Origin of the sequence: Herpetosiphon giganteus (assembly GCF_016907925.1) — a bacterium.
GTDB lineage: Bacteria > Chloroflexota > Chloroflexia > Chloroflexales > Herpetosiphonaceae > Herpetosiphon > Herpetosiphon giganteus.
Genome location: NZ_JAFBCZ010000007.1, coordinates 57,672 through 115,342, shown reverse-complemented (window position 1 = coordinate 115,342; position 57,671 = coordinate 57,672). Strand labels below are relative to the sequence as shown.

The following is a 57,671-nucleotide window of genomic DNA, read 5'->3' as shown; positions in this document are numbered from 1 at the left end:
GAAATAGTAGCGCTGAATCACCACCGAAGCGGCTTCGAGCACATAAATAATCCCGACAATTGGCAGCAACAACCATGCTTTGGAAATCAGCGCCACAATCGCCAAGGTTGCGCCCAAGGCCAACGAGCCAGTATCGCCCATAAAAACTTGGGCCGGATGAGCGTTGAACCACAAGAAGGCCACGCACGCGCCCGAAACCGTAAACGAGTAGGTCACCAAGTAATCGAAGCGATAGACGAAGGCAATTACGCCGAAGGCGGCAAAGGCAATCGCCGATGTCCAGCCCGCCAAGCCATCCATGCCATCGGAGAAATTAACGGCATTAGCCATCGCCACAATCAAAAATGTCGCAACCGGAATGTACCAGTAGCCAATATCGATGACACCAACAAACGGCACAACCACATCGCCGCCGTTAGCCAAGCCAAACGGCTTGGGCAGATACAAGGCCAGCGAAGCCAAAAAGGCAATCATGACCAGCCAAACCATTTTGAAGCGTTCGGTCAGGCCAAAGGTTTTCGAGCGCACTTTGGTCAGCGAAAGATAATCATCGAACGCGCCAAGAATGCCATAGCCAACCAAAGCCGCCAACGGTAAGAGCATCGACCAGCGATTAACCAGATTGAAAATCACCGTGATGATTACAACTGAGGCAATGATCATGACCCCGCCCATGGTTGGCGTGCCAATTTTGATCATATGGCTTTGCGGGCCGTCAACCCGAATTGCTTTGCCAATATTATGTGCCTTGAGCCAGCGAATCCACCAGCGGCCAAGAACTAACGTCAAAACAAAAGCGGCTCCAGCTAATAACAACGCTTCAGCCAGCTTGAGCACAAGCGCTCGCTGAAGTTCGACGACGACCTGTTCGTTATTCACGCCTTAGCCTCCGGCCTAACTTGCAAAGCATTCGCAACATCTTCCATAGCGGCAGCACGCGATCCTTTGACAAGGACGTAATCGTTCGCTTGGAGGGTCGATTGCAACGCCGCAATCACCGTAGCTTTGTCGGGTAGCACATGCACATGTTCTGCTGCCAGCCCTGATTCAATGGCTCCTTTGCCAATCCAATGGGCTTTTTCGCCCACAACATATAATTCATCGACCACATCGGCGGCCCGCACGCCAACCGAACGATGGCCAATTTCATCTTGCGGGCCAAGCTCGGCCATATCGCCAAACACGGCGATGCGGCGACCTTGCAGCTCGGCCAAGAGATTCAGCGCGGCAATACACGAAACTGGCGAAGCATTGTAGGTGTCGTCAATCAGGGTTGCGCCGCCAACCGCCGGATACGAGAGCAAGCGCAATTGAGCGCTGCTGCGCAACCCTTGAATTAGCGAATCCCATGAAAGCCCGAGCACAATCCCCACCGCTGCCGCCGCTAAGGCCGTATGCACGCTGTGCAAGCCAATCAAGGGCAATTTGATATGCCATTTTTCGCCACGATAATGCGCATCAAAGCCAATGCCATCTAAGCCACGGCTTTCGATGTTATCGGCCCACAAATCAGCCTGCGGGTCGAGGCCATAGGTAAAGACTTGGGCTTTGGTACGATTGCGCATCGCCAACACCCGCTGATCGTCGTAGTTGAGAATCGCCCAACCATCTTCTGGCAAGGCTTGCACCAATTCACTTTTGGCCTCGGCCACATTTTCGATGGTGTGCATGCGCTCCAAGTGCGATAAACCGACGTTGGTCACGATGCCAATTTGGGGCTGAGCAATCGTCGTGAGCAAGGCCAAATCGCCTTTGTTGTAGATGCCCATTTCGAGCACTGCAATCTGATGGTTTGGCTCAATCCCGAGCACGACCAAGGGCAAGGTATTTTCGCTATTGTAGGAGCGTGGGCTTTTATGGGTGCGCATGGTTGGTGCAAGCATGGCCGCCAACACCTCTTTGGTAGAGGTTTTGCCAACGCTGCCGGTAATTCCAACCACCACCAAATCGCGTTGCTGACGATGGCGAGTAGCCAAGCGTTGCAGCGCCAGCAACGGCTGATCAACGCTAATCAAAAAAAAGGCATTGGCTGGCGCAGTTTCAGGAATTTGGCCCAAATCGGGATCAAGCTCAACAAAAGGCCGATCCAAGCCCAATTGGCTTGGATCGGTCAAACGCCCGCGTTGCACCAAAGCTGCGCGAACGCCGCGCGCTACCACCGCAGCAATAAACTCGTGACCATCGACCCGTTCACCTTGCAAGGCCACAAACAAACCATCATCGACAGCTTCGCGCGAATCGATGCAAGCACTCGTTATTGGTAAATTGGCCAACGCTGCGGGCAATTGCAAGCTTGGTTCGCTGGCAATTCGCACTCCATCAACCACCGTTTGTAAGCTTAGCATAGGCACTATCTCAAAGCCATGAACACCATGGCGCTAGTAGATTTCGTTATTGTTCAATTTGGCATTCGTGCACCAACTCTGGGTTGGGCGGAACTTGATAATGGGTCAGCAAGCGCTTGAACACCGCAGCATACACCGGAATCGCCTTTGTGCCCCAAATTTCTTGGGTGCGATCAAGCTTAACTAAGACCGTAAAGCGCGAATCTTCGATTGGGCCAAAGCCCATCACCGAGCCAATCGTGGCGTTTTCGTAGCCACCACGACCATCAGGAATTGAGCTAGTACCAGTTTTGGCCGCAATGTTGTAGCCAGGCACCAAGGGCACGCCGCCATTCCCCTGGCGATCATAATAGGCGCTACATTGCTTCCACCACATATCTTCTTGAAAAGCGTAATTGTTGTTGGCAGCGCGTACCATCATCTTGGCCACATCCATAGCCACATTATCATCAATTATGGTACGCAATACCTTTGGCTCAACCTTGTGGCACTCGCCGCGCTCACACCATTCTTGAATGATGTAGGGCTGCATCAAGTTGCCGCCATTGGCAATCGCCGACATCGCCCGCAAGTGTTGCAGCGGCGTTACCGCGATGCCTTGGCCGTAGCCATTGGTCGAAAGCACAATTGGCCGCCAATCGGCGGTGGTATCAGGCCATTGCACAATCCCAGCCTCTTCGCCACCCAACTCAATTCCGGTTGGCTGGCCATAGCCAAAATCGCGCAAGCCTTGATAGAAACCTTCTTCGCCCGCCATTTCGGCGTATTGCAAAGCGCCAACATTCGATGAATAGAGAATCACATTTTCGGGGGTCATCGGCGAGTGGCCGTTGGAATCGAAGTTGGCGCAACAGCCAGGTGCGCGGGCAATAAAGCCTGGGTCATCGACCACGCTATTGACCGTAAAGGCTTTGGCTTGCAAGCCTATTGCCAAGTTGATTGGCTTGAAGGTTGAGCCTGGCTCATACTGGTCGGTAATTGCGCCATTTTTGTTGTAGATTTCTGGCTGATATTCGGTATAGCGATTGGGATCAAATTTGTTGGACGTTGCCATGGCCAGAATCGCGCCAGTTTTGGAATCCATCACCGTAATTGAGCCACCGCTTGCGCCATGGTTGATCAACGCATTTTGCAATTCTTCTTCGGCAATATGCTGAGCGGTTGGGTCGATCGTTAAGGTAATATCTGCGCCATCGCGTGGCTCTTGCACGGTTGGTGGATCGATCCAAATCGAGTTGGCAGCAGAGTCGATTTCGGCTTCGAGCGAGCCAGCAACCCCAGCCAACAGCGAGTTGTTATAGCCCTCAACCCCGCTAATGCCCACATTTTCGTAATTGGCTACGCCAACGATATTGGCGGCAAACATGCCTTTGGGATAAACCCGCACTGGCTCCGGTGTGAGCGAAAGCGCCGTATTTTTGAGCGCCCGAATTTGCTCGCTCACTTCAGGCGTTAAGCGCCGCGCCAGCACCACATACTCGCGATCTTTGGTTTGCAACAATTGTTTGATTTCGCTGGGAGCTTTGCCGATCAATGGCGAAAGCAACAAGGCCAAACGATCAGATTCATTTGGATCGGCTACATCATCATCAATCAACGGTGGAGCCACGCCCAGCACATCGCGATCAACATTCATCGCCAAAACCCCGCCAGTACTATCGCGAATAATGCCGCGGGCTGGCTGAATTGTGCGATTTTGGCGAAACTCACTTTGCGCCAAGCCCGAAAGCTGATCATGGCGCTGAACTTGAACTTCAAACAATTTATGGGCATTTGCCAAAGCAAAGACCACACAGATCAACAAAATGGCGTTGATGCGCCAGCGTGAGAGCAAGGGTTGATGCTGGGGAGTTGGAGCGGTACGCGCGGCCATGCAAGTTCCTCCAAAGCGCAAGAGCGGGAACGGGCGCTAACGAGCCTGAACCGTCCAACGATGGTGTGGTAGTTCAATAATCAGATATTCTGCTTGGCTGGATGCAATGGGGGCAAAGCCCAAGGCGGTTGCTCGTTGGCGAATCACCTCAAGCGATTGCGATTGTTCAATCTCATACAGCAACTGGTTATTGGCGCGCACCAATTTAGTTTGCTGCACTTCAAGTTGCTCTAGCCGAAAACCAAGCGCGGCAATTCGGCCAGTTTGGGCCAAATACAGCATACACATCAAGGCCACCACAACCGCGAGTGCAATTAACACGCTGGCGCGGCGTTGGCTGGTTGGTTGGCTGGTGCTGCGATTACGGATGGCACTCAGGCCACCAATTGGTTGAGATTGAACCGCCATCAAGAATCCTCCGACAGGTGTATCTATGCTTCGGGCGCAAGCGCCGTCGTTAAGCGTCGTTCGGCAACCCGCAATTTGGCTGAGCGGGCGCGTGGGTTGGCTTTGAGTTCTTCTGCTGTGGCCTCGATTGGCTTACGGCTCAACACCTCAAGCGTTGGCACATAATCGCAATCGCGCCCAACTGGGTAAATGCATGCCCGTGGGCCGCTTTTCGCAGCACAACTATGCGGGCAGGCCAAAATTTCGAGCTTGGCAGGAATCAAACATTCGCTTGCTTGATCGCGCATCCATTCCTTGACGATCCGATCTTCTAAGGAATGAAAGGTGATGACCGCTAAACGCCCGCCTGGTGCTAAGAGTTTGGTCGCGGCGGCTAAACCTTCGCGCAATGCCCCCAATTCATCGTTGACCGCAATCCGCAAGGCTTGAAAGGTGCGCGTTGCTGGATGGGTCTTGCCTGCTTGGCCACCCACGGCGCTGCGCACCAAGCTTGCCAATTGCGCGGTGCTGGTAATTGGGCTTTTGGCCCGTTGCTCAACGATTCGGCGGGCAATCCGGCGCGAAAGCCGTTCCTCGCCATATTCATAAATCACATTCGCCAAATCAGTTTCATTCAGCCGCGCAATCAAATCGGCGGCGCTTTCGCCCTGAGTTGGATTCATACGCATATCAAGCGGCGCGTCGTACTGAAACGAAAAGCCCCGTTCAGGCAGATCGAGCTGCGGCGATGAAACCCCAATATCGAGTAGAATGCCATCGACTTGCTGCCAGCCGTGTTGGGCTGCAAGGCTCGCCATCTGGCGATAATTGCCATGCATCAAGCTTACACGGTCGCCATAACTGGCGAGGCGTTCGCGAGCGGCAGCCAAAGCCATCGGGTCTTGATCGATGGCGAGTAATTGGCCGGAAGGGCCGCTGCCAGCAAGGATGCCGCTGCTATGGCCGCCCCAACCGAGGGTGCCATCGATATAGCGTCCAGCAGGGCGTAAATTAAGCGCTGCCAGCGTGGCATCATACAAAACTGGAATATGCATTACTCACCATACTAGATCCCAAAGGCCGCGACGTGCTCGGCCAAGAGCGGCGCTTCGTCGGCAAAACTATCGAGCACCGTTTGCCAGCGCTCAGCCGACCAAATTTCAATAAAACTATCCATACCGGTAATGAGCGCTTGGCTCGTAATTGTGGCATACTGGCGTAAGTTGGGTGGCAACACGATGCGGCCCTGTTTATCGAGGCCCAGATCGCTTGCGCCAGCAAACATCAAACGGCGTAAATTACGCGCTGAAGGTTGACTAATCGGCAGAGCATTGATCCGAGCAGCCAATTCACGCCAGACAGGCATTGGGTAAAGCAGCAAGTTTTGGTCGAAACCACGGGTCAACACCAGACCATCGGCTAAGCCAGCCCGAAATTTGGCTGGAATCGCCAAGCGCCCTTTATCGTCAACCGTATGTTCATATTCGCCCAAAAACATGGCTTGCTCCCACTGTCAAGGCTTTTACGCTCAGATGTTCGCCTGGCAACTGCCCCACATTTCCCCACTTTGCCCCACTTCCATCGCCATTATAGGCCATGGATTATGTTTTTTCAACCGCAGGCCATGGCGCAACATGACAAAACGCTAACAAAAACCAAGCCAAAAGGCTTGACGAAGCATAGCCAAATCTGCGCTAAAATAGAGGTAAAGCAGCAAGCCAAAGCCCGATTTTGCGCTTGACGCTACCATGCTCATCGCTATAGAATGAGGGAGCATCTTCCTGAGACGAGGCTCACCATGACCAGGCCGCTCTTGCTGAGTTTTTGCAGTGCGACCATAACCGCGCTCTTGTTTGGATTGGGTTGGCTGGCCCAGCTTCCGATGCCTTGGATTTTGGCCTTAGGGGTTGTGCAAGCAGGCATTATGTGGTGGCAGCTTCCATGGGCTGTTGGCAGTGCCATCAGCATGGCGCTCATTGCATGGTTTGCTGGCATTAATCAGGTTGGGTGGCTAGCCCTGTTGGTTGGTGGGTGGGTGGCTCAAGGCGGCTTACCAGCCCTCATTTTTCGCCTGTATCGGTATCCCTACGATATGTCGCGCGAATCGGCCCTGAATGGTTTTTTGGCCAGCGGGGTGCTGTTTAACACTGCGATTAGCGCCTTTTGTATGAGCGCCGTTGGTTGGCAAGTCGGTTGGATCGAAGAACATGCAGTATTGGTCACAACGGCCTTGATTTGGCTGACCAATAGTTTGGGTTCGTTGATCATCACGCTGCCAATGTTGCGTTTAGGCACGCCGTGGCTTTCGACGCGCGGTCTTTTTGGCACGCCTGCCGCTTTGCAACGCAGTATTCATCGCACAACCATCACCCGCAGCGATGTCTTACAATTAATCTTTATGCTGGCAATTGTCGGCCTGATCGGCTGGGGCATCGATCGGGTGGCCTATATTCCGGTGCAATTTTTAAATGTCTTGTTCCTCTTGCCAATTGTGGCCTTCACCGCCCGCCATGGCTTCGATGGCGCGTTGCTCTCGGCCACAGGCAGTATGTTAATCGCACTCTCATTTTTCCTTGACGAAACTAGCCGCATGCGCCGAGTTGGCACGCTGGGCAACGATCGGGTCGCCTTTGCCAGCATCGTCTTTGAACTGGGCGTGTATTACCTGATCAGCATGATCGGCGGTTTATTAATTGATATTCAACGCGCCGAAAAACAGCGCCTCGCTATGTTGAGCCATGTCAATCGGATTTTCAATCAAGCCCAACAAGAAGATTTGCTTGATCAATTGGTGCAAACGGTCTGCGAAGCGCTGCAAACCAACGTTGGCATTATGTTTCATTATGATGCCCACAGCCAAACCCTCAAGCCGCTCGCTTGGCAAATGCCCAAAAATTGCTCGATTGAGGTTATTTCGCAAGCGCTGCTAACTTACTTCCCCGGTTTGCAGCATATGGCCCAAACCAGCGCTAGCGCCTATCATCATAACGATCGCGATGCAGCCACGACCACCAGCGCTTTTTGGCTCGAAACTGGTCTAGTCGCAGCGCTCTTAGTGCCATTGGTCGGGCGCAACGGCACGTTGGGCTTGATGGCCTTGTTTGATCAACGGCCTGAGCGCCATTTTGGCCGCAGCAATATCAACTTTGCCGAGGCGATTTGTTCGCAAGCGGCGATTGCGCTCGAACAACGCGACCTGATTACGACCTTGCAACAACAAACCGAGCAACTGAGCGCTGTCTCGAATATCACCGCCACGCTCAACGCCACCCTCAATCTCGAAGTCGTCTGCCATCGCATCGCCCAGCAAATCGAGCGGGTCGTGCCCTACGATTGGGCGTGTGTGGCCTTGGCAACCGAGCAAACTCGTTTCTTTAGCGTGCTGATGAAAACTGGCCGCGCCGAAGTTGACCTGCTCGATAAAACCTTGGTGCTTTCGCCAGAAATTTGGCAGGATTTTGGGCCAATCGATGCACCGCCCTATCGCATGATTATGAACAGCTCGCCAATTAGCCGCGCTGCTGAGCTACGCCAAATTGGCTTGGCGGTGGCCTTGCTCGTGCCATTGCGCCGCGATGATCGCTGGCTCGGCGTGCTGGTGCTTTCCAGCTTCGATCCTGATGCTTTTCCACCAGCTCACCAACATTTGTTGCAAATTCTAGCGCGCCACATGGCTTTGGCAATCTCCAACGCCCAGTTGTATCAAGAGCTTGAGCAAGCCTACCGCGCCAAACAAGAGGCCCAAGATGTGTTGCTGCAAACCGAGCGGTTGCGGGCTTTGGGCGAATTGTCGAGCGGCATCGCCCACGATTTCAACAATTTGATTGCTGGGATTTTGGGCCACACCCAATTATTGCTGATCGAAGCGCCAGAAGAGCAACGCGAAGGCTTGGTTGTGATTGAGCAAGCCGCCCGTGATGGTCGGCATATGGTTGAGCGAATTCAGCAATTTACCCGCGCTCAGCAGCCAGAAGATCACGAAATGGTCGATTTGAACACGATTATCAATGATGTGATTAAGCTGATTCGGCCACGTTGGCGCAGCCGCCCTGCCAGCACCATGATTCAAACCAGAATTGAAAAAAGCCAAATTCCGTTGATCTATGGTTCGCCGTTTGCCTTGCGTGAAGTGCTGACCAACGTGGTGCTGAATGCCACCGATGCCATGCCCAAAGGCGGCATTTTGACGATTCGCACCGAGCAAGTTGACGACGACGTGATTATGGAAATCAGCGATACAGGCATTGGCATGAATGAAGAAACCCAAGTACGCATGTGGGAGCCATTTTTCAGTACCAAAGGCGAGCATGGCACTGGGCTTGGGCTTTCGATGACCCACGCAATCGTGGTGCAACATCACGGTGGGCGGGTTGCGGTGCAAAGCGAGGTCGGCGTTGGCAGCACCATTTCGCTGGTCTTTCCAATTCCGCGCCCTGAAACATCGAACGACCCAATGCAAGTTGGTGGGGCGCAAGCCTTGCAACGCGGCACAATTCTGGTGGTCGAAAGCGATACGCGGGTGCAATCGGCCTTGGCAGGCTTGCTCGAAAGTTTGGGGCATACGGTGGTTTGCGCCGATAGCGGCACGCTGGCCTTGGATTTAGCCTATGCCCGCGATTTTGATGCCTTGATTGCCGATAGCGGCCTGACCGACATCAATGCTTGGGATTTGACCGAATTGCTTAAAACTCGTGACCCGTTGTTGGTAGCAATGTTGCTGACCGTCTGGAATGCGCCAGATCTTGATACGCGCCGCCATGTGTTCGATGCAGTGCTGCCAAAACCATTTGAATCGCAAGTTTTGGGCGAAACAATCGGCTTTTTGCTGAATAATCGCACCAAATTGGCCAATAATATGGAGAACTAAGCATGAGTTTGCATCCTCAAGCAGTTCATTTTCCCATTGCACTCTTGCTGGTTAGCTCAATTTTAACCTTGTGGAACGAGCGCCATCCGCATCACGAGCTAGCAATTACCGCCCGTTGGTGCTTAAAAATCGGCTGGTGGAGCAGCTTGCTGGCGGTGATGACTGGCATTTTAGCCGTAGCCTTGGCCTTCGACCAAATTCGCCAGCAATTAACTTGGATCAATAGTCATGCGGTGGTTAGCCTGAGTTTGGTGGCAGTTTATTGGCGTTTGGTGTTGGGCAAGCCATTGCCTGCCGAAGCCCAAAAACGCCGGCATCTGGTTGGCATTGGGTTAATTGTGCTAGCTGGCTGGCTGGGCGGCCAATTGAGCGAGCGAATCTGATCCACGAAACGAACGAAGAGCACGAAGGTTCGAAACCGCGAAGGACACGAAGGGACACGAAGGGCTATAGGCTTTGGGCTTTTGGCTTTCGGGAATTCTTGACGTACCACAAAACGTTCCGCTAGCCTTCAGCCTTCACCCTCTGCGTTAAATTCGATCCACGAAGCGCACGAAGAGCACGAAGGTGAGAAACCGCGAAGGACACGAAGAATTATTTTAGCCACAGATTGACACAGATTCCACGGATTATTTTCCCATAGCCTATAGCCCTCAGCCCATAGCCATCGGTTCTATGCTCTATGTTCTCTGTTCTTTTTGACTTTTGACTTCTGCCTTTTGATGTTATTTTCATCCCTCATCCTTCATCCTTCCGCACGCATCGCCTGATAATAGCCAATATATTCATCGACCGAATAGCGTTGAATAACCTCGGCAACCACCGCGAGCGGCAGATCGTCGAGCTTGCGGAAGCGCAAACACGATTTGCCCATATCGAATTTCTTGCCTGCTTGGCTAAATTGCTCCTGGAGCCAAGCGACCACCGGCTCGTCGTAGGCAACGCACATCAAATACAAGCTATAGTGCTTTTTCTGGGCCGCCAAAGCCGCATAACTCAAAGGCTGCTGATTGTAGGTCTTGGGAAAACGGGCGAGTGGCACTTCATAGCTCAGCATGCCCCAAGCAAGGGTTTCTACAAAGCCCGCTGGCAAATGCTGGAGAATCGTTTGGCGCACTGGCTCGATCACGCTACGCTGTTCGGGCGTGAGTTCGGCCAGGTATACTTCAACCGTCGTGGCATTACTTTTCATCAACTACCTCCATTGATTGATGGTCTGTTGAGCTAAATCCAAATAACGCTGATAATTGGCTTGGGCGGTGGTCAGCCACGCTGGAGGGCGCTCGACCAGCCGTGCGTCAAGGCCGCGTGGCACTTCATACAGATAGCGCTGCCAACGTACCACCCACCAAATCAGCATCAAGGTATGATAAACCTCAATCCGCTGAGCAGCACTCGGATCGTCGCCAAAGCCGCAATAGGCCTGCACAAACGCTTGCCACTGTTCCGCCGTGACTTCAGCATAGGCCGGATGAGTCATCAAATCGACAATTTCAAAGGCAGGATCGCCCCAGCCAGCATTTTCCCAATCGACTGAAACAAATCCGGTTGGCGTTTGCAGGAAATTGCGCCAATTGCTATCGACCCGACACAAACTCAGTGGCACGCTTGAAAACTCAGGCGCAACCCACGTTTCGAGCCAAACCAATAAGGCTTCAAGCTCAGCGGGCAGTTGGGCGGCGGGCAATTTCGCGCAATGCTCGGCAATCAACTGCTTGCCAACAGCGACGCTGTGCATATTTAATGTTGCCATGGGCAATTCAAGCCTGCTTGAAGCTTGGCTGATTTGGCGCACGGCCCAATAATGTTCAACCAAGCCTTGCCATTGGGCAGCAGCCTGCGGCACGTTGGTTAATGCAGGATAATCGAGCCACGTTTGCACAACGACTGGCTGCGCAAAACTGGCTTCGTCGAGCAAAACTTCCTGCGGTGCCAGCACCCGATCAGCGTGGGTTAAGGCCTGAAGTGCTTGATATTCACGCCACGCCCGCCGACGTTCATCGCGAATTGTCCATTTAATTGCATAATCGCTGTCGCCCAATTGAGCACGATAAACCCGATTATTTGCTCCGCCAGCAATTGGAGTTAATCGCCAGCTCTGCCATTGATTTGGGGCAATTAACGATTCAGTTGCCAAATATTCAAGCACTGCACTCAAAGGCTGCTGCATAGCCACACTTTCTGCTTGTTACTCATTTGTTACCTTCCACATATAAAGTTTATGCTTTAATTGAAGAGGAAATATATAGTATTGTGAGGTTCAATGTATCAAGCACCACCAACATATCACAAAAATCGATCATTAATCAAGCAGTTGTGGTTAAAAATAATATTAGTAGCACTTATTAATGGATCAATTGCCAATATCGCACTTTGGGTAAAGCATCACGAAGGTATTTTCTGGAGTTTAAGCTATCAACGAATTGGTTTAATTTATGCAATAATAATCGTGTTTGGCAATAGTTTATTTTTCGTTAATTTGATTATACTTAGCCTGCTTAGGCCAACATCACAACGCTATCGTTTGTATAGCGCAAGCTATTTGATTTTGATTCTTGTTGGTAATGATCGGCTGTTTTGGTTTATTTTTGGTGCAGATTTTGCCCAATTGTATTTATCGCGAGTTCCTATAACCCTCTTCACGTTGCATTTATTATGGCGTTGGCGACAGTTCATCAAACATTAGCGTTTGCTGCGTGGTACAGCCAACGCCTGAGCGAGTTTCACAATATTCAATTCGCCATAGCTTTGTTGCACAAATGTGGTTAATTGCTGGGTATGGTTGAGCAATTGGGCATAGCGGGAATCTCGTAGCCAGATTGCATCAAAAAATTGCGAGGTTTTATCATAGAGTTTAAATAACTTGGTCAAATCGCTGCGTTGCCAAATCTCGCGCATTTCATGATCAAAGCTATCGAAGGTCATTTCTTGCACCAATTGGCGCACTTGTTGCGGCGTGTTTTCCAGCAAATCGGCGCTAGTATCCTCAAGCAAATCGTGCCAAAGCAACACAATCGAGCCAACCCGCCGCGTCGTTTCGGGCAGCAATGGCTCGGCCAAAATTGTCATAGCACACCAAATTGGGTGCATGGCATAGGGCGTGCGGCCATCCCACAAGCGCACTTGGTTTTGGGGCGTGCGCGCTTGAAAGGTATGCGCATGGATAGTGTGGGCAATGGCTGCGCCTAATTCAGTTGCCCAGGCTTCAGTTTCGGCGTTGATAAGCCACCTCGCTTAGGCTAAACGGCGATTCAACGCCCGTTCAATCCCGCTTTGCAAATTACTCAAGGTCACAACATCGTTCAGGTTGATGCCCAAGCTGACCAAGGTCTGGGCAATTTCTGGGCGAATGCCGGTCAGCACGACCTCGGCTCCGAGCAAGCGCACCGCCCGCGCCGCTTGTAGCAAGGCTCCAGCCACTTGCGTATCGACCACAGGCACGCCGGTGAGATCCAAAATAACGACTCCAGCGTTCATTTGGCTCACGCCTTGCAGCAGCGATTCGACGATCTGGCTGGCGCGCGCCGAATCGATTGAGCCAATTAGCGGCATAATCACTGTGCGCTCGTTGATTGGAATTAACGGGGTTGAAAGCTCACGCAAGGCAGCTGCTTGGGCCTCGATAATTTGACCCTGCATTTGGTCACGCATCACTTCTGCCTGTTTACGCTCAGTCATATCCTGGACCAAACCCAACATGCGCACCGCAACGCCCTCTTTGTTTGGAATAAAGAAGCCGCGATCCAAGAGCCAAATGTAATGGCCAGCATGGTGCAAAAAGCGATATTCAACCGCGTAGCTGCTACAGGCATTCTGGGCAACGTCGAGCAAACGCAAAGCTTCGGGAGCATCTTCTGGATGAATGCCAGCCGCCCACGCATCGACGCTCACGCTAAATTCGGCCTTGGGATAACCCAAAATCTTGGTAACCGAATCGCTCCATTCGATGCGATTGTTGAGCACATCGTAATCGTACATCACCAATTCAACCGTCGACATGATCAAATCGAAGCGTTGTTGCCAATCTAAAAGCTCTTGGGCAATCTTACGGCGCTCGGTAATATCGAAAAAGGTCGCAATTGCATATTCAATTTCGTTGTTGGTGTCGTAGATCGGGCGCGCAAAGACTTCAATCGAAATGGCAGGCTTGCCAGTATAGCGAAATTCCAAATCATCAAGGTGCACCATTTCGCCCCTGAGCGCACGTTGGGTTGGCAATTCCTCGCGGGGATAGATTGTTTCGCTGCCAACTTTATAGGTGCGATAGGTTTCAGTTTGTTCGCTGACTGGAAGCATGACATTTTGGCCAAGCAACTCTTGGGCTTTGGCATTGGCATAATAGGGCTTGCCGACAGGATCGATCACATACAAGCCAACTGGCGTTGCATCGAGAAACTGTTGCAAGCGATTTTGCAAGCGGCGCAAGGCAGCTTCGTTTTCACGTTGCGCCGTAATATCCATCAACACGCCATCCCACAGAATATCGCCAGCCTCGGTGCGAGTTGGCCGCGAAGCCCCGCGCACCCAACGCACCACCCCATCGTAGACCACACGGCCTTCCCATTGCCAAGCTTCGAGCAATTGGCCCGATTCGACAAACGAGCGAATAAATTCTGGCTGATCCTCGGGGTGAACCCAATTGTAGAGCGCATCGCGCTCCGAGGTGAGGCGTTCTGGCGCGATGCCAAAAGCTTGGCGAATGCCTTCGCTCACATAGGGAAATTCGCTCGAGCCATCGGGATGCAGCACAAACTGAAAGACCATACCTGGCACATTCGAAATAATCCGCGAAAGCCGAGCTTGGGTTTCGGAGAGCGAGCGTGAGGCTTGGGCAGCGCTGGTTACATCGCGCAAAACGGCCACCAAACCGATCACTTGGTTGGCATCACGAACTGGTTGCTTGATGCTGCGGGTGGTGATCAACGAGCCATCGGGAGCATTCGAGCGTTCTTCAAACTCGCTGCCAAGGCCACTGCGCAACACTTGGCGGTCGTGGCTTTGATATTCCGCGGCATAAACATCATCACTCGACCGATCCTCGGCAACCCGAAACTGCTCAAGCGGCAGGCCAAACCATTCGCGAAAGGCCCGATTGGCATACTCAATCGTCAGATCAGCGTTTTTATATACAATCGCATCAGGCACCGTATCGAGCATAGCCTGCAAAATACGATTTTCTTGTTCAAGCTGAGCAACCCGAGCAGCTAAATCGACAGGTGAAGATGGATCGTGTGCCATAGCTGCACTCCTAAAATCCTTTGGCGATGGGCGAAAACGTGGAAGTAGCTTAATTTTACCATAGACGTTTGGGCTAGGGAATAGTCGAAAGGATGAAAGATGAAGGATGAAGGACGAAGAAAACTATCAAGGATGCAGTTATTTTATGAATTATGCAGGATTTCATCCCTCATAATTCATCCTTTCCAAAGGGTAATTCATCCCTCATAATTCATAATTCATCCTTCTAAAAGATTTTGACGAGAATTTATGATCTATGGTAAGATAACGTGCAGCCCCAAATTTGGGGCTATTCTCATGGTATGCTCCCTCACATGATGAGGGTTGTAAATACAAGCCCGCAGATGTGGCGGGCACCAGCACCGCTAAACTAAAGGAGCTATTCCGTGAAGGTTCTGTTGATTCAAGATGTCGAACACCTTGGTACTGCGGGCGACATCAAAGAAGTATCTGGTGGCTACGGTCGCAACTATTTATTGCCCAAGAAGCTGGCTGTGTTTGCAACACCTGGTTTGATCAAGCAAGCTGAAGAACGCTTGGCCAAACAACGCAAACTTGAAGCTAAACAACGCGAAGAATTACGCGGTTTGGCCGACAGCATCAATGGCGTGACCTTGAAGTTTGTTACCAAAGTTGGCGAACAAGATCGCTTGTACGGTTCAGTAACCAGCTCAGACATTGCTGAAAAATTGCAAGCAGCCATCGGTCAAGAAGTTGATCGCCGCAAAATTCAACTCGACGAGCCAATCAAGCGCACTGGTGTGTATTCAATCGGCGTGCGTTTGCTCGCTGGGCTTGAGCCACACATCAATGTCGTGGTCGAAGGTGAAAATGGTGAAGGTAGTGTTCAGCCCGCAGCCGAAGCTGCCGAAGTTGCGAGCACCGAAGCCTAGTTCATTCGTTTGGTCCAACCGCTGATGCCGCGCCAATGAGCGCGGCATCAGTGCTTTAGCCGCTGGTATCCACAGCTTTTCGACTGTGAATCCACCCGTTATCCCAACATTTTCCACATCGAGGTCGCTATGGATAAGTCGTTACCCGCCGATATTAATGCCGAACGTGCCACGCTTGGTTCGATTTTGCTTGATCGTGATGCAATTATTCCGGTTGCGCCTTGGCTCGCTAGCGACTATTTTTATCTTGAAAAACACGGTTTGATTTTTAATGCCCAAGTAGCCTGCTACAATCGCCGTGTGCCCCCCGATTTGGTTAATGTTACCGATGAATTGCGCCGCAAAGATGAATTAGATGCTGTCGGCGGCGTGCCCTATTTGCTTGAGCTTTCGAATAGCGTGCCTACCTCGGTGCACGTCGAATACTATGCCCGCATCGTCGAACGTACCGCCCTGTTGCGGCGTTTGATCATCGCTGGCGGTAAGATTGCAGCCCTCGGCTACGACGAAACTCAAGAGCTTGAAGCAGCGCTCGATCAGGCCGAATCGGAGTTGTTCGCGGTTTCGCAGCGGCGCACCACCGATGGCTTTATTCACATCGGCGCGGTCGTTGATAGTTTCTTCGACCAAATTAGCCAGATGCAAGAGCGCGGCGGCGAAGTTGTTGGCCTCAAAACTGGCTTTAACGATTTTGATAAATTAACTGGTGGCTTGCAACGCTCCGACTTGTTGATTTTGGCGGCGCGGCCTGCAACCGGCAAAACCAGTTTGGCCTTGAATATTGCCTACAACGCTGCCAAAGAATCGGAAGCCTGCGTAGCAATTTTTAGCCTCGAAATGAGCCGCGACCAGTTGATGCAGCGGATTTTGGCCACCGAAACTGGCGTAGATATGCAAAAGCTGCGCACCGGCCAAATTCGCGATAGTGATTTGCAATTGCTCACCGAGGCGCTTGGCAAGCTCTCCACTATGTCAATTTATATCGACGATTCGCCTGGAGCCAGCATTATGGATGTGCGCTCCAAATGTCGGCGCTTGCAAGCAGAAGCAGGCATCGATCTGATTATCATCGATTATTTGCAGTTGATGCAGGGCGGCGGCAAGCGCGATGGCAACCGTGTGCAGGAAATTAGCGAAATTAGCCGTGGCCTTAAAGCCTTGGCGCGTGAAATCAACGTGCCAGTGATTGCCCTATCGCAGCTTTCGCGGGCCGTCGAAAGCCGTACCACCCACGTCCCCATGCTCTCCGACTTGAGAGAATCGGGCTGTCTCACAGGCGATACCCAAATCTATTTGCCAGATCAAGGTCATTATGTGCGAATTGATCAATTGGTAGGCCAACAAGGCTTTAATGTTCTAGCGCTCAATCAAGCAACATGGAAGCTCGAATCACGGCCTGTTACCAATGCCTTTACGACGGGCACAAAGCCTGTTTTCAAACTTCTTACCAAGCTAGGCCGCAGCATTCGCGCCACAGCTAACCATAAATTCTTAACCATTGATGGCTGGAAGCGCCTTGATGAACTCCATCATACCAGCCAAATTGCAATCCCGCAGGAACTTACTCTAGAACTTGGCAGCAACAATCCCCAAACAACAATTGAATGGGAAACAATCGTTAGCATTGAACCAGATGGGGTGGAGCCAGTGTATGATTTGACAGTCGATACGCTGCATAATTTTGTCGCGAATAACATTATTGTGCATAACAGCATTGAGCAAGATGCGGATATTGTGATGTTCATTTATCGCGAAGAATTGTATGATCCCGAAACTGATAAGAAAGGGATCGCCGAAATTCACCTTGCCAAGCATCGTAACGGCCCAACTGGGATTGTACCCTTGCGCTTTTTCCGCTCAACAACCAAATTCGCCAATTTAGAGACCTATCGCCAACCAGAAGGCTACTAAGCATCGAGAAATTCTCTCACACCCCTGATCACAGCACTGGCGCGAAGGGCTTAATTGCTGTTTAAAAATAAAAGCTGGTATGAGCTGCGATGGATGACCAGCCTATTTCACGGAGATTAATCGCAACTAGGCCTATTGGTGAGCCATTTAATACCAATCGAGCTATATACCAACATACCAATAGTTTGCTATAATCCGCCGCACTGAGTTGAATTGAGGTTCCCCTTCCATTTTGTCCAGCATTGTAGCCCGAAGCTTCCTCCCCGTTGCGAGGATTCAGGCGATGCCTGCTCCATTTGTGCAGATCAAGTACGAAGCGGTAGACACAATCATCAAACGCTTTCAAAAACTCCACGATCAAAGCCAAAGTATTCAAGCAACGCTCTGTCAAACGATGGCTGCGCTCCAAGCAGGCCAATGGCAAGGGCAGGCTGCCGACAGCTGTTTTCAAGAATTTACCCATGAGGTCAAACCTGCCTTTCAGCGCTTGTTACAGGTCTTACAAAGCAGTGTTGAAACCACCAAAGCCATTCGGCAGACCATGGCTGCTGCTGAAGCCGAAGCCGCCGCGCTATTTCGCGACGATTTTGCAACAATCGGTTTAGGTGGCAATAAACTGCTGTTTAGCCAAGAAAATGGTGAAAAACCGCCCTTAACTCCGCCAGAACCACCCTTGAAACTGCCATTCTTCCAGCAACTGATCGAGTGGGCACTAAAATTATTTGCTGAGTGGCACGAAAATTTTGGCTCCAAGGTCAATCCGTATGCTGATGGGTCGGTGAGCGAGGCCGAAGCAGCAATTATTTTTAACGATATGGCCAACGAATCAGATATTCCCTTTAAATATGCTGATGATGGTTGTTATGCGAGGGCACACATCATGACTAATCGAATTTATAAACGGTATGGTATACCGCTTGAATCATTGGATAAGGCTTATATCCAAGCCTCTGGAACAGCGCCTGATACCCATCTTACTGTACCTACTGAGTATCGTTATTCTGCTCAAAAGTATGATGATGTAAGCTCATATGATGGGATTGTGGACTGGGGATGGCATGTCGCACCAACAGTTAAGGTTAGAAATAATGCTGGTTCAATTACACAAATGGTTATTGATCCATCTCTTTTTAGTCAGCCTGTTTCATTAGAAACATGGCATGCCAAAATGAATGATAACGATGCGATATTAAACCTAGTACCTTATAATTGGTATAGTCCAAGAAAAGGTTTTAAGTCTAATGAATCTTCAGCAATTCCTCATCCAAATGAATTTCTAGTAAATTATACCCATACGAAAGAGGAATTGGATATTTCTGCTGAATTAACGATGATAGAGTATATGAAACGATGTGAAGATTCAGGCTATTGTAATTAGAGGTTTATGATGAAAAAATATATGCATTTACTAATCATAATACTATTTTCAATCTCTTGTACTAATGAGGAAACTGTCATGAATAATAGTCAATTTACAATTTATATCTTTACGAATGAAGATATAAATCATGAAATAGATGATAACCCGCACATTACACATCCAAACATCCTCTTAGCAACGATTGATTTGGATCGTGCGGCCTATGTCATTCCTGAATCAGCGATTATTGCCTATGATTGGCCAGAACAAACCTTCAACATTACGAATCCTTGGCATGATAGATTGCGAGAAACTCCTTTTTTTATGCATGAAGGCAGTAAGGCCATCGTGGTGTTTCAACAGCAACGCATTATAATTGGATCACTGCTTTCGGAAGATACAGCACGATTTATCGCTCCTGAAGAAGCGGCTATGTATTCCAGTTTTCGCCAAGATCACATCTTCTATAGTTTTCGCTATGGTTCAGTGCTTCAAACTGACCAAGCATATCCATTTCTCAACCCCGATCCCACGATTGCCGAGGCGGTCAAAACCCATTTGCGCCAACTGGGCAAACTAATTGAGTGAAGGAGGTTGGCGATGCGTTGGATAAGTTTTTGCTGGCTGTTCGCATTGCTAGTTGGCTGTACCTCAATCGATCAGCCAAAGCCACCATCTAACCAATTTGCGGTCTACATCTTCGATCAAGATGCCGTGCCAGGGCTTGGCCCAACTGCCGAGACCGCCTGGCAGATTTTGCAGGCCGTGCCTTTAGCCCAAAGCGCCTTTACCGTGACCGAGCAGTTATTGCTCAGCTATCATTGGTCAACTCAAACGATTACCTTTACCAATCCTTGGGGCCAAAATATTCGAGATGCACCTTTTTATATGGTCGGTGGTGATGGCGCATTCATCGTAGTTTATCAAGGACAGCGTTTATTTGGGGGTAAAGTTGTAGCCGCCGAAAGCCCACGCCGTTTTGACTACCCTGCCATGGCTTTATCGCAAGAGTTTATTCTGATGGAAAATCCCGAACTCCAAGGCAAATTCGTCTATTCGTTTCATCCCCGCTCAGCCGTGATGTATCGACCGCAATCCCAGTTTTTGGCTGCTGATCCGGCGATTGCTGAAGCGGTCAAAGCCCATCTGCGGCAACTGGGCAAGCTAGTTGAGTGAAGGAGCAGCGCCATGCGTTGGATAGGTTTTTGCTGGCTGTTCGCATTGCTAGTTGGCTGTACCTCAATCGATCAGCCAAAGCCACCATCTAACCAATTTGCGGTCTACATCTTCGATCAAGATGCCGTGCCAGGGCTTGGACCTACAGCCGATACGGCGTGGCAAATTTTGCAGGCTGTGCCATTAGCGCAGGCTGCTTTCACCGTGACCGAGGATCTGTTGCTCAGCTATCATTGGCCAACCCAAACCATCACCTTTACAAACCCTTGGGGCCAAGATATTCGAGATGCACCCTTTTATATGGTCGGTGGTCATGGCGCATTTATCGTGGTTTTTCAAGAGCAGCGTTTGTTTGGGGGCAAGGTTGTGGCAGCGGAAAGCCCACGCCGTTTTGATTATCCCGCTATGGCCTTATCACAAGATTTTATTCTGATGGAAAACCCCGCACTCCAAGGCAAATTAGTCTATTCGTTCCATCCACGCTCAGCAGTGATGTATCCACCGCAATCGCAGTTCTTAGCCACCGATCCATCAATCACCGAGGCGGTCAAAAACCATTTGCGCCAGCTGGGCAAGCTGATTGAGTAACGGAGGTTGACCATGCGCTGGAGCTATTATTGTTGGCTCTTGGTATTGCTCGTTGGTTGTACCCAAACTAAGCAACCACCACCCACAGCCAACCAGTTTGCGGTTTATATCTTCGATCAAGATGCTGTGCCAGGGCTTGGCCCCACGGCTGATACGGCGTGGCAGATTTTGCAGGCTGTACCATTAGCGCAGGCTGCTTTCACCGTGACCGAGGATCTCTTGCTCAGCTATCATTGGTCCACCCAAACCATCACCTTTACCAATCCTTGGGGTCAAACCGATCTTGATGCGCCTAGCTATATGTGGGGCGGTGATGGCGCATTTATTGTGGTTTTTCAAGAACAACGTTTATTTGGCGGCAAGGTCGTTTCAGCAATTAGCCCTCGCCGTTTTGATTATCCAGCTATGGCCTTATCGCAAGATTTTATTCTGATGGAAAATCCCGAACTCCAAGGCAAACTCGTCTATTCGTTTCATCCACGCTCAGGCGGGATGTATCCACCCCAATCGCAGTTCTTAGCCACCGATCCTACAATCGCCGAGGCGGTCAAAAACCATTTGCGCCAACTTGGCAAGTTGATTGAGTAAATGAAGTGATTCCCTCACCCCAACCCCTCGCCCGTGGCGCGGGCGAGGGGCTTTTGGTTTGGTGGCAGCACCGCGAATCGCGGCAAACCCATGGTCTCTAGGTGGACTGCTACCTCACGCGCGGGCGAGGCGCTAGACTACAACCAAATCATACACTCAACACAACGCTGGATTATTGAAGCGGCATTTTGGTCTGAGTTTGTTTAATTGGTTTGGGCGCGGCTCGTTCTAGATCGCTAGGTTCTGGCAAATCATCAGCAAGCAACAACGGCGAATTCAGTACATGCTCAAGCAGTTCAGCGAGTTGAGGTTGTAGATCAATTGTGTGATCAAGCAGCCACAGCAGTTCTAGCAATTCATCATCAAATTCCCAGCGTTCGGGCAAGATTTTGTCAAGCGGCGATGAACTACGCCCAGCTGGCTCGGCCATCCGATAGCCCAACCACGATTGTACAACTTTCAAGCCCGAAACGCTGAAATTAAATACCTCGGGCCGAACATGGCTAAATACACCGCTTGTGCCAATGGTAAGTTGTTGCTGTTGTTCATCGTAATGATAGACATTAGGATATTCGCTTTGGCTTGTGCCAGCATCGCATCGCACCTGCCCTCGTGGCACGATACCCTTTGGTTGATCGCTTGGCACACAGCGTTGACCATAGCTGTGCAGCCAAATCAGGCGTTTACCCAAACTTACTGCTGTGCGAAAAAGTTCGCCATCGCTGGTGATTGGAATACGCGGCCCCGGCGTGCGTAGCTCGCTTTCAAAACGTGCAGTATAGGTTGGGCTTGCCAATAGGGTATAGCAATAGGCCATGAGATCAAGCGCATTCAGCTCGAAGCCAAGCTCACTAGCAAGGTGGTCTAATAAACCTGCTGGCACGTTGGCTTGGCTCGCCGCCGCATCACGCCATAAGGGAATAACATCTTTGCCCCCGCGATTGCGGAAATAATGCATGTCTGGGATTAGATGGCTAATAACTGCTGCACTACCTGAACCAAGTACATCTGTAAGTAGACTGGTAAAATAGATTTGATGTTCGCTATTGGCGGTATGCAAATCGGGCCGTAAAAAATCGCCAACCCGATTATCAACAATTGCCCATTGGCGATCAAAACTGCGATAGCCAATTTGTTCAATTGTAATAGGTATTTTAGGATCGGTTAAGCGTCTGAGCGCTGGCAAGCGGGTTGTTTTATCGGTTAATGTACCATACAGCTTATCAACCTTGCGATCACGGGTTTCGCTAAATAGTTCTGCTTTATTTTCTGCTTTAATAAAATACTCCCAACGGCGCTGTATGGTTGATTGATTTGCCGCAATTGGCCATGTCCGTTTATATTGCATGCCACTAATTTGCCATGGAAACAAATCGGTTATTTTAGGCCATGTTGCATAAGCTCCGCTTGCTGCAGGAATAAATGGATCAAACCATCCAGTGCCACAAGCTTCCCAGACGAGGTCGCTAAATTGTTTGACCTTGGCTATTTGGGCTAATTTTTCTTCTGTTGTACCTTCTATACAACAATAGTGGACAGTTGCAGGTTGAGTTGGTTTTGGTGAAGTGTAGCGTACACCTACTGCAATGACCACTGGTGTTTCAATTGCAAACACATTTTCTGTTTTACGTGCGCCTATATTATCGCCTCCTAGATCGATTAGCCACAACTCATCGAAGATTTGGCGCATGTGTTGGCGCATCCCTGCAAAACCTGGGCCACGCAAATACGATGAGGCCGTGATAAAACTAATCACTCCACCTTGTTGCGATTGGGGTTGTTCAAAAACCTTCCACATTGCCCAACGCCAAAAATACACATAATCGTTATAGATATTTTTAAGATGCCCACCTTTTCCTGCATCTATAACTGGCTGAGTGAAGCTATTAAAAATTGGAGGTTCGTGTTTGCTTCCAAACCGTACCCAGCCACCCTTACGTTCAACCTTATCTTGTTGCTCTTCATCAATGATTTGGCGATTGTAGGGTGGATTGCCAATACATACCAATACTTCGGTTGATTGCTTTACCTTTGACTACACGTTTTTGTTCCTGGCTCAGGCTTTTTAGCACTAAAGTTAATTGCTGGGGCGGGGCATTATTAGGTGAATCAAGGGTATCGGACAAATACACATGCACCCCATCGGCAGGCAATTGAGCCTTTTCGGCGGCAATTGCCTGCGAAAACCGCAAATGGGCAACCGCATATGGTCCAACCAGTAATTCAAAGGCATGCATATTTTGGGCAGCAAAACTAGCATACTGGGTGCGTAAACCCTTGCCGCGATCACGATCAACCAGATTGAGGCTTTCTTGCAAGGCAGTTAAGAGATAGGTTCCAGTACCAGTGGCTGGGTCAAGCGTGACGACCTTAGGATCAACCATTCCGTAAGGTGCTTTGAAATACTGAGTCAACAACTGATTAACTAAGCCAACTTGGGCCTGAATAATCTCAATCGGGGTGTAGTAAACCCCACGCTGTTTGCGCAAATTGTTATCATAGGCAGCCAAAAACTCTTCATAAAAATAGAGCCATGGATCACCGCCACTAGCAAAAATCGACGAATCAACTGCCTGAATAATTCGTTCAATCACATCAATCGAGGTAGCAATTACCTCACGGGCATCCAAATCTCCTAATAGCTTGAGCGTATCGGACAGCAAGCGATGGCCCGTACGCAAATTACTAACCGCCTGATCGATCGTGATTGATGCCAAGCCATTTTGCCGCGCTAACAATAAGGCATAAACCATAGTTTGGGCATAGGCATCAGCAAATTCAAAGTCACTGGCATCAGCGAACAGATATGTTTGCCAATTTTTGAACAAAATGCTTAAAGGAGATTCGGGGTCTGGTAAAGCTTCTAAAACATCGCTGCGCAACAAAAGGCACAGCGGTGCTAATAGTTGGGCCAATTCTTTAGGGTTACGCGGTACAGTGGGCTGCCACAACATAAAATCACGAATAAGCTCGATCAAGTTATCAACATTCGCCTTGTTGATTGCCCTTGCACCGTCGCTCGTAACATCACCAATGAAACTAACTCGTCGATTCTCAACAAGAACGCCAGAACGAAACAACAACCAATCGTTGCCATTGGTATAAATCAGATTTGGCAATTGTTGGAATTTTTGCCATTGTTTGGCATCGGCACTTTTAGCGGCAAATTTGCGCGGGTCAGCCTTTTTATCAGGCGCTTTTAATTCAATATGGCCAATAATTAAGCCCGCCTGAGAAACGCCCATATCCGGCCTACCAGCGATGGATCGCTCTTGAACTTCAGTCACAACATTAATTTGCGAATTGCCAAGCATAGTTTGGCAGATCTCTTTAATAATCTTTTCAACACTTGACTTCAATTGATCTTCAGGATTAAATTGGGCTACGGTTTGCCATTTTTGAGTTAAATCACTCGCAATCGCCTGTAGTTTTTTGAGCAAAATCGACCTCCCAGCAAATATCCATTTTTACAAATACCCAAGCATTGTTATACCCTGAAAAAGTTAGATCTGCAATAACTAAGAAAGGGTTTTAAGCGTTTCTAACTCATAACTTTCCTTTAGCCAATTGATCGGACAAAGAACCAAGCCCTATGCTATAATTGCAGCCCTATTGAATGTTTGGGGTTGTGTATGCTTGAACAGTTACTTGAAAACGGCGAAAGTGAGATGCTAGCCTGCTTCCGCGAACGCTTTCGGCCTGAAGATTTGGCTGAAACGTTGGTGGCTTTTGCGAATGGCAACGGCGGTAGCGCAGTCATTGGCATCAGTGGGCGGGTTAGGCCCAAAGTCGAGGGTGTTCAAGATATTCAGGCAGCAGAAGAAGCAGCGCTAGAGGCAGCATTGGCCTGTACGCCGCCGCTAGTGCTCCCATTGCCCCAACAACTTACCAGCAATCAACAAACGGTGTTGCTGATTGAAGTTCCGCCAGGCTTACCGAATGTGTATAGTTTGCATGGCAAATATTTGCGCCGTGAAGGCCCAAGCAATGCTCCCATTCCACCCAATGCCCTGCGCCAATTGCTGATTGAGCGAGGCGAGGTTGGCTGGGAACGGGTTCGCCCAGAAAATGTGAGCATGGGCGATTTAAGCGAGATGAAAATTCAATCGTATGTGGCGCGCATCGGCCCGCCCGCCGATGGCGATCCCTTGGGTTGGCTGTATCGCCGCGGTTGCCTTACCCGCGATAATCAAGCAGTTTATCAACCAACCAATGCTGGAATGTTACTGTTCAGCATCACCACCGAGCGCGATTACCCGCAATGCGAGTTGACGTTGGTGCGTTACACTGGCAACGAAATGAGCGATGAATTCGAGCGGGTTGATATTCGAACCACCTTGCCCGACCAAGTGCGGCGGGCAGAGCTTTGGCTTGGCGAGCATATGCGCCGTGGCTCGCGCATGGTTGGCCTTGAACGCGAAGATTGGACAGAATATCCACCTGCTGCTGTGCGTGAAGCCTTGGTTAATGCTGTAGCCCACCGCGATTACACCGTGCGCGGCGAGGGCATTCGAATCGCAATGTTTGTCGATCGGCTGGAAGTGTATAGCCCAGGCCGCTTGCCGGGCCACGTCACGATCGATAATATTGCCGCCGAACGTTTTAGCCGCAACGAAACGCTGGTGCAAGTGCTCGCCGATTTGGGCTTGATCGAACGGCTTGGCTATGGCATCGACCGCATGCAGCGCCAAATGGCCGACGCAGGCTTGCCGCCACCAGAATTTCGCGAAACTGCCGCTGGCTTTTTGGTAACGCTGCGCAACAAAGGCATGAATGTCGCCAACACGTCGATCATCGATACCGCTAAATGGGAAGCCTTGGGCTTGAACGAACGCCAAATCGGAGCCTTGGTCTTTTTAACTGAGAATCGTCGAATTACCAATCGCGATCTGCAAGACCTTAGCCCCGATGTTTCGCCCGAAACGATTCGCCGCGATCTCTCGGATCTGGTTGATCGGGGTTTGATTTTGAAGATTGGCCAAAAACGAGCAACCTATTATATTTTGCGCTAAACGGCTAGGGCTTGACCAACGCTTTGCTCGGTCAAACGCCGGTCGTCGCCTTCCCAACGTTCTTGGCAATTGAACCAATACAGCCATTGGCTGGGGTTTTCGCTAATAATTGAGGCCATCCACTCGTTGAGTTCGTCGGTGGCCTCGCGGCGTTGTTTGCGGCCAAAGCTGCGACCCAAATGCAACGGCTCTTGGCAAATCAGCCGATGGCGCTTGCCTTCTCGCACACTGTAACACGGCACAATCGGCACATTATCTTCGAGGGCAAAGGTTGCTGCGCCTTGGGGCGTGCGCGATTGCAAGCCAAAAAAGCTGGCCTCAGGGAAATTCGGTCGCCAAAAATCACCCAACAAAAACACCACGCCATTGGCTTGTAAATGCTGGCGCAACCCCCGAATTAACTCGCGCGGCGAGGTCGCATCGTAATCAAAGCCAGCACAGCCAAGCTGATGAAACTGCTCGTAAAGTGGCCGCAACTCAGGGCTGCCCGCAGTACCAACCGTCAAGCAATTGTAGCGCTACGCCAAACGCCAGTAGCTATAGAAGAAATTTCCTTGATGAGGCGTGTAGAGAATCACGCCACGTCCTTGAGCCAGCGCCACTTCAATATGCTCGGTTCCTTCCAGCAGCACATGCTCGCAATTCAAACGCTCAATCCCAATCAGCACTTCATACAGCAACAGCAGCATATGTTGAAGATAGCGCAGGCCAATCCTAGTCCGCTCTAACCACGAGCTATCAAGCAGCACATAGGCCAGGTTAGCATGCAAATGGCGGCGCAAGCGCGGCACAAACCAATACAAACCAACGGCCAACATCCAGCTGAGGCCAATAACCAAGCGGTGCGGCAACCAGCCGCCAATGTGCCGAACGCGCGCCAAACGCTGCGGATTGGTGGTCAATTGAGCAAGCAGTTGATACATTGTCGCCTCAGGCCGTTGCTTGATACGAGCTGGCAAAATGGCGTTGGTAGCGCTTGGTCATTTGGTTAGTTTCAAAAACCACAAAGAAATCGGTGGTGTGAAATAAGGGATCGTAGGCTGGGTCGCCCGCCAATTCAGCACCCATCCAACGATAGCCTTTAATCAATGGCGGCAAGCGGCGCACCATTTCGCGCTCGCTACAGGTCATCGGCAAGCAGCGCAAATCGGCCATTCGATGGCTAGCTAATGGCTGAATGTTATAGCGCTCAGTAATCACGTTATGTTGACGCAGCATGCTATACAAGGCACTAACATCGGGCAATTCGTCGTGGTTCATGCTGGCGCAGCCAATCAAATGGCTATGTGGCCGCTCAGCCAGATAATTGGCAATTCCGCCCCAGAGCATTTGAATTGCTCGCGTGCCGCGATAGTCGGCGGCAATGCAGCTGCGGCCAAGCTCCAAGGCGTTGCGCAAGTGGGCAAAGCGCGTAAGATCAAATTCGGTTTGCGAATAAAAGCCTTGCTGGGCCAAGGCTCGTTCGCCAGGCAGCAAACGATAGGTGCCAACAACTTGCTCAGAATTTTGGTCGATCACCAACAAATGGTCGCACCATTGGTCGAAAACATCGAATTCAAGCCCATGTTCGTTCCAAAGCCGCGAGTTATTCGCTTCTTCAACAAAAACGCGGTAGCGCAAGCGCAAGGCTTGCTCAATTTCGGCGCTCGTCGTGGCACACTTAACCGTCAGGCGTGGGGTCGTGCTACTGATCGTTGCAAGCGTCATAGCGTTGGCTCCTTTGTGATGATGGGTCACAGCGCTAGCCTAGGCTGCTTGCTTTAATCAATTGCGATTGAATTGTTAACAATTATGTTAAATTAAGTAAAATTTCTGCATGCGCAGCTATTGCTAACGTGGCGCAAGCGCCAAACAAGCACGCACAAAAGCTAAACTTTCATCCACCAAGGCTGGGTCAGCAGCTGTACGATATTTGAGGCTGGGATTTGGCCGATTGGCCCATGCTGCTTCAATTAAAGGATGCCATTTGGGGGCAAGCTTGGCGAGCGCCCATGCAACCCCAGCCCGTTTTGAGTGAATCCGACCTGTTGCTAAGCTCTGCAACATGCGACAATAACTAATCACGGTAAATGCTTGCGCCCATTGGTTCGTTATTGAATACTGCCCATCACGCATCTCGGCGGCCCAATCGTGCATTGTGTTGCGAATTTCTTGGCGCAGCTCAGCTGGATCAATCGGCTCAATCAAGCTGGTTGCTGGCGGCCCAAACAAGGCAATGCCATATTCGCGCACCGTCCAGCGCATCACCAATTCATTATCATGGGTCGATAGGCTTAACTGCGAACTGCCATTATCCAAATACCACAACTGGGTTTTGTTGGGGTCGGCGCGGCGCACCAAGACTTGGGAAATATACGAGCCTTCGAGATGTTGCGCCCAAACCGAGGGCAATGCATAAATCGCGGCATGCAGCGCTTGTAATCCAGCAAGTTGGGCCAAATCAAGCTCATCTTTTAATACAACCATAAAATCTACGTCACTCGCGTCATCCCAATCGCCGAGCGCAATCGAGCCGCTCAAATAGACCGCTAGCAGCTGATCGTCAAGCAGGTTTTGTAACTCTGCAACCAAACTCGCCAAAACAGCTTCAAGTTCAGGGTGATTAATCCGGTTAGGCTGCATTTGAGCCTCCTTTCAAAACGAGAGCCTAGCGATTGTGGCGCAAAACGGGCAAGCGCACATCAGCAACAAGCCCGATCAAGGAGCAGCTATGCAACAACATTCCAATAAACGGATCATCAAATTATTGGTTGGATTTTGTAGCGTGTTTGTGGCGCTATTACTGATTCCCGCCTTGCTGATGCAGCAATTCTATTTTGAGCGCATTTGCACTGTGCATGCCCAAGCAAACCAGCTTGGCGACAGCTGGTATAGCCCCGCCAGCCGCTATAGCCCAGAAAGCTGTATTTTTGCCAATCAAGGCTCGATTCCAGTTAATCAGCTTGTTGGTTGGGAACACAACGTTGTGCTAGCGATCTGGTTAATCTATCGACCGCTAGGCGCTTTTGGGTTAACATTGTTCGTTTTTATGCAGCCTTGGCAGAAACTGAAACGCTTCAAAAATATATGGCTATGACGCACTGCGTGCTATGCTATAATCCCACTACGGCTCAACAATGACCGTGGAGGTTCATGATTTGAAAGATTTTTTTCGGCGTGCGCCGTTACCCTTCACGTCTTCGCGGCGTGAGCAACAGATACCAGATAATGTCTGGACCAAATGTGCCAACTGTGGCGAATTGACTTATCAAAAACAATTCAATGATGCATTAAAAGTTTGTCCAAAATGTGGCTATCACTCGCGGATTAGCTCACGCGAATGGATCGATATTTTGGCCGATGCTGATTCGTTCGTTGAGCATGATGCAGATTTGCAAGGCATCGATATTTTGGGCTTTGTTAGCCCCAAAGATAACTACGAAGCCAAATTAGCCGCTACCAGCGAACGCACCGGCACCAACGACGTGGTGATGAGCGGCAGCGCCAGCATTGAAGGCTTGCCCTTTGAAATTGCAGCCTGTAACTTCGATTTCATGGGCGGTTCGATGGGCAGCGTCTTTGGCGAAAAAGTCGCTCGCGCCGTTGAACGTGCCGCCGATCGCGGCGTACCAGTCTTGACGATCAACGCTTCAGGCGGGGCGCGCATGCACGAAGGCATTTTTGCGTTAATGCAAATGGCCAAAGTTTCGGTGGCGCTGACTCGTTTGGCCCGCGTCCGCCAACCCCATATCTCGTTGTTGGTTGACCCATGCTATGGTGGCGTTTCGGCCTCGTATGCCTCGGTTGCCGATATTATTTTGGCTGAGCCAGGCGCAAATATTGGCTTTGCAGGGCGACGGGTCATCGAGCAAACCATTCGCCAGAAATTACCACCACACTTCCAAACCGCAGAATTTTTCCTTGAACATGGCATGATCGATGCAGTCGTGCCACGCTCGGACATGCGGGCCACCATTGGGCGCTTGCTGCGCTTGTATGAACGACCCACATCATCGGCTGATCATCGCGAACATGTCGTAGCGGGCCACCAATAAGCCCCACGCAGAGGTCAAAACGTGACAACGTTAACTGAATTATTGCCTTGGGATAAGGTGCAAATTGCCCGTAATCCCCAACGCCCACGCACACTTGATTATATTCGGGTGCTGTGTGAAGATTTTTTTGAACTCCGTGGCGATCGCCATCATGGCGACGATCAAGCGCTGGTCTGTGGTATTAGCAAAATCGATGGTCGCAGCGTTGCGATTATCGGCCATCAAAAGGGCAGCGATACCAAAGAAAACGTGCGCCGCAACTTCGGCTCGCCGCATCCAGAGGGCTATCGCAAGGCCTTGCGGGTGATGGAGCATGCCAAAAAATTCAATATGCCGATCTTGACCCTAATTGATACTGCTGGCGCGCACCCAAGCATGGCCGCCGAAGAGCGCGGCCAAGCAGAAGCTATCGCCCGTAATTTGTTGGTTATGGCCGATTTGCCAGTGCCAATTATTGCGACGGTCATCGGCGAAGGCGGCTCTGGGGGAGCTTTGGCAATCGGGGTTGCCGACCGTTTGTTGATGCTGGAGCATGCTGTTTATTCAGTTGCCTCGCCTGAAGCGAGCGCGGCAATTCTCTGGCGCGATTCGAGCAAAGCCTCGGAAGCAGCCAAAGCCATGAAAATCACCGCCCAAGATTTGCACAGCTTTGGCATTGCCGATCTGATTATTCCTGAGCCAGAGGGCGGCGCGCATATGGATGTAGCAGCAATTGTGCATGCGGTTGGCAATGCCCTGCGTGAGCAACTTAGCACGCTGAGCACACTCACGCTCGATCAATTGCTCGATCAACGCTATGCCAAATATCGGGCGATTGGGCGTTTTCGCCAAGCCCAAAGCGAAATTGTCGAGGCTTAAAAAAAGTCTGGCCAGCACCTTGTCTACGAGGTGCTGGCCTTTTTGGCTTAAGGAGCTTGTTGGTTTAGCAGGGAACCCCAACCTCGATGCGTTGTAAGGCATAGGTTTCGTGCATTTCGCGCACAATTTCGGCGGCACGAGCTGGCTTGATGCAACGTTCAGCAATCAAACGCTCAGCCACTTCTTCGACCAAGGCTGGTGGTGCACCAGCACTCATTGCAATCTGGCGTGCGTGCAAACTCATATGGCCGCGTTGAATGCCTTCAGTTGCCAAAGCCCGCATTGCAGCCAAATTCGAAGCCAAACCAGCACACACACAGACCTCAGCCAATTCGCGGGCCGAGCTAACATTCAATAACTTCAAGGCAGCTGCCGCCGTTGGATGCACCTTGACTGCGCCCCCAACAATCCCAACCGCCAATGGCATGGTCAAGGTGCCAACCAAATTACCTTCAGCATCTTGCTCCCACGTGGTCAACGAAGTATAACGGCCATCGCGGGCGGCATAGGCATGCGCTCCCGACTCGATTGCGCGCCAATCTTGGCCAGTTGCCAACAACACTGGGTCAATGCCGTTCAAAATGCCTTTGTTGTGGGTCGTCGCACGATAGGGATCGACGGCGGCGAAGGCATAGGCCCACAAAATCCCTTCGATCACATCTTCGCCACGCAGATCCGAACGATCCAAGGCGCGGGCTGGAATCACACAGCGCGCAGTTGCCAAGCGCCGATCGCTCAAGTTGGAGAGAATTCGCAAATAAGCACGACCACCAGTTAAGGCCTCTAAGCGCGGCGCAACAGCTTCAGCCATCGCATTAATCGCGTTAGCACCCATGGCATCCAAACAATCGACGATCAGGTGCACCACCAACATTGGCCCCATTGGGCTAGCAGGGAACGAATGAACTTCGACATCTTTGGCCCCGCCACCTAAGCCAACCAGCGAGGTGCTTTGCCGATTGGCAATTGCCAGCAAATCGGCCTTGTGTTGCAAAATAATTTCGCTAGCGGCAGCATGATCGGCGATATGCACCAATTGAATTTGCCCAATCATCAACGATTCGGTGCTGCTGGTCGTAAAACCGCCGCCTTCGCGGGCCAGTTTGGCCGCAAATGAAGCGCCAGCCACAATCGATGGTTCCTCGACAACCATTGGAACTAAGGTATCTTTGCCATTAATTTGAAAGTTGGTCGCAATGCCCAAAGGCAAGCTATAAGTACCAACTACATTTTCAATCATCTTATCGGCGCGTTCAATCGTTAAGCTGCCAGCGCCATGCAGCGCCCGCAAATCATCGTTGTTCAAGCCATCAAAAGCCCCTACGGCTTGCAAACGATCAAGCGGCGAAAGTTGGTAAAATCCTTGTAAACGGCTATTTTTTGCTTTCATCAGAACGAAGCTCCTCTGTCGCCAAAAATTGGGTCAGCATGATGTAGACGGCTGAAGTGTAGCATGTGACGCATGGCAAACCTAGTCAAAAAGCTGTCAAAACCTCTCATTCCGCTGTCGATTTAGCTACCGCTAGCCGTTCTACGCAGATTACAGGCCGAAGGATGGTAACCCAATGCTTGAAAAATTGATAGCACTCACGTGGCAAAATGTGCTAGGTGTGGTTGAGTAGCTTTAGGCCGTAGCCGATAGCCTAGCAGCAACGAGCCTCGAATGCTAGCCTACCTTAGTACTACGCAGCCTAATAAAAAAAGCTCCACAGCTACCGAAAGCTGTGGAGCTTTTTGAGGCTAGGAAGTCAGATTATGGCAGAACCGTGAAATAGACATCAGCAATATGCTTGCTGGTTTTGCCTTCCAACGAGATCAACCACAGCCCAGTTTCTGAGCCATCGGTTGGCCACTCGGCGTTTTCAAGCGAGCCGGTTTCGCCAATCGTACTACCTTCATCGAATTTATAGGTTTCGCCTGCTGGATCAGTAATCCACAAAATAACTTCTTCGTTTGGTTGGAAACCATAAAAATCAAAGAATAAGACCGTGCCAGCTTGAACACATTTGCTAGGCCGAATATTGGCTGATCGTGGATCAGGCGTGTTTTCACATTGTTGTTCTGGTGTCACTGGCTGCGACCATTCATCAATGATTTCTTTGCCGAGCAATCCCAAAAGTACCTTGAACTCGTCAGGGTTGCTTGGGTGCCATTCGAGACGAGCACGCTCGAACCATTGGGTTACCACGGTATCGCCGTTGGCATTGGTTTCCGTTTGGGCGCTGGTCAAGGGCAAGCCAAACAATTGCAACGAACGCGCGTAGGTATCCAAGCCATCGATCTTCAAGCCATGTGATTGCCAGTAGCTCTTGAAGCCCAAATTGCCTGCTTGATTACAGACGTTGTGGCCAGTTTCTTCAAACCACAAACAACCATCAACCGGGCCAGCTTCGCGTGGCTCAGCGTCGCGGCCAAGTTGGCTAAGTCGTTCTTTGCCCAACAAACCTAGCAAGACTTCGTAGGGCGTGCCCGCATTTTCTGGGTGCAACTCAAAGCGATTGCGTTCGAGCCATTGAGTCCAATAATTAGCGTCGCTATCGACATTATATTCATCACCTGCTTCAGCGATGGGATAGCCGAACACTGGCAAACCACCATTGTTCTTCCAATAGGCCAAGAAATCATCGGCCAAACATGCGGTAATGCCAGGCACATCGAAACATTGGGTTTCAAGCACGATTGGTTCGGCGGCGGCGGTTGGGCGGGGCTGAACAGCCAAGGCTGCTACTGCGAGGGTTGCAGTCGCCAAACCAAACATTCGACGGAGTACACTCACAAATTCCTCCAAACATGCTGCGAACAGCATCTAGACTGATGGGATTGTCTCATCATAACAAAATCCCAGCCAATTGCTACAAGCAATTAGCTGGGATTCTAAACCAACCAGGCAGTTCAATCAACTAAACTTATTGGGTAATCGTAAAGTAAACGACTGCAGCATGGCCACTCGATACACCTTGCATGGTGAATTGCCATGTGCCAGGGTAGAGACCACGGGTGTTGAAATTAAGTCCATTGATTGCACCTTGTGGTCCAATATTCGTAGTGTCTGCCGTTCCAACGTTAATCCCGTCTGGATCAGTAAACCAGAAACCAACATCTTCGTTTGCTTGGAAACCATACAAATCGAAGCTGAAGACGGTTCCAACAGGGCCACATTTGGCTGGCCGAATCCGAGCTGAAACTGGCTCAGGCGTGCTGGCACAAGGATCAGTTGGGGTTGGGCTTGGCGCTGGAGTTGGGGTTGGGCTTGGGATGGGCGCTGGGGTTGGGGTCGGAATTGGTTGGCTGCGGCCATCAATGATTTCTTTGCCCAACAAGCCCAAAAGCACCTTGAACTCATCAGGGTTGCTTGGGTGCCATTCGAGACGAGCGCGCTCGAACCATTGGGTTACCACGGTATCGCCGTTGGCATTGGTTTCCGTTTGGGCGCTGGTCAAGGGCAAACCAAACAATTGCAACGAACGCGCGTAGGTATCCAAGCCATCGATCTTCAAGCCATGTGATTGCCAGTAGCTCTTGAAGCCCAAATCGCCTGCTTGATTACAGACGTTATGGCCAGTTTGCTCAAACCACAAACAACCATCAACCGGGCCAGCTTCGCGTGGCTCGACTTGGCGATTCAATTGGGCCAACCGTTCTTTGCCCAACAAGCCCAACAACACTTCGTAGGGCGTGCCCGCATTTTCTGGGTGCAACTCAAAGCGATTGCGTTCGAGCCATTGGGTCAAATAGCTTTGCTGCGTATCAGGATTAACTTCATTAGCAGCAGCGGTGATTGGATAGCCAAATACTGGCAAGCCACCATTGCCATTCCAATAGGTCAAAAATTTGTCATCGAGACAGTTGGTGATGCCGGGTACATCAAAGCATTGGGTATCAAGCTTGATTGGTTCGGCAGCGGTGGTTGAGCGAGGTTGAACAGAGAGGGTAACCACTGCAAGGGCTGCAGTCACGATTCCTAAAATCCGACGTAAAACCACAAAGTCCTCCAAATATGCTGCTCTCGGCAGCCTAAAACCTACTTAACGCAACTCTTCATCAAGTTGGATGCCATTGGCGGTTGTTCTCTCACAACCGAATCGAGCAGCGTTTCCCATGTATGAGATGCTGAAGCCAGCCCAAGAGATCTGCTGGCTTCAGCCATTATAAACTACTTTAGCGCCAATTACGATTGTTGGCATATTCCTTGGCCAACAACCCAAGCAGCACACCGCTACCTTCGTGATATTCGAAGCGCCCGCGTTCAAACCATTGAGTAGTGACGGTTGCGCCATCGCGGTTGGTTTCGGTGGTTGGCTCTGATAATGGCAAGCCAAACAATTGCAGGCTACGATCATATTTGCTCAAGGCAGGATCATTCAGCCCATTGTTTTCCCAATATTTGCGGAACTCGCCACAAACTTTGTGTTGGGTTTGCTCGAAATAGAGACAGCCAGCTTCTGGTTGGCCTTTGGGGAAAGTGAACCAATCATCGCCCCGATCGCGCAAGACTGAATCACCTAAGCGACCCAACAATACGTTGTATGGGGCAGCTTTTTCAGGGTGAAATTCAAAGCGTTGGCGCTCGAAATATTGCACTGTAAACGAGCCTTCGGGCGTTTGTTCAACAAATTCTTCGCTGATTGGGTAGCCGAATACGGCCAAACCGCCGTTACGATCCCAATAGTTTTTGAATTCGCCGCGCAAATTGTGGCCGGTTTCAGGGAAGTATACTTCGCCGACTGGAGCAGGCAATGGTGGCGCACCAACAGGCACAAACGCAGGATTGCCTGGCTGTGGCTCTGGGGTTGGCGGCTGAGGAGCTGGCGGGGTTGGTGGCTGTGGTTGTGGTTCACCAGGAATGGTGCGCAACACAGCATTTTGTACGGTCTTGTAGGTATCAAGCCGTCCATACCCGCTATAAACATCCTTGCCAGGAGTCAGAATATCAACTGCGCTGCCAGTAATCAATTTTTCAATTTGATCAACAGTCAATTCAGGCCAAACGCTCAAGGCGAGCGCAGCCGTACCAGCTACAAACGGACAGGCAGGCGAGGTGCCGCTACCAAGCTCATAGCCATCACGATCCAAGGCAGTACTGGCAATATTTACCCCTGGAGCGGCAATATCAACATAATTGCCATACGAGGAGAAACTTGCAACTTTATCTTGGGTGTTGGTTGCCCCAACCGCAATCACATGATCAAAAGCAGCAGGATAGATCGTTGGGTTGCCTTTATTGCCTGAGTTGCCAGCTGAGGCAAACAGCGGAATATTTTTGTTATAAATATAATTGACAGCATCTTGTTCGGCTTGCGTAGCTCGTGGGCCGCCCAAGCTCATGCTAATGATTCGCGCCCCATTATCGGCAGCCCAATACATGCCTTCGATAATATCGGCTGCGGTACCTTCGCCTTCGCTGTTGAGCACTTTCACTGGCAAGATTTGGCAGTTCCAGCAGAGACCAGCCACGCCTTGACCGTTATTGGTCACGGCGGCGGCAATCCCAGCCATGGCCGTACCGTGGCCTTCATCATCGTGGCTATTGCCATTATTTTCTAAGGCGTTATAGCCAGGCAATACGTGCCCTGCTAAGTCGGGGTGGGTGATTGAAACCCCAGTATCAATAATTGCAATCACCAAGCCATTGCCTTGGGTCATATCCCAAGCGCCATTGGCTCCAATTTTGGGTAAGCCCCATTGCTCTGCATAATATTCATCGTTAGGGTCGACAAGCGTTTTGCGCACTGCGTTGTATTCAGCATAGCGCACAGCTGGATTTTTGAGCAATTGAGCAATTTTTGCATCGCCATTGCTGCCAGCAGGTAGTTTTAGCATCGCAACTTGGCCAACGCCATCAAGCTGATTGGTTGCCAACAATGGGCCAATGCCTAGCCCATTTTTTAAAGCCTTCGAACCTTCAAAGAATGCACCATTCGCACTGACGCGATAGCCATTATTAAACGTTACCAGAATCTCATCGGCAATAATCTGATCATCGAAGGATGCTGCTTGAGCTGGGCGTTGAATCAAGGGCATGAATCCAAACGCTAACAGCAACAGCAACCCCATGCGAACGGTTCGTTGCATACGGTGCCTCACTCATTTCAGTTAAAAGTGGGGAGAGTCGGTTCTCCTCTACAAGGGTCTATTATACCAGCAGGCCTACTAAATCGACAATATGCCAAATTTATAGACTCTACTAGTACCGCGCTCATCCCAATTGCTGAGAGCCTTACGCGCTACGTGGCCGAAGGTTGCAGCAATTGTTAGCAATTGTGACGTGTCGTTAATTGCGTGTTTTGTCAACTAGACACTCAAGCAGCTTTTAGATACAATACCAGTGATAGATTTTCAATGGTAGATTTGGTAGATTTTATAGATTCATGACAGAATTAAGTATCGACATCGATCCAGAATGGATCTCACTGAGCGAGGCCAGCGATTTGCTGGGGGTTGCGCCTTCAACGGTTCGCCGTTGGGGCGATGCTGGTTTAGTGCCAACCAAACGCACGCTTGGCGGCCATCGCCGCTTTCAGCGGGCAGCAGTTGAACGCATGGTCAATCAGCAACAGCCTGATCATCAGCCAGTGCCCGAATTGGGCCAAACCCGCCATTGGCATCTTGATACACGCGAGTTGATGGGCCAAGGCTGGCATGCCCGCTTTGACACCAACCCAACCACCGAGCGCATGCGTGGCTTAGGCCAGCGCTTATTTGGGATGTTGATGCAATATGTCAACAGCAATGAGCTTGATGAACGGATTTTGGCTGAAGCCAAGGCGGTCGGGGCCACCTATGGGCGCGAAGCCCGCGAAATGGGGGTCTCGATGCACGATACGGTTGAGGCCTTTCTGTTTTTTCGGCGGGCGTTTGCCCAGTTGGCCAAGCCACAATCGACCCGTCCAATCGATGTGGCAACCGTCGTAGAACTGCGGACACGCCTCGATTTGTTTATGGATGCAACGCTGCTCGGAACAATCGAAGGTTTTGAACAAGCAGGCTCGTAAGTGCAAACCTCAATTGGCATCGATCAAACGTTAAAGTTTCATGATGATTGCGCTCGATGCAAATAGCGCTTTGCTTTTTACTGGGAGTTTACTGTGCAACTGGTGGTTGTGGGGGCACATCAACGCACGGCCCCAATTTCAATTCGCGAGCGAATCGCCTTTGCCGAGGCTGAGTTAGCTCAAGCTCTGAATAATCTTGGCCAGATTGCCGTTGAGGGCTTTATCCTCTCAACCTGCAATCGGGTGGAATTGTATGCGCTGGTGGCTGAGGCTGATGGCGGGCGTTCGTTGCGCCAATTTTTAGCCCAGCAACGCTTCATCGATCTTGATGAATTGATGCCCCATTTGTATACCTATATCGATGACGATGCAGTGCGTCACCTGTTTCGGGTGGCTTCGGGCTTAGATTCAATGGCATTGGGCGAGGCTCAAATTTTAAGCCAAATCAAAACTGCCTATAACGCCGCCCAACAAACCGAGCTGTTGGGCACAACCATGCATCGTTTGATTCAGGCAGCGCTGACAACGGGCAAGCTAGTACGCACCGAAACCCAATTGGCCCATGCTCAATTATCTGTGGTTTCGGTTGGCCTTAGCCTGGCCCGCCAACACATCGAGCTTAGCAATCGTTCGGTGGTGATTATTGGGGCGGGCCGCACTGGCGAGTTGGCACTCAAACACTATCTCGAACATACCAGCAACATCACCGTGCTGAGCCGCACCTTTGAACGGGCTGCCCGTTTGGCCGAGCATCACAAGGTTGTTGCCAAGCCGATGAGCGAATTGCTGCCAACCTTACAAGCCAGCGATGTGGTAATTAGCTGTACCTCGTCGCCTGAGTTGATGCTTGATTTGGAACAGGCCCAAGCCTTGCAAGCGCAACGCCAACGCCCATGGGTACTGCTCGATTTGGCAGTGCCCCGCGATATTGATCGCCATATTGGGGCGCTGGCCGATGTTTGGCTCTACGATGTCGATGATATGCAGGCAATCTGTGAGCGCAATCGCGCCAGCAAAGCAGCCGAAGTGGCCGGAGCCGAAACGATCGTCGAACGCGAATTGTTCAAATGGCAAGAGTGGTGGTCAACCCAAGCTGTCTTGCCAACGATTCGCGCCTTACGCGCCCATGCCGAAGCAATTCGGTTGGCTGAGCTTGAACGCGCCTTGGCACGCTTGGATCTTTCCGAGCAAGAACAGGCTGCGGTTTCAGCTTTGACCAGCGCGATTATCAATAAATTATTACATCAGCCGATGCGGGCGATTAAAGATACTGCTGCCAGCCCACAGCTGGCGCACGCCGCACAGCAATTGTTTCGCCTCGATTTTGAGGCAATCGCATAAGCTCAGATGGTTAGGGCCATCACTGTTATAAAGGAATTAAACTTCCATGGAAGACGTTAAATTGCCAAATTCAACCGAAGGCCAATTGTTTGTTCAATATACCACCTTCAAGGCTGCACCCGAATGGCGACGCTTGCCAGCAGCAGCCCGCGAAGACTTGCGCGAACAGTTTGCCCAAGTGGTCGAAGAGGCCTATCCTTCGATCGTGACCTATTCGTATAGCACGATTGGCTTTAAGCTCAATTCCGATTTGTTGCTGTGGCGCAAAGGCACCTCGCCAGTTGCTATGCAAGAGATGACCAGCCGCTTACTGCAAACTGGCATCGGAGCCTATTTTGAGCAAACCAACCTTTACTATGGCTTTACCCGTACTTCCAATTACACCAAGCGCCCAACCACCCAAGAGCAAGCGATCGACCTCGAAGATCGTGAACCATATTTGATTGTTTATCCCTTCAGCAAAACCAAAGAATGGTATTTGATGAGCCGCGATGCCCGCCAAGGCATGATGAATGAGCACATTCGGGTTGGCCATGAGTATGCAGATGTACGCCAAGTGTTGCTCTACACCACCGGTATCGATGACCATGAATTTATTGTGGCCTACGAAACCGATAGCTTGCCCCGCTTTGAAGAATTGGTGATTGCGCTGCGCTCGACCGAAGCCCGCCGCTATACGCTCAACGACACGCCAATTATCACCGGGGTCAATCGACCAATTCGCGAAGCCTTGGCAATGATTTAGTTTGTCAGCCGAGCCAGATTTGGCGCGCAATGCCCAATGCTGGCTCGGCTTTTTGATCGCAACGATTCATCAACCATCAAAGGATAGAACAATCACTATGCAAGATCGATTTTTACGGGCTTGTCGCCGTGAAGCTGTGGATACGACCCCAGTTTGGTTTATGCGACAGGCAGGCCGTGCGCTGCCCGAATATCGCGCCATCCGCGAGCAATATGGCTTTATGGATATTTGCTATCAGCCAGAATTGTGTGCTGAAGTAACCTTGCAGCCAGTGCGCCGCTTGGGCGTTGATGCAGCAATTATGTTTGCCGACATTATGACTCCGCTGATTGCCACCGGCGTGGGCGTTGATTTGGTCGAAAGCATCGGCCCCGTGGTTGCCAACCCAATTCGCACCATGGCTGATGTCAGCAGAATTCGGCCAATCGAGCCAGAAGTTGACGTGCCCTACATTAGCAAATCGATTCATTTGCTCAAAGCAGAATTGGGCCAAACTCCGTTGATTGGCTTTGCTGGCGCACCATTTACCTTGGCGGCCTACTTGGTCGAAGGCAAAGGCTCGAAGAATTTTCTGAATACCAAAGCCATGATGTATGGCAGCCCCAATGTGTGGCATGCCCTGATGGAGCGCTTGGCCGACCTAACGATTAGCTATTTGCGGGTGAAACTTACGGCTGGCGTTGATGCCTTGCAGCTGTTCGATAGCTGGGTTGGTTGTTTAAGCCCCCACGATTATGCAACCTTTGTGCAGCCCTACACCGCCCGCATTCTCAAAACCTTGCGTGAAGAAACCAGCATTCCATTGATTCACTTTGGCACCAACACAACCAATTTGTTGCCATTGATGCGCAACGATGGTGGCTCGGTGCTCGGGGCCGATTGGCGGATTCCGATCGACGAAGCATGGCAATTAATTGGCAACGATAAAGCCATCCAAGGCAATCTTGACCCTGCGGTATTGCTCGGGCCGTGGGAATATGTGCGCGAACAAGCAGCCGATATTTTGCGCCGAATCGATGGTCGCCCAGGCCATATTTTCAACCTTGGCCATGGCATTCACCCGCAAACTCCGGTTGCCAATCTCGAACGGTTAGTGGCGTTTGTTCACGAGCATAAAGCATAGAACATAGGGGTCGGGGGATAGGGGCTAGGGGTCAGGAAATTGGAGAACAGAGAGCAGAGAGCATAGAACATAGATAATTCTTCGTGCTCTTCGCGTTCTTCGCGGTTTCAAGCCTTCGTGTCCTTCGTGCACTTCGTGGATCATAACTAAGAATGAGGAACATTATGTCAGCAAAAACAGCGGTCTTGCTGATGGCCTATGGCACACCCAACGCTATCGATGAAGTTGAGCAATACTACATCAATGTGCGTGGTGGGCGCATGCCAACGCCTGAGCAAGTCGAAAATCTTTCAGCTCGCTATCGGGCAGTTGGGGGCCATACGCCACTCACCACCCTAACCAAATCGGTAACCGACCAACTACAAGTCCAACTTGATGCCGAATTTCCTGACCAATATCAGGTGTATTTTGGCATGAAATATTGGCATCCATTGATTCCCGATGTAGTCAAGCAAATTAATGCTGATGGCATTAGCAAAGTGGTTGGGCTGGCGCTGGCCCCGCATTATTCCAAAATCAGCATTGGCGGCTATCAAAAACAAGTTGATCGCGCCAACGAAGAATTTAACACCAACATCGAATTGCAAATGATCAATAGCTGGCAGGAACAGCCAAAATTCCGCAATTTGATTGCCAGCCGCATCAGCGAAGCCCTATCGTTATTTCCTGCCGAGGTGCGCGATCAAGTAACAGTGTTGTTTAGCGCTCACAGCTTGCCGCAACGAGTGCTGGCGTGGGGCGATCCTTATCCAGAGGAGTTGCTGGGCAGCGCCAAAGGCATTGCCGAAATGCTCGAATTGCATGATTGGCGCTTTACCTACCAAAGCCAAGGCGAAACCGGCGAGCCATGGCTGGGGCCTGATGTGCTCGATACCTTGGCCGAACTGGCTGCTGAAGGCAAAAAATATGTGCTGCAAGTGCCGTTTGGCTTTGTCTGCGACCACCTCGAAATTCTGTACGATATTGATATTGAGGGCAAACACAAAGCCAATGAACTAGGCTTGCAACTTGAGCGCATTCGTTTGCTCAACGATGATCCGGCCTTTGTCGATTTGCTCAAAACCGTCGTGACTGGCCAATAAACAGGGGCCAGCGGTCAGGAATTAGGGTTCAGGAATCGCGAAGATTGCGAAGGATCAGTTGCGGCTGAAAACCTCTGATTCTCAGGTTCATCGGGAGTATCCTACCAAGCCCAAATTGTCCTTGAGGGGGTGCAGGGGGATTAAAGCCCCCTGCGTCATCCCGCTGGCGGGACGGAAGGGTGGAGAACCGAGGGGCCAGCGGTCAGGGGTCAGGGATCAGGCTCCGGCAACCGCTGATCAACAAACAGGCTTCAAGGCCTACATTAAGTATTCGCTTACGCTAGCAAGAATGAACAGCATGAATAGATTAACCATTGGAACCCGCAAAAGCCAATTGGCCTTGGTGCAAACTCACGCCATGCGCGATGCGTTATTGGCAGCGCATCCACATTTGACGATTGAGCTTAAGCATATCACCACCAAAGGCGATGCGATTTTGGATCGCCCATTGGCGGCGATAGGCGATAAAGGCCTGTTTGTCAGCGAAATTGAAGATGCCATGCGCAGTGGCAAAGTCGATTTGGCAGTGCACAGCGCCAAAGATCTGCCTTCAATTTTGGCTCCCGACATGACAATTGCGGCCTACCCTGAACGGGCTGACCCGCGCGATGTCTTGGTTGGAGCAGAAGGCCGCACGTTGGCCGATTTAGCCCATGGGGCAAAAGTTGGCACCAGCAGCCCACGCCGCGCCGCGCAGTTGCGCAACTTACGCCCAGATCTCACAATTATCGATATTCGCGGCAATGTTGATACGCGGCTACGCAAGCTCGATGAAGGCCAATACGACGCGATTGTGTTGGCAGCAGCAGGCTTGCAACGCTTAGGATTATTGGATCGGGTGAGCCAATTTTTCGATCCCTACGAAATGACTCCGGCTGTTTCTCAGGGCATTTTGGGCATCGAAGCCAGAGCGGGCGATCAACGGGTGGCTGAGTTGCTCAAGGTGCTCGATCACGCTGAATCGCGGGCCACTGCCGAAGCCGAAAAAGCCTTTTTGGCCACGATTGGCGGCGGTTGCCAAGTGGCAGTTGGCGCGTTTGCCACCTATCAAGCAGGTCAATTGCACTTAATCGGTATGATTGGTGCGCTTGATGGCCGCTTAGTCCGTGGCGAATTAACTGGCGCTGCGAGCGAAGCCCAAACACTTGGAGCCAATTTAGCCCAGCAATTACTTGAGCAAGGTGGGCGCGAATTGCTCTAAATCGGTTGCGGTTTACAGCGCTTTTGGCATAGCCGATGACGCTTGAATCTCGGCCATGCAAGCCATAATCTTGTATACTACCAAGGCCGACAATTGATTAATTGCAGATTGAATAGCCGCCCATAGCCATGTGCTAGCAACAGATTGTGGATTGCAACGATGACGATGCGCACACCTTTAGCGGGCAAGCGAATTGTGTTGACCCGCGCCCGTGAACAGATGACCGAGTTCGCCCAACTCTTGGAAGCCAACGGAGCTGACGTTCTGTATTGTTCGGCAATTCAAACCCTGCCACCAGACGATTGGCAAGCGTTTGATCGGGCGCTAAGCCAAATCGAACGCTTTGATTGGCTGCTTGCCACCAGTACCAATGCAGTTCGCGCCGTGTTCGAGCGCTATGGCGTTTTGGGCTTGCCATGCAACGCCTTAGATCAATTAAAAATTGCGGCAATTGGCAAAGCGACGGCCAAACTGTTGACCGATTTTGGCCATGCGCCCGATTTTGTGCCGCATGCCTATGTTGCCGAACAATTTTTGGCCGAATTTCAAGACGTTGCAGGCCAACGGATCTTTTTGCCACAGGCCGATATTGCCCGCCCCCTGTTGCGCGAGGCATTAACTGCACGTGGCGCTGAGGTCACGGCGCTGGTCGCCTATCGAACAGTGCCTGATCCACAGGTGGTTGAATTGGCTGAGCTACTGCGTCAACAACACGTTGATGTTGTAACATTCAGCTCAAGCTCAACCGTGCGCTACACCATCGAGGCGTTGCATGCGGCAGGTATGCGCAATTCGCAAGAATTTTTGAACCAAACGATTATTGCAAGCATCGGCCCAATTACCAGCCAAACTGCGCTTGATTTGGGCTTGCATGTTGATATTGAGGCAGCGGAACATTCAACTCAAGGCTTAGTCGAAGCTCTGGTTGAGTGGGCCAACGCCGAAAAGGAACTGGCATGAGTCTATTTGAAGCTGGGCCAATCCCCAATCGGCGGTTACGCCGCGGGCGACGCAATGCCACATTACGGCGCATGGTGCGCGAAACCCAATTGACTGTCGATAACTTAATTGCGCCGTTGTTTATTGTTGAAGGCCAGAATATTCGCAAGCCAATTAGCTCGATGCCTGGTCAATTTCAGCTTTCGCTCGATCAGCTTGGCGCTGAAATTGATGAATTGGTTGCCGCACAAATTCCTTCGGTGCTGCTGTTTGGCATTCCCTTGCACAAAGATGCCCAAGGCAGCGCAGCGTGGGATGCGAACGGCCCTGTGCCCAGCGCGATTCGAGCAATCAAGCAACAAGCGCCGCATTTGGTGGTGATTGCCGATGTGTGTATGTGCGAATATACCGACCACGGCCATTGTGGCATTTTGACCAGCGGCGAGCCAGAAACAATCACGGTTGATAATGACCCAACCTTGGAATTATTAGCCCGCGCTTCAGTTGCCTATGCAGCAGCAGGAGCCGATGTGGTTGCACCAAGCGCCATGATGGATGGCCAAATTGCCGCGATTCGCCATGGCCTTGACCAAGCAGGCTATCACGACACAATTATTCTGTCGTATGCTGCCAAATTTGCCTCGGCTTTTTATGGCCCCTTCCGCGAAGCAGCAGAATCAACGCCTCAATTTGGCGACCGCCGCTCGTACCAAATGGATGCGGCCAATGCGCGCGAAGCTCTCGCCGAAGTTGCGCTCGATGTGGCCGAGGGTGCCGATTGGCTGATGGTCAAGCCAGCAGGAGCCTATTTGGATATTATTCGCGCAGTCTACGATGAATTTAATCTGCCCTTGGCTGCCTACCAAGTCAGCGGCGAATACGCCATGATCAAAGCTGCCGCCGCCAATGGCTGGATCGACGAGCAACGAGTGGCACTCGAAAGCTTGTTAGCAATTCGCCGCGCTGGCGCAACAATGATCATCACCTACTATGCCAAAGATGCAGCGAAGTGGTTAAATAGCTAGGGATGCAGAGCATAGAACATAGAGCATAGAACATAAGATTGGGGATCGGCTGTTGGGGATTAGGGATTGGATTGAGCGCAGCAGGTAGACCATAGAACATAGAGCATAGAACATACAAACATCCTTCGTGCTCTTCGTGTTCTTCGTGGTTACAACCTCGTGGCTTCGTGATTTCAAAACCGATCCCCAGCCCCGATCCCCGATCCCCAAGACATATGGAGATACAAAACGTGATCAACGATGCTTCCAGCGCGGCTTTTGAACGTGCCCAAGCACTTTTACCAGGCGGAGTTAATAGCCCAGTGCGGGCTTTTCGCGGTGTTGGCGGCGTGCCACGCTTTATCGATCGAGGCGCAGGAGCCTATCTCTACGACATTGATGGCAATCAATATATCGATTATGTCTTGTCGTGGGGACCGTTGATTCTTGGTCATGCCTATCCAGCGGTGGTCGAGGCAATTTGTGCTCAAGCCCAACGTGGCACCAGCTTTGGCGCACCAACCGAGCTTGAAAGCGAATTAGCCGAGTTGGTTATCGCCGCCGTGCCAAGCGTCGAAATGGTGCGCTTTGTTTCGTCGGGCACAGAGGCCACGATGAGTGCAATTCGCTTGGCCCGCGCCTACACCCAACGCGAGAAAATTATCAAATTCGAGGGTTGCTATCACGGCCATGCCGATCCATTTTTGGTTCAAGCTGGCTCTGGTGTGGCGACGCTGGGCTTGCCCGATAGCCCAGGCGTGTTGAAAAGTGCCACCAGCAACACATTAACTGCGCCATTCAACGATCTTGATGCAGTCGAAGCCTTATTTAAATCCAACGCTGGTCAAGTTGCAGCCTTAGTCATCGAGCCAGTCGCAGGCAATATGGGCTTTGTGCTGCCACGCGAAGGCTATCTTGCAGGCTTGCGCCAACTTTGCGATCAGCATGGCGCGCTATTAATTTTTGACGAAGTGATGACAGGCTTTCGTGTAGCCTACGGTGGCGCTCAAGCCTATTTCAACGTCATGCCCGATTTGACCTGTTTGGGCAAGGTGGTTGGTGGTGGTTTGCCAGCGGCGGCCTATGGTGGGCGACGTGAAATTATGCAAATGGTCGCTCCAGCAGGCAACATGTATCAAGCTGGCACGCTTTCGGGCAACCCATTGGCGATGGTTGCAGGCATTCAAACGCTGCGTGAAATTGCCAAGCCCGAAGTTTTCGAGCGCTTGACTGGCGTAACCTCGACGCTCTGCCAAGGCTTTTGGAAAGCTGCCTTCAAAAATGGCATTCCCTTCCAAGCGCATAAAGCTGGCAGCATGTGGGGCTTCTTTTTCGCTGGCGATGAAGTTTACGATTTCACATCGGCGAAACGGGCCGATACCGTCATGTTTGGCAAATTCTTTCATGCCATGCTTGAGCAAGGTGTATATCTCGCGCCATCGCAATTCGAGGCTGCTTTTGTCTCAACTGCGCATAGCGATGAGCTTGTAGCCCAAACCATCAACGCGGCTCAAGCGGCCTTTGCCAGCATTCGCAGCTAAAATAAGCAGCAGCGCCAGTTTAAATGAAGCTGGCGCTGCATTCCCTCAATTGGTCAAATACCAATAAATCCAGCCAAGCACAGCCAGCAAAATTAATGAAACGAGGGCAAACGGCAAACGATAGGGTTGTGCTGATGTTACAGTTGGCACAAACATCTGATCGTGTTGTTCACGCTGATTATGCTCAATTGCTCGTAAGTTTTGCGGAAACTGGGCAAATAGTAAATGTAACCAACCCAAGACAAGCATTGCAAATGATAGAACTACCAGAATTATTATATCCTTGTCAGTCGACTTTACCCATTCAAGCCGTTTACTAATAAAAGCAGTAATTAACATAAATATAATCCACACACTGTATTTCCATACTTTCGTTTTTTCATGTAATGGAGGTGAAAAGTATCCAATATTTGATAATATATTAGGCTTATACTGATAATACATTGATTTAAAGTATGGAATATCATGATTAAAGGGAATTCGATATTGTTTAGTTTTTTGATTCACATAATTTGCAATATTAACTATATCTTGACCTTTTAACATTGAAACTGGAATTTCAAACATTTGGTCTTTATTAATTACACGCAGCAGGTACATCCCGTTATCATATTTCATATCCTCAGCCGCAATAACCTCATTCCAATGAATCTTTTTTCCAAGTACAATCGAATCAATCTGCATATAATCATCAGCTGTAACAAAACGCCATTTATACGATAACCCTATAAAAGCAATCGGAATCAACGCAAGGATAAAACAAATCGTTGCATTAAAAATCTCGCGCTCATTAATGGAGACAATTGTTGCCGCAATTAAAATAAACACAAACGGAATTGCATACTTTGTAGCAGCAGATTTATAAACCGTCATACCCTGTACTCCTCAAACTATTCAATGAGTCAAATACCACATAAATCCACCAATTGCTATCACCAAAGCCACTGAAACTAGCACAAATGGCAATCGATATGTTTGTGATGATGCTACAGTTGGCACAAATATCTGATCGTGCTGTTTGCGCTGATTATGCTCAATTGCTCGTAAGTTTTGCGGGAATTGGGCAAACAGCAAATGCACCCAGCCATATATTAGGATCAGAATCACAGTCAATAACAATAAATCTAGATCAGCATTAGTCGAAACAGGTTCTTTGATTTGTTTTAATAGCATTCCAAAACTAATCATCCATACGGTAAAAACACCGAAAATCGGTATTGTCGTTTTTGGCAATAGTGTTGGCAAAAAATTGCTTATTTTTGTAATCGATCTTGGGTTATAGTGATAGTACATCGATTTCAAATATGGAATATTATGATTAAATGGAATTTGATATTGCACGGATTTGCGATTGAGATATTGCATGATTTCTAGAATATCACGACGTTTAAACATCAAGATTGGAATGTTAAACATTTGATTTTTATTAATTGCGCGTAGCAGATACATTCCACTTTCATACTTCATAGCTTCAATAGCTATAATATCCGTCCAATTAATTTTTTTATCCAATCCAAATCTATCAACCTGCATATAATCAGCGGCAGTAACAAAGCGTAACTTATACGATAATCCTATCAATCCAAGAAAGATCAAAGCAAACACACAAGAAATCCCTGCCCAAAAAAATCTTCCCTGATTGATCAGGACAATTGTTGCAGCAACGAATATAACTACAAACGGAACTAAATATTTTGCGGCAGGCGATTTATAAACTATCATACTTCTTACCCCTCAAACTATTGGCGCAAACGCTGCAAATCGGCGATAACAAAACCATGATCCGACAAATTAGCCGTGCCAGTCCATGCTCGCAAAGGCTGCCAATGCAGGTTAGGCATAATATAATCCAAACGCACTGCCTTGGGAATAGTATCGTTGCTTGGAAAGGTATAGCCCAAACCCCAGCCTTTTTGCTGGTAGGCATCGCCAAGCTGTTGGCGCAAACGCAAATAATTAGGCTGGCGTTCGGTCGTATTCAAATCGCCTGCCAAAATTAAGGGCTGGCTCTGGTCGGCAATCAATTTTAGTAACTGATCAAAAGTTGGGTCTTGTTGGGTTTTGGTATAAACGCCTTTGAAACTGGCCAACGGAATATGCGGATGGGTGTTGATCAAGCGCGTTGGGCCGCTTGGCGTGGCAATTTCCAAATATTGGCAGCCACAACTATCAACGCCACGCGCCACCGGAGCCAATTCGGTCACTGGCCAACGGCTCAGCGTCGCCAAACCACCAGCCCCCGAATGCGGATTAAGCGCCGCGTAGGGATACAAATCGGCCAAAGCTTCAGGCAGTTGCGGATCAAGCTGAAAATTATATTCCTGCAACACAACAATATCTGCTTGTTGCTGGCGAATTGTAGCCACCAAGCCACCAATATCGCGAGTATCGTAATACACATTCCAAGTCATAATTCGCACATCTTGCGGAGCTGAATTAGTAGGTTGGGGCCACCAACGCCCACCATAAATTCCCAAAACTACCAGCAAATTCAAGCCAACCACCAGCAATAAACGACCACGGCGGGCAAGGCTTGCGAAAAGCGCAACAGGCAGCAAACTGGCATAAACCCAAGCATCAAAGACTAACAACAGCATGCCTTGCGGCGTAGTTGCTAATTCTGTCCAGCGCAATAGCGACCACAAACTACATGGCAATACCCCAAGCCACGCCAAAGCCACCAAGCCACGTTTGATCATCGCAGAAACTCCCTTACTCTACCAATTGAAGCAATGTGATTTGAGCAGCTCAAAATCAACGCCAAACCATAGCATGGCGAGCAGCAATTTGCCAAACACACAGGTGCATAACCAAGCTTTTTGCTCTATACAACGGGGTTAAAACGTCAACCAGCCAGCAAATTCAGCTAATTAATCGTCACTGCCAATTAAAAATTCTTCGCGCTCGAAGCTAAATTGATTTCTGCCAACATGTTTATAATATTGTTTGCATAATTTAATATTATATTGTTGACAGTATTGATACAACTTTTGCTCAACCGCAATGCAATAAGCTTGGGGAAAGAGCATCCCAGAGATTCCTGCTTCAATAATCGAGCCATTATTGTAGATAAATTTAAATTTCAAATAATTTGCAGCTTGAGGTATTGATTGCTCATGATAATTGTACGATTCAATCGTCACTAATCGTACCCATTGCCATTGGATCGTCACTATTTTCACTAATGAACGAAACCGAATATATTCAGCATCAATCGTGATAAATGATTGTTTTTGCATATAAAATAGATACAAACATATGATTGTAATAAATCCTATAAATATTGCAAAACTTGATATTCCATTAATCAATAGAGTTAGCGTAATGCTAAGTAAAGCCACAGCAACGATCAATGGAAAATAGATAGTTTTTCGATGCTTATACATTATTAAATACCTAAAAATTGGTAGTAAATTGAGATACCTATTAGAATCACCAAATAAAAGACGAACAATCGCCCAAAGATCATTTTATTAACCAGCTTGGGTACATATAACTGTTGCTCATGCGGGTGAATCAATACTTCAGGTTGGTTGATGGCATTGGGTAACAGCGTTAAGCTCAATTTGAACGCTTGATAGAATGCAAAAGCTGCCAACGCAAACACAAAAGGTAATTGTGCGAAAGCCAGATAGCCAAGCGTCACGATTAAAAGCAGCAAGCCGAGCCGACACAAAGCAGCGGGAATTTTAGTTAATGGTGGCTGATGCAAGCGAAGGATTTTTTGCCACAGGCTTAATCGCTCAGGGTAAATCGTTGGATAAAGCACAGTTTCAATCGTTTTGGTAGGAATTGCATACTGCTGGCTATAATGAGCTAGCTTGGTTTTAAATACCTGTCTCTGTTGCTCAGTAAAGCGCGTATGCACAATCATTGATTGCGTGGCATCAGAAAAGCGGATTTGATATTTGCCAGCTAGATAACGGAGATCGCGATCCATAAACTTTGGCTCTGCTGGCTCCGTAACATATTCAATTGCCTGAATTGTAGCCCAAGCAAACGTGTAATCAGCGCGATAGGTTTGAATACGAATGCCTTGATCATTCAAATAAACATGTTGCCAGGTTAATAAACCAAAACGCACAAATATCAACAAATACCAGCCAAGAAAACAGAGCTTTGCCCAAAACGCAAAATGACTCAAAGCCCCCAGCCCAAATATTAAGCCCAGTGGCCAAACCAAGCTAACCAAAATTAATAAGCGCCGCGAAACGCGCAAGTGAATAATTGATGCATCCATGGAAGGTCTCGTTTCTCTCAGTGATCGAGGATTTCAGCAGTTAAAGATCGTTAGAGTGCAGATTTCTCCCTATCGAGCCAATGAAATGATTGTACTGCCAAGCTTGGGGCTTGGCAACGCGCGTGTTACTCAGGGCCAAATCGTGTACAATAGCGCTAGCTACAAACCGACATCACACCCAAAAACGCACCCAAAACCCACCAAAATTTCAGCCGATTCAGCCGAGGAGTACCGATAATGACTGAACTTCCACTGCGACGATTGATTTTGTACAAGCATGGCGTTGGCTATTTCGAGCGGCGGGGTCAGTTTGAAGGCACGAAGCTCACCCTGGCCTTCAGTCGCGAAGCCATGGACGATGTGCTGAAAAGTTTGGTCGTGTTGGAAAAAGGCGAGGGCCATGTCAAGGGCATCGATTACGAACGGCCTGAATCATGGAGCAATCGGCGGATTGAGCTTGGCGCTGGCCGCCCGCTACGCGATTTATTAACCGAACTGCGCGGGCGACGAATTCGGCTCGCCTTGCGCGATGAAGCCGCCGCCGAAGGCTTGATCGTCGGCATCGACGAGCCACCACCAGAAGAGCCAATCTCGCAGGCTTTGGTGACAATTTACCGCAGCGATGTACGTCAAATCACCTTGCACCGTTTGAATGATATTCGCGGCGTGCAATTGCTCGATGCAGCCGCCGATGAGGTGCTTTGGTCGTTACGCGCCAACAGCGACAAACAAGATTCGCGTACCGCCACGATTCAGCTCGACGAGGGCAAGCACGATTTGCTGGTAGCTTACCTTGCACCAGCCCCAAGTTGGCGGGTTTCATATCGCATTATTGTCGATAATATTGAAACCGAAGTACCTGATGTGCTGCTCCAAGGCTGGGGCTTGTTCGATAACGTGCTCGACGAAGATCTCGAAGATGTACGAATCTCGTTGGTTGCAGGCCGACCAGTTTCGTTCCGCTATCCGCTCTACGAGCCACAACAACCAGAACGGCCCTTGATTGAAGATACGATTCGGCCAGCAGCACCGCCAGCCTATACCTTGGCCGCGCCTGCTCCAGCAGCGGCTCCACGTGGCAAAATGATGCGCGCCATGGCAATGCAAGAAGAAGCATTTGGTGGCGCAGATTTTGATGCCTTAAGTTTAGGAATCGATGAGATGGCAGCAATTGCCCCAGTTGCCGAAGGTGCATCGCAAGGCGCATTGTTTCGCTACGATGTACGCGAGCCGGTTAGCGTTGGGCGCGGGCGCTCGGCGTTAGTACCGTTGCTCAATTTGCGCACATCCTGTCGCCGCGAGTTAATCTATCGCGGCGCTGCTGGCGAGCAAAACCCAATGGTTACGGTACGCTTTGAAAATAGTAGCGGCCTAACCTTGGAGCGTGGCCCAATCACGATTATGGAAAGTCGCTCCTATGGCGGCGAAGCTGTGCTGAATTGGACAGCCGAAGGCGGATCAGTGACGATTCGCTATGCCCAAGCTTTAGAAGTTTCAGTCAAAGAAAATCAAAGCTCGGCCCATCAAACACGGCGTTTGCGGCTTGGACGCGATGTCTTGATTCACGAAGTTGAGGAATCGCTGACCACGATTTACACCGCCACCAACACTGCTGGCGAGGCCCGCGTAATCAAAATTGAGCATCCATTGCGCCACCCCTACGAGCTGTTTGATACCGTGCAGCCAGCAGAAACCAACAGTCAATTGGCAAGTTGGCTCTTGCCGATTCCGGCGCGTGGCGAGGCAGCTTTACGAGTGCGCGAACGGCGCTTAATCGAACGCCGCGAACATATTCGCTCGATCAATTTCGATCAATTACGCCGCTATTTGCATGATCGAATGCTCGATCAAAACACAGTTAGCGAATTGCGCGAAGTGCTTACCCTCTATGCGCGGCTCGATAGCATTGCCCAGCGCTTCAACGAAATTGAGGCCGCACGCCAGAAGATCTACAATCAACAAACCCAAATTCGCGGCAACCTCGATGTGCTCAAAAACGAAGGTGGCGAGGGCGAATTGCGCACCCGCTATATCACCACGCTTGCAGAAACCGAAGACCAATTGAATGCGTTGCGCGAGGAAGAAACGACGCTGCGGAGCGAAGAAGCCGCCTGCCACGTCAAGCTCGAAGAACATCTGAGCCGCTTCCCAGGCTAAAATTCCCCTCACCCCAACCCCTCTCCCGCCTAGCAGGAGAGGGGCTTTTTATTGGGTGGTTAGCAATTCATAGTGATAGAAATGCTGGCGTTGGCTGAGCGGCACAGCGCAAGCTAGCAATGCATCTTCCAAGCCTCCCCCTGCCATTTGAGAAGTGATTTTGTTGGTGAGAGAAGCAACATTTCGTTATTCAACCAATTTCCCAAGCTGGCGAAAATGGTTTTTGACCGCCTCAGCAATCGCTGGATCGTCACTGACAATCGCAGCTGGCGAAGTTGCATTTGCTTGGATCAAACGATATTTAAGCGTTGTATCAGCCACATTTGCTTGCAGTTCGTGATACATCACGGCAGTTTCGGGCGCAATATATTTGTTGCTAATGCTTAGCTCACGCTGATAGGCTCGAATAATCTGCCCATTGAATACAACTAAGGTTGTGCCTTCGGAGACAAAGAATGGAGTTTTTTGATTGGCTTCAGCCCAAGGATTGCGCACAATCAGCGTTTGGTGTGGCCAGTTGTATTCAACGATAGCAGTAGCAGAAATCACATAACTAGCTTGCGCAAGCTCAGGATCGCGCAAGAGATTCCATTCCTGATTGGTCGCAATCCGATCAGCTCGCTGCTGGCTGAGCACGTTTTTTTCAAAAAAATATAATTCATAGTTTGCAACCTGCTTCGTTGCTGGTGGTGTTTGATCTGTTTGCGTGCAGCCAAACATTATGATCAGCAGCCAGCAATAGATCAACCAACGCATTGCAAACCTCCGTTACTCAACCAACTTGCCAAGTTGGCGCAAATGGTTTTTGACCGCCTCTGCAACTGCCGGATCAGCATTGGGAAACGCATGGGGTTCGGCACTTCGAATCATTGTGCTATTTGCGCGTAGCTGATAAACCGAAATCGCCTCTTGATTGCTATACGATTCGATTGTATCCAGCAACAATGGATAATCAGCGGTCAGCGCGGTTGAGTTTGAACGAACACGGCCCATCACAATCTGTTGTTGATTAAAAACAATCACAAAAAAGCCTTCAATATCCATCTCCGCTGGACGATCCTTGGCACTCAGCCCGTGAGGATTGCGAATGCGCAGTTGTTGTTGCGGCCAATCATAAGCAAGCAGATCAGTTTCAGTAATCACGATCGATGCTGCGGCTAAATCAATTGTTTGCAGTGCTGCTGTTGGATTATGATTTGGCCCCTCAAACTGATGAATTGCAGTCCGATCAAAAATATAGATCGCAAATTGCTGCGCTGTGGGTGGCGTATGATCTGCTTGCGCACAGCCAAACATTATGATGAGCACCCAGCAATACATCAACCAACGCATCGCCACCCTCCGTTACTCAACCAACTTGCCAAGTTGGCGCAAATGGTTTTTGACCGCCTCTGCAATTACCGGATCATCCGCTAAAAACTGCGCTTGTGGCGGATACATAACTGCCGATTTCGGATGAAACGAATAGACCAACTTGCCTTGTAATTCAGGACTCTCCATCAGAATATAGTCATTTGATAAGGCCATCGCTGGATATTCAAAGCGGCGAGGGCTGATTGCGGCCACGACCTTGCCGCCAAACAAGCGCTGGCCAGCATAGACCACCACAAATGCACCATCACCGCCAACCATATAAAAAGGTGCATCTATACTGGTTTGGCCCCATGGATTCGTAAAGGTAATCGTTTGGGTGGGCCAATGATAGCTGAGCAATAGCTCTTCGGTTACGGTAAATGCTGCCTGTTCTAACGGCACGACTTGTAAGATCTGCCATGCAGTTTCGGCGGTTGGCCCAAGCCCTGGCACAGCATCTTGATTAAAAATATAGATCGCAAATTGCTGCGCTGTGGGTGGCGTTTGATCTGCTTGCGTGCAGCTAAATAGCACGATCAGCGCCCAACAATAGCTCAACCAACGCATTGCACACCTCCGTTACTCAACCAACTTACCAAGTTGACGCAAATGGTTTTTAACTGCCTCAGCAATTACAGGATCAGCATTGAGAAATGGGTATGGCGCTTGATTTACCCCTAAGCTATTATTCCGCAAGGCATATTGAATTGGCTGATTTGGTTGATATGAATTAGCCAGAATTGATAAAACGGGATATGCATATGAGATTGGGGAAAATTCCAGAATTCGTTTGCCAGCAATAATCGGTTGTTGATTAAACACAACCACAAAATAGGCATCGCTTAATAAGCGTTTTTGATCTGAATCACTTACGGTTGTTTTGTCAATATTAATCTGTTGATTAGTCCAATCATAGGATAGAAGATTATTTTCATTAATTATGAATGAAGCATCAGATAATGCTATATTCAATAAATCCTGATGATGCATCTGACGAAGTTCTTTGGTTTCACTAAAAATGAATATTTGAAACATAGAATCCTCCTGAATAGTACTAGAGTTTCTAGATTGACAGCTAGTTATAGCCAATATTGAAATAATAATCAATGGATAAAGGTATTTCATTGGCAATGCCCTTCTTCTTTACAGACATCCATATAAGTTTGCATTCGATCTTGGGTGATTGCATCAGTTTGTGCTTGATTTTCTGGAGTAACCTCCCAATTCGGGGCATACCATGAAAAACCACGAATATCAATAGTAGCATTGGGGAAGTTCATACTTTGTTTCCATTCTTCAATTGTTACGGGATGATCAAATAATGATGGATCGATGATCATAGGTTGTAGATTTCCTTGTGAATCACGAACCATAATGCTTGGTGCGACATGATAATCCCATTCAACAGGGCCAAAACCATCATATTGAAATTGCTGATCGATACGTAATTCGTTCAATTCATCACCAAGAACAGTATCAAAGATAAAGACTTTTGAAATATGTTCTTGATTCAATGGATAGCGCTCCACCATCCTATTTCCCATAAGATAAGCGCGGGCATAGCAACCATCATATGGAAATTGGAAGGGGATGTCGGTTTCATCGGCCATATCCTCAAAAATCAAGGTGGCATCGGCATAACTGACCGATCCATCAGCATTGACTTGCACCCCATCAGCCCGATCGTTGCGCCAAATCTCTGTAGCTTTGAGTATAAAATCAATCAATTTTTGCAAGAATGGTAGTTTCAAAGGTGGTTCTGGCGGAGTTGGAGTTGGGGTTGCGCCACCACCTTCTTGAACAAACATCGCCCGATTACCACCTAAAGCAACTGCGCCAAAATCGTCGCGAAACAGGGCAGCGGCTTCAGCCTCAGCATCGGCCATGATTTGCCGAATGGCCTTGGTAGTTTCAACACTACCTTGCAACGCATGCAACAAGCGCTGAAAAGCCGGATTAACCACATGCTCAAATTCTTGAAAACAGGCGTTGGCAGCACTGCCTTGCCATTGACCAGCTTGTAACGAGTTTATCGTTTGGCATACACTGGCTTGAATGGTTTGGCTCTGCTCATGCAGTTTTTGGAAACGAACGATAATCGCATCAACAACATCGTACTTGATCTGCACAATGGAAGCGGGCATGGCATGAAACCTCATAACGAGGAGGGGAACTTTGGCTAAAATGCAGGGGGAAATTCGGAGTGTCGCCCTCAATTCTACTCAATCTGCTTGATTATAAGCGCATAGCTCGTTATTGCAAGGGTGATTTTTGAGCATCCGAATATGATTGCCCGATTGACAGGTTTGCATAAGCTATGATAGAGTTGCAGCCACAAAGTTGATAGCAAACGTTGATGGGGATTAGTAGCGCAGCAATAGCCAACCAGCGATTCGAGGATGGTGCAAGCTCGAAATGGACTAGGCTACGCAAACCCACCCCAGAGTTACCGCCGAACCAAGTGTGCATGCCACACCCAAACAAGGTTGGTCGGGTTTGTCGCCGAGATCACGACACGTCAATTCACTGGTTGACGACCAAGGGGAGGCTCATCTGAGCTTCAACTAGGGTGGTACCGCGGTTTTTTAGCCGTCCCTAGATGCAACAGCATCTAGGGACGGTTTTTTTTATTGCTCCAAGGAGGTCGGTTATGCGAATGAGTAGTAGTTTCGGGCGCACATTGCGCGAGGCTCCAAGCGAAGCTGAATTAACGGCCCATCAATTAATTTTGCGTGCTGGCTTGGCCCGTCAATTATTAGCTGGTGGCATGGCGCTGTTGCCACTCGGCATGCGGGTTTTTCGCCGCATCGAAGCGCTGATGCA

General features: G+C 49.8%; 53 protein-coding genes and 2 pseudogenes (2 of these 55 cut by a window edge). 25 read left to right on the top strand and 30 right to left on the bottom strand.

Annotated features, from left to right (window positions below; genetic code table 11):
- The 6 genes in view from mraY to mraZ are tightly spaced (at most 46 nt apart) and all read right to left on the bottom strand, a layout consistent with a single transcriptional unit that may run on beyond the window.
- Positions 1 to 879, bottom strand: partial view of a phospho-N-acetylmuramoyl-pentapeptide-transferase gene (gene mraY / locus JOD20_RS08510; protein ID WP_204754858.1) — the 5' portion only. Its footprint begins 279 nt before the window's first position; only the first 879 of its 1,158 coding nucleotides appear in the window; its start codon is at positions 877 to 879; the stop codon falls past the left edge of the window.
- A complete protein-coding gene (locus tag JOD20_RS08505) occupies positions 876 to 2,345 on the bottom strand; it encodes a UDP-N-acetylmuramoyl-tripeptide--D-alanyl-D-alanine ligase (protein WP_204754857.1) in 1,470 nt (489 codons plus the stop codon). Before JOD20_RS08505 ends, mraY begins: the two co-directional genes overlap by 4 nt.
- A 46-nt stretch (positions 2,346 to 2,391) precedes the next feature.
- Positions 2,392 to 4,218 carry a peptidoglycan D,D-transpeptidase FtsI family protein gene (locus JOD20_RS08500; protein WP_204754856.1) on the bottom strand — a complete coding sequence of 609 codons (1,827 nt, stop codon included), beginning with the start codon at positions 4,216 to 4,218 and terminating at the stop codon, positions 2,392 to 2,394.
- Between the two features lie 36 nt (positions 4,219 to 4,254).
- Entirely contained in the window at positions 4,255 to 4,626 is a 372-nt protein-coding gene (locus tag JOD20_RS08495) for a hypothetical protein (RefSeq protein WP_054534907.1), read from the bottom strand.
- 23 nt (positions 4,627 to 4,649) lie between these two features.
- Entirely contained in the window at positions 4,650 to 5,660 is a 1,011-nt protein-coding gene (rsmH, locus tag JOD20_RS08490; RefSeq protein WP_204754855.1) for a 16S rRNA (cytosine(1402)-N(4))-methyltransferase RsmH, read from the bottom strand.
- Between the two features lie 11 nt (positions 5,661 to 5,671).
- Positions 5,672 to 6,103 carry a division/cell wall cluster transcriptional repressor MraZ gene (gene mraZ / locus JOD20_RS08485; RefSeq protein WP_204754854.1) on the bottom strand — a complete coding sequence of 144 codons (432 nt, stop codon included), beginning with the start codon at positions 6,101 to 6,103 and terminating at the stop codon, positions 5,672 to 5,674.
- A 300-nt stretch (positions 6,104 to 6,403) separates the two neighbouring features.
- Here mraZ and JOD20_RS08480 point away from each other — a divergent pair, with 300 nt between their 5' ends.
- Entirely contained in the window at positions 6,404 to 9,472 is a 3,069-nt protein-coding gene (locus tag JOD20_RS08480) for a GAF domain-containing protein (RefSeq protein ID WP_204754853.1), read from the top strand.
- 2 nt (positions 9,473 to 9,474) lie between these two features.
- A complete protein-coding gene (locus JOD20_RS08475) occupies positions 9,475 to 9,855 on the top strand; it encodes a DUF2231 domain-containing protein (RefSeq protein WP_204754852.1) in 381 nt (126 codons plus the stop codon).
- Positions 9,856 to 10,217: 362 nt separating this feature from the next.
- On the opposite strand, the gene JOD20_RS08470 is transcribed toward JOD20_RS08475, so the two are convergent.
- Both JOD20_RS08470 and JOD20_RS08465 read right to left on the bottom strand, forming a co-directional pair.
- Entirely contained in the window at positions 10,218 to 10,664 is a 447-nt protein-coding gene (locus tag JOD20_RS08470; RefSeq protein WP_204754851.1) for a DUF1801 domain-containing protein, read from the bottom strand.
- Positions 10,665 to 10,667: 3 nt separating this feature from the next.
- A complete protein-coding gene (locus tag JOD20_RS08465) occupies positions 10,668 to 11,642 on the bottom strand; it encodes an aminoglycoside phosphotransferase family protein (protein ID WP_204754850.1) in 975 nt (324 codons plus the stop codon).
- 93 nt (positions 11,643 to 11,735) lie between these two features.
- On the opposite strand from JOD20_RS08465, the gene JOD20_RS08460 reads away from it, so the two are divergent.
- Positions 11,736 to 12,158, top strand: a complete 423-nt coding sequence (locus JOD20_RS08460; RefSeq protein WP_204754849.1) for a hypothetical protein — start codon at positions 11,736 to 11,738, stop codon at positions 12,156 to 12,158.
- On the opposite strand, the gene JOD20_RS08455 is transcribed toward JOD20_RS08460, so the two are convergent.
- Together JOD20_RS08455 and JOD20_RS08450 are read right to left on the bottom strand one after the other, a co-directional pair.
- Entirely contained in the window at positions 12,155 to 12,541 is a 387-nt protein-coding gene (locus JOD20_RS08455) for a hypothetical protein (protein ID WP_204754848.1), read from the bottom strand. The two genes, JOD20_RS08460 and JOD20_RS08455, sit on opposite strands and share 4 nt — an antisense overlap.
- 165 nt (positions 12,542 to 12,706) lie before the next feature.
- On the bottom strand, positions 12,707 to 14,710 hold the full coding sequence (locus JOD20_RS08450) for a PAS domain S-box protein (RefSeq protein WP_204754847.1): 2,004 nt from the start codon (positions 14,708 to 14,710) through the stop codon (positions 12,707 to 12,709).
- Positions 14,711 to 15,096: 386 nt separating this feature from the next.
- Here JOD20_RS08450 and rplI point away from each other — a divergent pair, with 386 nt between their 5' ends.
- The 7 genes from rplI to JOD20_RS08415 all read left to right on the top strand — a co-directional run bounded on the left by rplI (position 15,097) and on the right by JOD20_RS08415 (position 21,226).
- Complete coding sequence (rplI, locus tag JOD20_RS08445; protein ID WP_012191060.1) at positions 15,097 to 15,603, top strand: 50S ribosomal protein L9; 507 nt, start codon at positions 15,097 to 15,099, stop codon at positions 15,601 to 15,603.
- A 129-nt stretch (positions 15,604 to 15,732) separates the two neighbouring features.
- The gene (dnaB, locus tag JOD20_RS08440; protein WP_204754846.1) at positions 15,733 to 17,514 is read left to right on the top strand and encodes a replicative DNA helicase; all 1,782 of its coding nucleotides are present in this window, start codon (positions 15,733 to 15,735) and stop codon (positions 17,512 to 17,514) included.
- 283 nt (positions 17,515 to 17,797) lie between these two features.
- Positions 17,798 to 18,892 carry a WXG100 family type VII secretion target gene (locus tag JOD20_RS08435; RefSeq protein WP_204754845.1) on the top strand — a complete coding sequence of 365 codons (1,095 nt, stop codon included), beginning with the start codon at positions 17,798 to 17,800 and terminating at the stop codon, positions 18,890 to 18,892.
- A gap of 78 nt (positions 18,893 to 18,970) precedes the next feature.
- Positions 18,971 to 19,462 carry a hypothetical protein gene (locus JOD20_RS08430; RefSeq protein WP_204754844.1) on the top strand — a complete coding sequence of 164 codons (492 nt, stop codon included), beginning with the start codon at positions 18,971 to 18,973 and terminating at the stop codon, positions 19,460 to 19,462.
- Between the two features lie 12 nt (positions 19,463 to 19,474).
- The gene (locus JOD20_RS08425) at positions 19,475 to 20,050 is read left to right on the top strand and encodes a hypothetical protein (RefSeq protein ID WP_204754843.1); all 576 of its coding nucleotides are present in this window, start codon (positions 19,475 to 19,477) and stop codon (positions 20,048 to 20,050) included.
- A 12-nt stretch (positions 20,051 to 20,062) separates the two neighbouring features.
- A complete protein-coding gene (locus JOD20_RS08420; RefSeq protein WP_204754842.1) occupies positions 20,063 to 20,638 on the top strand; it encodes a hypothetical protein in 576 nt (191 codons plus the stop codon).
- Between the two features lie 12 nt (positions 20,639 to 20,650).
- Positions 20,651 to 21,226 carry a hypothetical protein gene (locus JOD20_RS08415; RefSeq protein WP_204754841.1) on the top strand — a complete coding sequence of 192 codons (576 nt, stop codon included), beginning with the start codon at positions 20,651 to 20,653 and terminating at the stop codon, positions 21,224 to 21,226.
- A 172-nt stretch (positions 21,227 to 21,398) separates the two neighbouring features.
- On the opposite strand, the gene JOD20_RS08410 is transcribed toward JOD20_RS08415, so the two are convergent.
- Together JOD20_RS08410 and JOD20_RS08405 are read right to left on the bottom strand one after the other, a co-directional pair.
- Positions 21,399 to 23,024 (bottom strand): type ISP restriction/modification enzyme, encoded by a 1,626-nt coding sequence (locus JOD20_RS08410; RefSeq protein ID WP_204754840.1) that lies wholly within the window; start codon positions 23,022 to 23,024, stop codon positions 21,399 to 21,401.
- Between the two features lie 166 nt (positions 23,025 to 23,190).
- On the bottom strand, positions 23,191 to 24,666 hold the full coding sequence (locus JOD20_RS08405) for an N-6 DNA methylase (RefSeq protein ID WP_204754839.1): 1,476 nt from the start codon (positions 24,664 to 24,666) through the stop codon (positions 23,191 to 23,193).
- A 192-nt stretch (positions 24,667 to 24,858) separates the two neighbouring features.
- Here JOD20_RS08405 and JOD20_RS08400 point away from each other — a divergent pair, with 192 nt between their 5' ends.
- Positions 24,859 to 26,238 carry an ATP-binding protein gene (locus tag JOD20_RS08400; protein ID WP_054534895.1) on the top strand — a complete coding sequence of 460 codons (1,380 nt, stop codon included), beginning with the start codon at positions 24,859 to 24,861 and terminating at the stop codon, positions 26,236 to 26,238.
- Here JOD20_RS08400 and JOD20_RS26400 read toward each other — a convergent pair.
- The 3 genes and pseudogenes from JOD20_RS26400 to JOD20_RS08380 all read right to left on the bottom strand — a co-directional run bounded on the left by JOD20_RS26400 (position 26,235) and on the right by JOD20_RS08380 (position 28,860).
- Positions 26,235 to 27,161 (bottom strand): annotated as a pseudogene (locus tag JOD20_RS26400) (lysophospholipid acyltransferase family protein). The gene JOD20_RS08400 and the pseudogene JOD20_RS26400 sit on opposite strands and share 4 nt — an antisense overlap.
- Before the next feature lie 7 nt (positions 27,162 to 27,168).
- Entirely contained in the window at positions 27,169 to 27,945 is a 777-nt protein-coding gene (locus tag JOD20_RS08385) for a GNAT family N-acetyltransferase (protein WP_204754836.1), read from the bottom strand.
- A gap of 123 nt (positions 27,946 to 28,068) precedes the next feature.
- Positions 28,069 to 28,860 (bottom strand): nucleotidyltransferase domain-containing protein, encoded by a 792-nt coding sequence (locus JOD20_RS08380; RefSeq protein WP_204754835.1) that lies wholly within the window; start codon positions 28,858 to 28,860, stop codon positions 28,069 to 28,071.
- A gap of 88 nt (positions 28,861 to 28,948) precedes the next feature.
- On the opposite strand from JOD20_RS08380, the gene JOD20_RS08375 reads away from it, so the two are divergent.
- The 3 genes from JOD20_RS08375 to JOD20_RS08365 all read left to right on the top strand — a co-directional run bounded on the left by JOD20_RS08375 (position 28,949) and on the right by JOD20_RS08365 (position 31,130).
- Positions 28,949 to 29,314 (top strand): hypothetical protein, encoded by a 366-nt coding sequence (locus JOD20_RS08375; RefSeq protein ID WP_204754834.1) that lies wholly within the window; start codon positions 28,949 to 28,951, stop codon positions 29,312 to 29,314.
- 61 nt (positions 29,315 to 29,375) lie between these two features.
- Positions 29,376 to 30,272: an acetyl-CoA carboxylase, carboxyltransferase subunit beta gene (gene accD / locus JOD20_RS08370; protein ID WP_204754833.1), complete on the top strand. Its 897-nt coding sequence runs from the start codon at positions 29,376 to 29,378 to the stop codon at positions 30,270 to 30,272.
- Between the two features lie 21 nt (positions 30,273 to 30,293).
- Complete coding sequence (locus JOD20_RS08365; protein ID WP_204754832.1) at positions 30,294 to 31,130, top strand: acetyl-CoA carboxylase carboxyltransferase subunit alpha; 837 nt, start codon at positions 30,294 to 30,296, stop codon at positions 31,128 to 31,130.
- A gap of 64 nt (positions 31,131 to 31,194) precedes the next feature.
- Here the strand turns inward: JOD20_RS08365 and JOD20_RS08360 are convergent, their stop codons facing one another.
- The 4 genes from JOD20_RS08360 to JOD20_RS08345 all read right to left on the bottom strand — a co-directional run bounded on the left by JOD20_RS08360 (position 31,195) and on the right by JOD20_RS08345 (position 37,202).
- Positions 31,195 to 32,520 (bottom strand): hydroxymethylglutaryl-CoA reductase, degradative, encoded by a 1,326-nt coding sequence (locus JOD20_RS08360; protein WP_204754831.1) that lies wholly within the window; start codon positions 32,518 to 32,520, stop codon positions 31,195 to 31,197.
- Between the two features lie 363 nt (positions 32,521 to 32,883).
- The gene (locus JOD20_RS08355; protein WP_338034179.1) at positions 32,884 to 33,906 is read right to left on the bottom strand and encodes a hypothetical protein; all 1,023 of its coding nucleotides are present in this window, start codon (positions 33,904 to 33,906) and stop codon (positions 32,884 to 32,886) included.
- 130 nt (positions 33,907 to 34,036) lie between these two features.
- Positions 34,037 to 35,113 carry a hypothetical protein gene (locus tag JOD20_RS08350; protein ID WP_204754830.1) on the bottom strand — a complete coding sequence of 359 codons (1,077 nt, stop codon included), beginning with the start codon at positions 35,111 to 35,113 and terminating at the stop codon, positions 34,037 to 34,039.
- Positions 35,114 to 35,288: 175 nt separating this feature from the next.
- Positions 35,289 to 37,202, bottom strand: coding sequence for a S8 family peptidase (locus JOD20_RS08345; protein WP_204754829.1), 1,914 nt, complete (start codon positions 37,200 to 37,202; stop codon positions 35,289 to 35,291).
- Positions 37,203 to 37,498: 296 nt separating this feature from the next.
- On the opposite strand from JOD20_RS08345, the gene JOD20_RS08340 reads away from it, so the two are divergent.
- From JOD20_RS08340 to hemL, 9 genes are all read left to right on the top strand, one after another.
- Positions 37,499 to 38,122, top strand: a complete 624-nt coding sequence (locus JOD20_RS08340; protein ID WP_054534885.1) for a MerR family transcriptional regulator — start codon at positions 37,499 to 37,501, stop codon at positions 38,120 to 38,122.
- 93 nt (positions 38,123 to 38,215) lie between these two features.
- Entirely contained in the window at positions 38,216 to 39,463 is a 1,248-nt protein-coding gene (gene hemA, locus JOD20_RS08335) for a glutamyl-tRNA reductase (protein ID WP_204754828.1), read from the top strand.
- Between the two features lie 46 nt (positions 39,464 to 39,509).
- Positions 39,510 to 40,208: a chlorite dismutase family protein gene (locus JOD20_RS08330; protein ID WP_110514033.1), complete on the top strand. Its 699-nt coding sequence runs from the start codon at positions 39,510 to 39,512 to the stop codon at positions 40,206 to 40,208.
- 97 nt (positions 40,209 to 40,305) lie between these two features.
- Positions 40,306 to 41,331 carry a uroporphyrinogen decarboxylase gene (gene hemE / locus JOD20_RS08325; RefSeq protein ID WP_204754827.1) on the top strand — a complete coding sequence of 342 codons (1,026 nt, stop codon included), beginning with the start codon at positions 40,306 to 40,308 and terminating at the stop codon, positions 41,329 to 41,331.
- Positions 41,332 to 41,495: 164 nt separating this feature from the next.
- On the top strand, positions 41,496 to 42,413 hold the full coding sequence (gene hemH, locus JOD20_RS08320) for a ferrochelatase (protein ID WP_204754826.1): 918 nt from the start codon (positions 41,496 to 41,498) through the stop codon (positions 42,411 to 42,413).
- A gap of 298 nt (positions 42,414 to 42,711) precedes the next feature.
- The gene (gene hemC, locus JOD20_RS08315; RefSeq protein ID WP_204754825.1) at positions 42,712 to 43,614 is read left to right on the top strand and encodes a hydroxymethylbilane synthase; all 903 of its coding nucleotides are present in this window, start codon (positions 42,712 to 42,714) and stop codon (positions 43,612 to 43,614) included.
- 159 nt (positions 43,615 to 43,773) lie between these two features.
- The gene (locus tag JOD20_RS08310) at positions 43,774 to 44,574 is read left to right on the top strand and encodes a uroporphyrinogen-III synthase (protein ID WP_204754824.1); all 801 of its coding nucleotides are present in this window, start codon (positions 43,774 to 43,776) and stop codon (positions 44,572 to 44,574) included.
- Complete coding sequence (gene hemB / locus JOD20_RS08305) at positions 44,571 to 45,578, top strand: porphobilinogen synthase (protein WP_204754823.1); 1,008 nt, start codon at positions 44,571 to 44,573, stop codon at positions 45,576 to 45,578. Before JOD20_RS08310 ends, hemB begins: the two co-directional genes overlap by 4 nt.
- Positions 45,579 to 45,793: 215 nt before the next feature.
- Positions 45,794 to 47,098: a glutamate-1-semialdehyde 2,1-aminomutase gene (hemL, locus tag JOD20_RS08300; RefSeq protein WP_239583783.1), complete on the top strand. Its 1,305-nt coding sequence runs from the start codon at positions 45,794 to 45,796 to the stop codon at positions 47,096 to 47,098.
- A gap of 45 nt (positions 47,099 to 47,143) precedes the next feature.
- Here the strand turns inward: hemL and JOD20_RS08295 are convergent, their stop codons facing one another.
- The 5 genes from JOD20_RS08295 to JOD20_RS08275 all read right to left on the bottom strand — a co-directional run bounded on the left by JOD20_RS08295 (position 47,144) and on the right by JOD20_RS08275 (position 51,338).
- Positions 47,144 to 47,971 (bottom strand): hypothetical protein, encoded by an 828-nt coding sequence (locus JOD20_RS08295; RefSeq protein WP_204754821.1) that lies wholly within the window; start codon positions 47,969 to 47,971, stop codon positions 47,144 to 47,146.
- Positions 47,972 to 47,992: 21 nt separating this feature from the next.
- Positions 47,993 to 48,820, bottom strand: coding sequence for a hypothetical protein (locus JOD20_RS08290; protein ID WP_204754820.1), 828 nt, complete (start codon positions 48,818 to 48,820; stop codon positions 47,993 to 47,995).
- A gap of 17 nt (positions 48,821 to 48,837) precedes the next feature.
- On the bottom strand, positions 48,838 to 49,797 hold the full coding sequence (locus JOD20_RS08285) for an endonuclease/exonuclease/phosphatase family protein (protein WP_204754819.1): 960 nt from the start codon (positions 49,795 to 49,797) through the stop codon (positions 48,838 to 48,840).
- 171 nt (positions 49,798 to 49,968) lie between these two features.
- Entirely contained in the window at positions 49,969 to 50,484 is a 516-nt protein-coding gene (locus tag JOD20_RS08280; protein ID WP_204754818.1) for a hypothetical protein, read from the bottom strand.
- A gap of 2 nt (positions 50,485 to 50,486) precedes the next feature.
- Positions 50,487 to 51,338 (bottom strand): hypothetical protein, encoded by an 852-nt coding sequence (locus JOD20_RS08275; RefSeq protein WP_204754817.1) that lies wholly within the window; start codon positions 51,336 to 51,338, stop codon positions 50,487 to 50,489.
- 237 nt (positions 51,339 to 51,575) lie between these two features.
- On the opposite strand from JOD20_RS08275, the gene JOD20_RS08270 reads away from it, so the two are divergent.
- Positions 51,576 to 53,495: a hypothetical protein gene (locus tag JOD20_RS08270; protein WP_204754816.1), complete on the top strand. Its 1,920-nt coding sequence runs from the start codon at positions 51,576 to 51,578 to the stop codon at positions 53,493 to 53,495.
- A gap of 186 nt (positions 53,496 to 53,681) precedes the next feature.
- On the opposite strand, the gene JOD20_RS08265 is transcribed toward JOD20_RS08270, so the two are convergent.
- From JOD20_RS08265 to JOD20_RS26975, 6 genes and pseudogenes are all read right to left on the bottom strand, one after another.
- On the bottom strand, positions 53,682 to 54,251 hold the full coding sequence (locus JOD20_RS08265; RefSeq protein ID WP_204754815.1) for a hypothetical protein: 570 nt from the start codon (positions 54,249 to 54,251) through the stop codon (positions 53,682 to 53,684).
- A gap of 12 nt (positions 54,252 to 54,263) precedes the next feature.
- Positions 54,264 to 54,827, bottom strand: coding sequence for a hypothetical protein (locus JOD20_RS08260; RefSeq protein WP_204754814.1), 564 nt, complete (start codon positions 54,825 to 54,827; stop codon positions 54,264 to 54,266).
- Between the two features lie 12 nt (positions 54,828 to 54,839).
- A complete protein-coding gene (locus JOD20_RS08255; protein ID WP_204754813.1) occupies positions 54,840 to 55,415 on the bottom strand; it encodes a hypothetical protein in 576 nt (191 codons plus the stop codon).
- Between the two features lie 12 nt (positions 55,416 to 55,427).
- A complete protein-coding gene (locus JOD20_RS08250) occupies positions 55,428 to 55,883 on the bottom strand; it encodes a hypothetical protein (RefSeq protein WP_204754812.1) in 456 nt (151 codons plus the stop codon).
- A gap of 86 nt (positions 55,884 to 55,969) precedes the next feature.
- The gene (locus JOD20_RS08245; RefSeq protein ID WP_239583782.1) at positions 55,970 to 56,734 is read right to left on the bottom strand and encodes a protein-glutamine glutaminase family protein; all 765 of its coding nucleotides are present in this window, start codon (positions 56,732 to 56,734) and stop codon (positions 55,970 to 55,972) included.
- 30 nt (positions 56,735 to 56,764) lie between these two features.
- A pseudogene (locus JOD20_RS26975) lies at positions 56,765 to 56,992 on the bottom strand (WXG100 family type VII secretion target); the annotation flags it as partial.
- A 506-nt stretch (positions 56,993 to 57,498) separates the two neighbouring features.
- Between JOD20_RS26975 and JOD20_RS08240 the strand changes: the two are divergent.
- Positions 57,499 to 57,671: the 5' end (the start) of a proline--tRNA ligase gene (locus JOD20_RS08240; RefSeq protein ID WP_204754810.1), read on the top strand. The gene runs 1,525 nt beyond the window's last position; only the first 173 of its 1,698 coding nucleotides appear in the window; the start codon lies at positions 57,499 to 57,501; its stop codon lies beyond the right edge, outside the window.

Excerpts from the sequence above, each read along its gene's own strand:
- JOD20_RS08310 (WP_204754824.1), top strand. The coding sequence starts at position 43,774 with ATGACGATGCGCACACCTTTAGCGGGCAAGCGAATTGTGTTGACCCGC.
- JOD20_RS08250 (WP_204754812.1), bottom strand. The coding sequence starts at position 55,883 with ATGTTTCAAATATTCATTTTTAGTGAAACCAAAGAACTTCGTCAGATG.
- JOD20_RS08410 (WP_204754840.1), bottom strand. The coding sequence starts at position 23,024 with ATGTGGAAGGTTTTTGAACAACCCCAATCGCAACAAGGTGGAGTGATT.
- JOD20_RS08270 (WP_204754816.1), top strand. The coding sequence starts at position 51,576 with ATGACTGAACTTCCACTGCGACGATTGATTTTGTACAAGCATGGCGTT.
- JOD20_RS08450 (WP_204754847.1), bottom strand. The coding sequence starts at position 14,710 with ATGGCACACGATCCATCTTCACCTGTCGATTTAGCTGCTCGGGTTGCT.
- mraZ (WP_204754854.1), bottom strand. The coding sequence starts at position 6,103 with ATGTTTTTGGGCGAATATGAACATACGGTTGACGATAAAGGGCGCTTG.
- JOD20_RS08265 (WP_204754815.1), bottom strand. The coding sequence starts at position 54,251 with ATGCGTTGGTTGATCTATTGCTGGCTGCTGATCATAATGTTTGGCTGC.
- JOD20_RS08430 (WP_204754844.1), top strand. The coding sequence starts at position 18,971 with ATGAATAATAGTCAATTTACAATTTATATCTTTACGAATGAAGATATA.
- JOD20_RS08275 (WP_204754817.1), bottom strand. The coding sequence starts at position 51,338 with ATGGATGCATCAATTATTCACTTGCGCGTTTCGCGGCGCTTATTAATT.
- JOD20_RS08460 (WP_204754849.1), top strand. The coding sequence starts at position 11,736 with ATGTATCAAGCACCACCAACATATCACAAAAATCGATCATTAATCAAG.
- JOD20_RS08480 (WP_204754853.1), top strand. The coding sequence starts at position 6,404 with ATGACCAGGCCGCTCTTGCTGAGTTTTTGCAGTGCGACCATAACCGCG.
- JOD20_RS08495 (WP_054534907.1), bottom strand. The coding sequence starts at position 4,626 with ATGGCGGTTCAATCTCAACCAATTGGTGGCCTGAGTGCCATCCGTAAT.
- JOD20_RS08385 (WP_204754836.1), bottom strand. The coding sequence starts at position 27,945 with ATGACGCTTGCAACGATCAGTAGCACGACCCCACGCCTGACGGTTAAG.
- JOD20_RS08500 (WP_204754856.1), bottom strand. The coding sequence starts at position 4,218 with ATGGCCGCGCGTACCGCTCCAACTCCCCAGCATCAACCCTTGCTCTCA.
- hemH (WP_204754826.1), top strand. The coding sequence starts at position 41,496 with ATGTCAGCAAAAACAGCGGTCTTGCTGATGGCCTATGGCACACCCAAC.
- hemE (WP_204754827.1), top strand. The coding sequence starts at position 40,306 with ATGCAAGATCGATTTTTACGGGCTTGTCGCCGTGAAGCTGTGGATACG.
- JOD20_RS08295 (WP_204754821.1), bottom strand. The coding sequence starts at position 47,971 with ATGACGGTTTATAAATCTGCTGCTACAAAGTATGCAATTCCGTTTGTG.
- hemL (WP_239583783.1), top strand. The coding sequence starts at position 45,794 with ATGGAGATACAAAACGTGATCAACGATGCTTCCAGCGCGGCTTTTGAA.
- JOD20_RS08255 (WP_204754813.1), bottom strand. The coding sequence starts at position 55,415 with ATGCGTTGGTTGAGCTATTGTTGGGCGCTGATCGTGCTATTTAGCTGC.
- JOD20_RS08470 (WP_204754851.1), bottom strand. The coding sequence starts at position 10,664 with ATGAAAAGTAATGCCACGACGGTTGAAGTATACCTGGCCGAACTCACG.
- JOD20_RS08400 (WP_054534895.1), top strand. The coding sequence starts at position 24,859 with ATGCTTGAACAGTTACTTGAAAACGGCGAAAGTGAGATGCTAGCCTGC.
- JOD20_RS08260 (WP_204754814.1), bottom strand. The coding sequence starts at position 54,827 with ATGCGTTGGTTGATGTATTGCTGGGTGCTCATCATAATGTTTGGCTGT.
- JOD20_RS08280 (WP_204754818.1), bottom strand. The coding sequence starts at position 50,484 with ATGTATAAGCATCGAAAAACTATCTATTTTCCATTGATCGTTGCTGTG.
- JOD20_RS08465 (WP_204754850.1), bottom strand. The coding sequence starts at position 11,642 with ATGCAGCAGCCTTTGAGTGCAGTGCTTGAATATTTGGCAACTGAATCG.
- hemC (WP_204754825.1), top strand. The coding sequence starts at position 42,712 with ATGAATAGATTAACCATTGGAACCCGCAAAAGCCAATTGGCCTTGGTG.
- JOD20_RS08415 (WP_204754841.1), top strand. The coding sequence starts at position 20,651 with ATGCGCTGGAGCTATTATTGTTGGCTCTTGGTATTGCTCGTTGGTTGT.
- JOD20_RS08420 (WP_204754842.1), top strand. The coding sequence starts at position 20,063 with ATGCGTTGGATAGGTTTTTGCTGGCTGTTCGCATTGCTAGTTGGCTGT.
- JOD20_RS08505 (WP_204754857.1), bottom strand. The coding sequence starts at position 2,345 with ATGCTAAGCTTACAAACGGTGGTTGATGGAGTGCGAATTGCCAGCGAA.
- JOD20_RS08380 (WP_204754835.1), bottom strand. The coding sequence starts at position 28,860 with ATGCAGCCTAACCGGATTAATCACCCTGAACTTGAAGCTGTTTTGGCG.
- JOD20_RS08340 (WP_054534885.1), top strand. The coding sequence starts at position 37,499 with ATGACAGAATTAAGTATCGACATCGATCCAGAATGGATCTCACTGAGC.
- hemB (WP_204754823.1), top strand. The coding sequence starts at position 44,571 with ATGAGTCTATTTGAAGCTGGGCCAATCCCCAATCGGCGGTTACGCCGC.
- JOD20_RS08345 (WP_204754829.1), bottom strand. The coding sequence starts at position 37,202 with ATGCAACGAACCGTTCGCATGGGGTTGCTGTTGCTGTTAGCGTTTGGA.
- JOD20_RS08475 (WP_204754852.1), top strand. The coding sequence starts at position 9,475 with ATGAGTTTGCATCCTCAAGCAGTTCATTTTCCCATTGCACTCTTGCTG.
- JOD20_RS08330 (WP_110514033.1), top strand. The coding sequence starts at position 39,510 with ATGGAAGACGTTAAATTGCCAAATTCAACCGAAGGCCAATTGTTTGTT.
- dnaB (WP_204754846.1), top strand. The coding sequence starts at position 15,733 with ATGGATAAGTCGTTACCCGCCGATATTAATGCCGAACGTGCCACGCTT.
- JOD20_RS08290 (WP_204754820.1), bottom strand. The coding sequence starts at position 48,820 with ATGATAGTTTATAAATCGCCTGCCGCAAAATATTTAGTTCCGTTTGTA.
- JOD20_RS08360 (WP_204754831.1), bottom strand. The coding sequence starts at position 32,520 with ATGAAAGCAAAAAATAGCCGTTTACAAGGATTTTACCAACTTTCGCCG.
- JOD20_RS08285 (WP_204754819.1), bottom strand. The coding sequence starts at position 49,797 with ATGATCAAACGTGGCTTGGTGGCTTTGGCGTGGCTTGGGGTATTGCCA.
- JOD20_RS08455 (WP_204754848.1), bottom strand. The coding sequence starts at position 12,541 with ATGACAATTTTGGCCGAGCCATTGCTGCCCGAAACGACGCGGCGGGTT.
- JOD20_RS08425 (WP_204754843.1), top strand. The coding sequence starts at position 19,475 with ATGCGTTGGATAAGTTTTTGCTGGCTGTTCGCATTGCTAGTTGGCTGT.
- JOD20_RS08435 (WP_204754845.1), top strand. The coding sequence starts at position 17,798 with ATGCCTGCTCCATTTGTGCAGATCAAGTACGAAGCGGTAGACACAATC.
- JOD20_RS08375 (WP_204754834.1), top strand. The coding sequence starts at position 28,949 with ATGCAACAACATTCCAATAAACGGATCATCAAATTATTGGTTGGATTT.
- rsmH (WP_204754855.1), bottom strand. The coding sequence starts at position 5,660 with ATGCATATTCCAGTTTTGTATGATGCCACGCTGGCAGCGCTTAATTTA.
- JOD20_RS08245 (WP_239583782.1), bottom strand. The coding sequence starts at position 56,734 with ATGGCCGATGCTGAGGCTGAAGCCGCTGCCCTGTTTCGCGACGATTTT.